Origin of the sequence: Mongoliitalea lutea, from assembly GCF_014652135.1 — a bacterium.
GTDB lineage: Bacteria > Bacteroidota > Bacteroidia > Cytophagales > Cyclobacteriaceae > Mongoliitalea > Mongoliitalea lutea.
Genome location: NZ_BMYF01000008.1, coordinates 57,672 through 115,342 on the forward strand (window position 1 = coordinate 57,672; position 57,671 = coordinate 115,342).

The following is a 57,671-nucleotide window of genomic DNA, read 5'->3' on the forward strand; positions in this document are numbered from 1 at the left end:
GGTAATCAACTTTTGCTTGATCAATTGCTTATTTGTCTCATTCCCCAACAAAAACATCATCTTGGTAATCGCTGCCTCAGTCGTAATATCACCTCCACTCAGCACACCCATATCCAGCAAATCCTTGCTCGTCTGATACCTACCCTGTATCACGCGACCTCCATTACATTGAGACACATTCAAGATAATCAAGCCTTTGGCAATCGCTCGCTTGATAGCTCCGGTAAACCATGCATCGCTCGGACTATTTCCCGAACCATAGGTTTCCAAAACTACCCCCTTTAGACCATCCATGTCAAAACAAGCGTCCAATACTTTTTCGGTAATGCCAGGAAATAATTTGACAATCATCACATTGTTATCCATTTTATTGCTGTAGGAAAGCTTCTTTCCCTCATCAAATGGTTGAATAGCTGCAAAGTTGTAATCAATGATAATTCCCGCTTCTGCAAGGGCCGGATAGTTTTCAGACTCAAAGGCATCAAAATGCACACTTTGAACCTTTTTGCATCGATTACCTCTCAGCAGCATGTGATTGAAGAAAATACAAACCTCCGGTACTATCGGTCTGCCATTGGCTTTGGCTGTGGCAATTTCCAAAGCTGTCATGAGATTTTCCCGTGCATCCGAACGCATAGCCGAGATAGGCAATTGCGCTCCCGTAAATACCACCGGTTTGGTCAAACCACTGAGCATGTAACTCAACATGGACGCAGAATAAGCCATGGTATCTGTCCCATGCAAAATCACAAAACCATCATAGCTATCGTAATTCTCATAGATGATATATGCCATATCCACCCAATGCTGCATATTCACATTAGAAGAGTCAATGGGCTCAGGAAAAGAAATCACCGTAATGGCGATATTCATATGCGTTAGTGTCGGAATCTTATCCAAGATTTGGCCAAAGTTGAAGGGAACCAAAGCACCGGATGCATCATAAGACATACCTAAGGTGCCACCCGTATAAATAATCAATACTGATGAGGTAATCTCACTTTTGGCTACCGTATTGAGACGTACAATTTTATAATTCATGGGACTAGGAGATCGGGTGAAAAATATTCAGGGAATTTTTTGTAGTCACAGAAGCTACCTCCTCCAAGGGTTTCTCCAAAATATCTGCGACTACTTGGGCTATCAAGGGAATATACTCAGGGGTATTTCGCTTACCACGATGTGGAGTTGGTGCCAAATAGGGACCATCCGTCTCCAACACCAAATGTTCTAAACCAATTGCAGGTAAAATGGGCTGCAACCCTCCGTTTTTGAAAGTTGCTACGCCGCCGATACCCAAAAGGAATCCTAACTCAACAACTTTTTGTGCTTGCTCCAAGGTTCCGGAAAAGCAATGGAAGATTCCTTTCAAGGTTCCATCCTGCTCCTCTTGAATGATTTCCAATACTTCTTGCATACTTTCACGGCAATGCAACACAATGGGCCAATTTTTGGCTTTTGCCCATTGAATTTGAATGCGTAGCGCTTCTTTTTGTTGCTCGAAGAAGGTTTTGTCCCAATACAGATCAATTCCAGTCTCTCCAATAGCAGCAAAAGCTCGTTTGGAAATCCAGTCCTCCATGATGTACAGGTCCTTTTCAAAGTCCTTGCTCACATCGCAGGGATGCAGCCCCATCATAGGGACACAAACACCCGGATATCGGAGTTCGGCTTCAAGCATGGCATCAATCGATGGAATGTCAATATTGGGCATGTACAATTTCTCTACTCCTTGCTCCACAGCAGCCTGAATAACGGCATCGCGGTCCTCATCATACTTGGAAGAATAGATATGCACGTGGGAATCAATGTAAGCCACAGGTGTCAATAGGTTTAGTCGATGTAAGGTTAAAACACCATTCGAAGAAAGCTTGTTCGCCTTACGCGTATTTTCTGCCTTTCCAAACTGTTTTACCAGGCCAAAAATAATAAACTATTGTACACCAAGCGGTAAAGAAATAATAAAATTCAAACAGGCATAAATGCCGAATTTTTATTTTTTGACGTGTTTTCGAAGCAAAAAATAGGAGAAAAAGAGACTGCATTAGCAATTTGAACAGCCAAAGAAAAATTCCTTTCCAAAACGATAAAAAAACAAGCATTAGGATTGATGGAAAAAATAATACTTGAAGACCCAATAAAACCTTCCAAAAAAGCGGAAGTCCCATTGCACCGCGCATCCACCGCTTACGCTGCTCCAATAATCCAAGGTAGCTAGGAATCAGCTGGGTTTGAATTAGATTCCCCTCACTGACCAAGTGTATATGCTTTCCTCCTAACTTCTTGATGCGACGGGCCATCTCAAAGTCTTCTGTCAGGCTGTGATAAGTCTCTTGAAAGCCTCCACTCAATTGATAAAACTCCCTTCGGATCAACATATTATTACCCATTGAAGTGATATTCGTCCCCAAGTCGGACACTACCTTGACCATCCCAAGATTCAACCACCAATCAAGAGACTGCATCGCTGCAAATACATTGGTCTCTTCCACCTGAGTCACTCCGGTGACCATCGGCGCATCCGCAGAGATCGCAGCTCCTACCATGGATATCACCCAGCTTGCCGGCACTTCACAATCTGCATCTGTAAAAAGCAGAAACTCACCTTTTGCATGCTCACATAAGTGCTGCAAGGCCCAAGCTTTCCCATTCCCGGTAAAATCATCTGGTTTTTCCAAAGAAAAAAAACTGACATACGAGCGTGACTCAGCCCATTCTTGTAACAGCTCCCCTGTCCTATCTTCCGAACCATCATCTCCGAGCAAAAGTTGAAGGGAATCGGTAGGATAATCTAGTTTATCTAGAGATTGCAAAATCCTAGGAATTACTTTCTCTTCGTTGCGGAAAGGAATTACTATACTGACCAATGGCAATTTTGTCTCCTGTTTACTCGAAAGGGAGTCAAAGGACTTAAAATTCCACCTTAAGAAAACCAACAATAGCAAATCCTGAACTATCAGCCCAATCACAATCCCAACAACCACTCCCTCCATCATAAGCTAGCCGTAAAAAAACCCTGATCCTCTACCCAACTCAAATAATCTGGAAGAATTTTTCGGATCTTATCCCTTGTTTTTTCCTGATCATGAAAAAGCACGATGCTACCTCCCTGCGTGTACTGCTTGGCTTTAAGCAGACAAGTTGCTGCATCTTGCTGCATGTCATAATCCCCACTCAATACATCCCAAAGGACGATTTCATAAGTATCTTTCAAGGTACTGTACTGCAACCTGCTCATCAGTCCATAAGGTGGTCTAAATAAGTTAGGAGAAAAATTCAATTCATCTTCCAAACAATGTTGACAGCGCAGGGTATCTTTTAGATATGTCCAATGGGAGGTTTTGGTACCTTTCAGATGATGAAAAGTATGATTGCCAATGCTATGCCCCGCATCCAAAACCTCTTTGGCTAAGGAAGGGTGTTTGCGAACATTGTCTCCTACTACAAAAAAGGAGGCTTTCATGCCTCTGACTGCCAATTGCTCCAACACAAAATCAGTTACTCCAGGGACAGGCCCATCATCAAAAGTCAAGTAAACGGAGGCTGCACTCCGGTCCTTGTGCCAGGTAATATCCCGCAATAAATAAGGAATCCAATCAGGTATGTGATGCATGACCACCATACATTTAGGAAAATTGTATGCTCAGCAAAGTCACATCATCCCGCTGAGGGGCTCCTTGACTGAAAACTTTCAATTCCTCAAAAAACAAGGCATGAAACTCATCGGGATTGAGATGCAATCTTTTTTTCACAAACTGCATAAAGCGATGATCCCCGTATTCCTCTTCGGAAGGATCCATACTTTCGGTCAACCCATCTGTGTATAAGTGAATTGTAAATCCTTTCAAATGCTCACGGGTTCCCAACTCCATAAATGGCAACTCTTCAAAAGCCCCCAAGATCGTGGTTCCTGCCCCTAGTAATTCACTTCTATTTTCATTTCCCCAACAAAGCACCGGAGGATTATGACCTGCATTCACATAGGTCAGTTTTCTGTCCTTATAATTGTAGTAGCCTAAGAAAAAGGTAATAAATCGCTCTCCTTTGGTATTTTCAAATAGCGTATAATTCAACTGCTCCACAATCATCTTCAGATCGGAAGAACTTCGCAATAAGGTTCGCAGGGCAGCTTGGAAATTGGACATCAACAATGCTGCGGGCATACCTTTTCCCGAAACATCCGCGATACAGAAAAACACTTCATCCTTGGATTTTCTTACCAAATCGTAATAATCCCCTCCTACTGTGGAGTGCGGCACATAGGTTACTTTTGCATGCAAGGGCGCTGCTTTGGGCAATTGGGCCGGAAATAGCATGCGCTGCACATTGCTGGCAATTTCTACTTCCCGATTTAATCGCTCCTGCTCCAATTGCTTTTTCGCAAAGCGCTTATTTTCCAAGGCTACGACCAGAATATTGGACAGCGCTTGGGTAAAATCCAAATCCAACTCTAAAAGCGGATCTTTTTTTCGTAGGAACAAGACTGCCAACATATTATCCTTGTGGAATACCGGTAGATAATTTTCAAGTTCCGTAAAAGCATATCGCTGATCTACCTCTAAGTGAAGCGTACCTGCGTCTTTATCGTATGCTACCGATTGATGTGGGATAAATTCAGGAACAGTCCCCTTGAGCCCATGGGAAAGCTTCCGCTCATAGCCATCAGGCCCCTGAATGTATAAAAGGATAGACTTGATATTCAAATGTACCAAGCAGGTAAATTTGAATATATCCAGCAATACATGAGCAGGCTTGTTTTCATTGATCGCTTGCGTGATCTCCAACAGAGCCTTGAGCTCCAGTTCTTTCTTATGATATTTTTCTGTTTGCAGCGTCAATGTTTGGATCGTTAGATGGCGTTATGCTCCATTAAGCCTTTTTTGGTAGCTAGATAATACAAGGTATGTCCCTCACTTGGGAAGTCAATGGGACGAAAAACTTCATCATCCGGCCCAAACAAGCATTTGATAAATCCTTTTTGGCAAAGTGAAGCCAAGGTCTCTACTAATTGAGCATCTTCCCAGCCCAAGGTATCTTTCAGGTAATCATAATGTTGGACAAAATACAACTCGTCCAATAAGTCAAACTCCAGATCAGTCATGGATACTTACCTATTTATTTCGCTAAATTAATGCTATTGCGAGGATTTTCTTCCCTTCCATTCGATTTTTCGAAAAAAAGTCTGAAAACCAGTTGCTAATACATACGCAGGATGAATCAAAGATGTCCCAAGCCAAACGGACAAAGCATGAGTAATCCCGTAGCTTTTCAACACTTGACCGAGAACAAATCGTTCCCCAAGCAATTTAAACAAAAGCAACAAACAGGCCAATCCCCACAAATCAGGTCTTAAAAAAGGTAAAAAAAAGAGGCACAGAAAGAGTGCTTGGAGTGCGACAGGAATTAAGGAGGCCAATGCATGTATATTCCAACCATGCGCTTTCCATTTAGAGGCCCAACGAATCCGTTGCTGAAACAAAGCACTCCAAGTAGGCATTGGCTCCGTGTACACCAAGGCTTTCGGATTACCTTGATAATTCACCGCTTCTGCCCCATAGTACACCACAATTTTTTTCAACAAAAACTCATCGTCACCGGAGAGAATCTGTTCATTCCCTTGGAAGCCCTTCACAGTCTCAAAAGCAGCTTTTCTATAGAGCATATTTGCCGCACTGCACATCAGGGGTTGATGCAGGTTAATGGCTGCTTTTGTCATCAATGCAATACTTGCCCAATCCAGTTGTTGAAAACCTTGAAAAAACCCTCCCTTACGCTGACTCATGACAGGTCCCGCAACCATTTGTACATCAGGTCCCATCGCTGCAAGCATGGTCTGTATCCAATCTTCCGGAAAAATACAATCTGCATCGGTAGTCAAAATCAATACATACGAACTTTGACTTACTCCATAGCTTACAGCGGCCTTCTTCCCCTGACCAGAACTACTCAATATCCGTATAGAAACATGCGGAAATTTCTCTTTACACATCTGTGCGATTCCTTGACTATCGTCAGAAGAATGATCGTCAATGCAAAGCACTTCAAAAATTGGATAGTTAAGCTTAGCAATACTTGTCAGGCAACGCTCCAAATGAGCTGATTCATTTCTAAATGGGAGAATAATGCTTACTCCTTCCTGACCTTGAATGTCAGTCTCAGATGTACTTTTCTTACTCGCATAATAAAGTGTGAGTAAGAGTGCTTGATAAACTATCCCCAGTGAAATGTACAAGGTAAACATGAAATGGCTTAATTTGCAGGAATGAGTAATGTAATCAAAAAACCTGCATCAGAAAAAATTATTTTAGGAATCGACCCAGGGACTAATATCATGGGTTATGGTTTGATTTTGGTGGAAGGAAACAAATATAGCCTGCTTCAATTCGGTGTCATTCACCTGAAGAAATACACCACGCATGAGTTGAAGCTCAAGAAAATTTTTGAACGGATTACAGGCTTGATTGATGAGTTTCATCCAGATGCAGTTGCCTTAGAAGCGCCGTTTTATGGTGAAAACATACAGTCTATGCTCAAACTAGGAAGAGCACAGGGAGTGGCTATGGCCGCAGCCCTTGCAAGAGAAATCCCAATTGCAGAATATTCCCCCAAAAAAGTCAAGCAGTCTGTAACTGGCAATGGAAACTCCTCCAAAGAACAGGTGGCCGAGATGCTCAAAACCTTACTACACATCCAGGAAATCCCCAAATTATTGGATGCCACTGATGCATTAGCAGTGGCGATTTGCCATCATTTTCATGCAGGAAGGTTGCAGACCCGTGGAAGAACAGGCGGCTGGAAATCCTTTTTGGAGGATAACCCAGACCGCATTAAATCTTAAAAACGCTTACCTACAGACAGTTGGAGTGATCTGTTTTTAACTATAAAATCAAAATAGTTAATACTAATTAATCCATAATCATAAGCAATTTGCACATTAATTCCTTGAGGAAGGTCCATTCCTACACCAGCTAATGCAGATAAATCATAGCCTCTTAAAATCATGGTGGTTTTTGAAATAGTCCCATTTTCATTTCTCTTCCTTGAAGAAAGGATATGTGCCTGAGGACCAGCAAAAACATTAAACTGATCTAAAAATTTATACCTAGCGAGTACAGGAATACTTATGTAATTAAAAAAGTCTGAAACATTCGTGTTTTTTTGATCATTGTACCCTTTTTGATTAAAGTAAATTCCAGCTTCAAGGATAACATCTTCTTTCCAATCATAGGTATAATATCCTCCTAAATGAATCCCTACACGGTTAGCAAAAGCAAATTGATTGATATTGGAGACATTAGCCCCGGCACGCACCCCAAACTGAGCATTTGCCTGCATCCCTACTGTAGAAAGTATCAATAGGAGAAGTAGTTTTTTCATGGTTTCTATTCTTTTTAACGTTGGTGATTTTTATTCTATACAAAACGCCCCGAATATACTAGAATCCAAGAATGGTTTGTGAAAAATCATTCAAAAAACTTGAGTAGAGAGGATTGATTCTAGGTTAGGCTCAAGAATCAAGAGCCAAGAAACAATAATCAAGACAGTCGCAGAATACACGGAAAACGCAGAAAAATTCGTGTTGAAAAATTTGTACCTAAGGAGAGAAATTAAGAATTAACCAGTTAATTCCATCAATTGCCCTAGGTTTTAACCTGGGAAAACATGAGTATATCCTGATTCATATAGTTGGGTTTTAACCCACTACCATGGAAAGTCAGAAAACAAACCAAACAACCCACGATATATCAAAGATCCATTCGTGTAAATTCGTGTCATTCGTGGACACACACTAGGCGCCCATTGCGATCGTACTTAGCGCCCGTTGCGTGCCCTCCTTTAGATGTAGGTAAAAAGACAAATAAGTTTGCAGAACTGACTATCATCCCTAATTCTTCATTCCTAATTTCTCATGATTTAATTACTGTCAACTACTTACCAACCACTTCCCTCTTGACTTTTTGCAAAATTTTCTCTATCTATTCAGACCAATTAGCCAAACATAAACCCAAACAGCTCATGAAGATTTTCCTCCACTCCTTGAAAACACTATCCCCTCTCTTAATTCTCGTCTTACTTTTTGCATGCTCAGAGAATAGTACAGAGATGACTTTTGACTCCAGTAAACTAAGAAAAGCAAGCCAGGAAGAAGTGGACCGAGTAGTCGAGGCATTTATCATGGCTCAAGACGGAGAGGTAATAGAGATTCCCGCTGGATTTTACGCCATCAAAACCCAGCTAATCCTCGACAATAAATCCAACGTCACCATCAAAGGCGCGGGAATGGCCGAAACTGTTTTATCTTTCCGTGATTTGAGAACTGGAGGTGAGGGAGTAAAATTGGTTGGAAACAATATCCGCATCCAAGACCTGAGCATCGAAGACGCTCCCGGTGATGGAGTCAAAAGTCAGCACAGTGATGGGATTACTTTTTTTCGAATCAATGTAACTTGGACCAATGGAGATAAATCCAAAAATGGTACTTACGCTATCTATCCTGTACAATGTAAAAATGTCTTGATTGATGAATGTATCGCCTCCCATTCCAAGGACGCTGGCATCTATGTAGGCCAATCTGAAAATATCATCGTCAGAAATTCCTTGGCTTTTGGCAATGTGGCCGGAATAGAAATCGAAAACTCTGATAATGCCGAGGTGTATGGAAACACGGCACGAGACAATTCAGGCGGCATATTGGTATTTAATCTTCCTAGTTTACCAAAGCCGGATGGAATAGGAACCAAAATCTACGACAATGACATCATTACCAATAATCATGTCAATTTTGCTATGCCATTAGGCGAAGACCCCAACGGCAATACCGTCACCATGATACCACCTGGTTCGGGAATCGTCTTACTAGCAGCAAAAGATGTTGAAATCTACAACAATCGTATCCATCAAAACAAAACTGTTGGCATCGCCATTGCCAATTACCATGTCACTGGGTTCCCCATGGATGCGCCCAACTGGTCACCATTCACATCCAACGTATATATCCATGGCAATGATTATCAGCGCAGCCGAAAAATCCCTGATCTAAGCAAAGAGATGGGGCAATTGATATCGGTATACAATGCCCATGGCAAAGGAAAAAGCCAGGATATCGTGTATGATGGGTTTTGGGATAAATCTTTGAGTTCAAGCATAGAAGGAAACCCTATGAATATTTGCATCCAAGAAGCCGCTATGGACAAACTCCGTTTCACCCTATTTGACCTGTGGGAAGGGGAATCCAACATCAAATCCTCCAAGAACCCTGGTTTCTTCAATTGTTCTCTTAGCATCTCCACAGATGTATCTTCACTCAGTTTAGCCAATTGATATGCGTATTCGTTATTTCATCCCTTTCTTTTTTTCACTATTGCTGGTATTCGCTTGTTCCGCGCCAACGAAAGAGCAAGATAAAGTAATTGCTTTGCCGGAATTTGTGGATTTTCAAGCACCCGATAAAAATCCAGCAGAATTAACCTTAGACCTTTTCCCATTGGCAAATTTATCGGATTACGGTTTTTTCAAAGGAGTCATGCGAAGCTTGATTCCCAATGAAGGCGTATTGTTGTACGAACCTGCTTCTTCCTTATTCACAGACTACGCATTCAAATCCCGGTACATTTGGATGCCAGAGGGGACTGCTGCGAGTATTCAAGCCGATGAAGAAGGCACGATGGACTTTTCCGAAGGAACAGTCATTATCAAAAACTTTTTTTACCCCATGGATTTCCGTAAACCCGAAGAAGAGCGTAGGATCATAGAGACCCGCTTGATGGTAAAATCGAATGAACAGTGGGAGGCTTATCCCTATATTTGGTCAGACGATCAATCCGATGCACAGCTAAAAGTAATCGGAGGGGAAAAGCAGGTGAGTTGGATGGATGAAAAAGGCCAGCCACAGGTAATCAATTACATCATTCCTAACAAAAATCAATGCAAGAGCTGTCATAATATCCACGAACAATTGGTCCCAATTGGGCTAAAAGCCAAGCACTTGAATCATGCCATTACTTTTAAAGATGGCACGCACAATCAATTGGTCAAATGGGCTGATGCTGGCAAACTCAGCAACTATTCTGCTGTAGCAATTTACCCAACGATGATCAATTACCAGGACCAAAACCAATCGCTCGAATTAAGGGCCCGCGCCTATTTGGATATAAACTGTGCCCACTGCCATCGGGCAGAGGCACCTGCCAGTACATCGGGGCTATTTTTGACCTATGAAGAAACCGATCCCCTACGATTGGGGATACTCAAAACACCTGTAGCAGCAGGTTTCGGAGCAGGCAGCTTTACCTACGACATTGTCCCCGGCAAAGCGGATGAATCCATCCTTACCTACCGCATGGGTACCAATCAAGTCGGTGCCGCCATGCCCGAAATCGGCAGAGTTACCGTGCATCAAGAAGGCTTAGAACTGATCAAACAATGGATTAACGCGATGTGAAAATGTAGATGTGAATAAGGCGGATGGTTGGTTTATTTTAGATTTTAGAGGGTAGATTTTAGATTTCAGATTTATTCTGTGCCTATCTGCGAAATCTGTGGACTTTTTGATTTTAGATGGTAGATTTTAGATCTGCTCACCGTGAAAGGCTTAAGGATTTGTGTAATTCGTGACATTCGTGGACCACCAAAAACAGCGTCTCTGCGCCCCTGTCTGCCGACAGGCAGGTTTGCGTGAAACCAAAAAACCTCCCCCAGTTTCCTGAGAGAGGCCTTTTCAATAAAAACTTCTATCCATTAGAAAGTATAACCCACAGAGATCGTAAATCCGCGATTATACACATCTATATTGGAGTTTTTAAATACTGGCTGCATTCCATAATTGTAAGAACCCTGAACGTTCAAACCTTTAGCAGGATTGAAACCGATACCGACCACAGCACCAAAATCACTTTCACGCACGGCATCTGTGTCAAAGCCTACCGTAGACCCAAACAAATCTCCCTCAAATCGAGACGACTGCAAAAAGGATACCTGAGGACCTGCAAATAGATTAAAGGAATCACCCAAATACAATCGAGCTAACACAGGTACATCTACATACCCCAAGATCGCCCGTGAATTTGCAAAATCATTGTTTTGTGTACCTCTTACTGAATAAAACACCCCAGGTTCCACGGCTAAAAATGGTAATAATGGAACTGTTGCATACAAACCTGTACTGAAACCTGTTCGATTGGAATAATCATCATCCTGAATATCCCCACCACCAAATGTAGAAAAATTCACTCCACCTCGGATACCAATCCCTAATCTACTTTCATCCTGTGCCTGAACAACTACTGCTCCTAAAATAAATGCACATACTAACATTAATCTTTTCATAGTATAAATAATAGTTGGTTATGCGACAAATAAAGCCATAATTGTGCCAACATATCATTTAAACTACAATAAACTAGACAAAAACACAGTCTATTTACACAATCACCTTGTCTATGTAGCTGGAATTCAGGACTCCCAAGGCTCCCATATACTTCAAATCAAATTTGATCGTATCCCCTACGGCATAGCCCTTGGGGTTAGTTCCCAGGTTCAATACCAGCATATCCGAACTGGCCCCGATAATCTCCAACTCCCCATCCTCCGCAATCAAATATTTCGGATCTATATCCAATAATCCAATATCCAAAATAGCTCGACAAGAAGACTTCCCATACAAATTTTCATCGATTTCCAAGACTTCCCCTTGGGGGTTGGCAGCTAGCACACCGGTGGGCAAAAGTGGTTTCTCCTGCATTTCGATGATTTCGGCATAGAGTTCAAATACATCCCCATGCATCCCATCAATTACTTTTTCCTCAAATAAATCCACTCCAAAGTATAGCGTCTCCCCTACCCTAAAATGATTGATGCCTTTGGGCAATTGTTGATGCAGCATCAAGGGAATGGTGACCGAGGTACCCGCAGAAACCCAAGGTATTTTTTTATTGAATTTAAGCTCGATGATTTGCTTATATAGACTTAATTGAATCAATTTATCCGTAGATGGCATCACGCCGTTCAAACAATTCAAATTAGTCCCAAGGCCAATGATTTCAATATTGGGAAGATCAAAAACCTGAGCATAAAAATCCACCAAATGATCTCCCATCACCCCTTCCCGCAAATCTCCGGTCTCTACCATGATGATGATTTTATGGATTTTGCCCTGTTTTACGGCTTCCTCCGATATCCAGCGAATGGAATTCAATTCACTATTTAAACTTACATCTGCATACATCACCATTTTGGCAATGTTACGCTTAGAAACAGGCTTGATATAGACCGTTTGAACCTCTGGATTGATTTCTTTGATTTTGGCAAGGTTGCTGATCCTTGAGTCATGGATTTCACGCACACCCAATTGAATCAATTCCTTTAAAAATTTTCTATTCCCACAAAACAACTTCGAAACCACCCCCCAGGAGACATCATGCTTTTCAAACATCCCTTTCAAGAATTCAAAGTTCTCGGTTAGCTTTTGTCTATGTAAAGTCAGATAGGCCATTTTTTGTTTTCAGTAATTTATACGTTATAGCCTACTTTGTACCAAGTACCAAGTATTAAGTACCAAGTAGGGGTTCACACTAATTCATCCTTCCTCCCTCATCCTTCCTCCTTATATTCGTTCTTCCTCCTTACCTTCCTACCCTCCAACCCGGCCCCTCGCTAAAAAGCTATCAATATAGCTTTTCTTCACGCTCGGTCCTCCTTCATCATTTCACCAGTCTCATCTCCAAATACTTATTGGTAAAACCTAGCGATTCATACAATCCTTTTGCTGGATTGTCAGGTTCTACGTGGAGAGCGATATCTCCTTGGGCTAGGTCAATAGCTGTCTGCATCAATTTTTTACCCACACCTTTTCCTCTCTGAGAACTGTCTACAGCAATGTACACCAAAATATTTTCTGGGATATAACCGGACATGCCTGTTTTATTGACCACAACAGCTCCAACCACCTTTCCATGCTCGCGGGCCAACACTACAAATCCACCTTTATCCACTGCTTGGTCCAAAGCATAATCCAAACATTTCATGATATGCTCGTGCGGATCTCCGTATTTTTCCAGGTGAACAAATAGAAAATCAGCTACCTCTTTTTTTTGTAAATACGTAGCTTGATCCAGTGCAGATAAGGTTTCAATTTGAAGCATATTCTTTAATTTTATTTTGTTTATAATCTCTATTCAATACAGTTACAAGCAAATACATTGCTAAAGAGGCCAAAAGACCAAAAAAGTTTGGATCCAACCCCAAAAACAGCTCTCCATCCACCCAGCCCAGACCAAGGGTAACGACTCCTCCGGCCACCATTGACAGGATGGCAGCCCGTGGATTTCTATGCCTGGTAAATAATCCAAAGAGTATGGGCACCAATAATCCCGAGACCATAAAGGCATAACTATACAACATCAAGTCCAACACATTGGTCATCTGAAGCGCTAGGCCTACAGCTAATATACCCAAAATCAGGGTAATCAACTGACTGAATCGAATTTGCTGTTTCTCTCCTTTTAGATTTAGCCAACCTCCAAAAACGTCCGTACTCAGATTTCCGGAAGCAGCCATCAAACAAGAATCCGCTGTACTTAAGACCGCTGAAAAATACGCTGCCATCATTAAGCCCAAAATCCCAGGCGGTAAGACAGTCCTCAGTAGTATCGGTAATCCCATCTCGGGATCAATTACATCTAGGTCAATTGCTAACAATCCCTGTTCAAAGGCCACTTTAGATAGCAACCCGAGAGAGACTCCCATAAACGCCATGATGGGCCACTCAAAAAAACCTGCTATAAACCAGGCCTTTTTGGCGGAAGCTACATCTCTGCTTGCAAAAATTCGTTGGTATAAGGTCATTCCTATAAACCAAATCGGGATAATAGTAATCCCCCAATTGGCCAAATCCTGCCAGCGGAGATTACTGAGCGAAAAATAAGAAGCAGGCAAGGTTTGCTGTATACTTTCCCAGCCTCCTACATGGAAGTAGGCTACCGGAAGTCCGATTAAGATAAAGCCCAGCATTAAAATGATCCATTGAACGGTATCTGTATAAATCACCGCTTTCAACCCACCCAAAACTGTATAAACTACAGCAATTACTCCCATCATAATCAATGCTTCATACAAGCCAATAGAAGGGAAAGTCCCAGAGGCAAGCTTAGCACCTGCCAGCAATTGTGAAGAAGTAAATCCTAAATAACCCAAAAAAGAAATTACAGCTGCGATCAGTCCTACTCTTCGATCAAAAAGGTATTCAAAAATCTGTGGAAATGTGTGAAACTTTGCAAATGCTGGGTCGCTTTTGACACGAGGAATTAAAATTACGGCTGCCAACCAAGCACCAAGGAGTCCTGTAAACAACATCCAACTACCCGAAAGCCCCATCACAAAACCAAGTCCACCTAATCCCACGGAGAAGCCTCCACCTACATCGGTAGCTACCACGGACAATCCAATATGCCAGCTCCCAATATTCCTTCCTCCTACGTAGTAATCGTCCTGATTTTTATTTTGGCGCATGAAGTAATACCCTACGCCCAACATCAGCACCATGTACCCGACAAATATGCCGAGGTCAATGTAATGCATGTTTTCTCAATTAAAATTAAACAAATTTTCTATTTCATAGAATTTTTCAAATTTACAAAAATAAAATTTGGTTTAAAAGCTTGAAACCGTAAAATAAAACCTTTTCGATAAACTCTTGCCCCTAATTACCTCTAGAAAGGCTTATGAATTTAATGCAGTTAAAAATGATATGTTGATAAAAACACAAAAGCCAGCAATAATGCTGGCTTTTGGAATATAAATTGATTGCTAAATTGTTACACCAACTCTGTATTACTAACCACAGCTGAGAAATACTCCCTGTTCATACGGGCAATATTGGTAATAGAAATGCCTTTTGGACACTGCGCTTCACAGGCACCGGTATTGGTACATGCACCAAAGCCTTCTTCATCCATTTGGGCAACCATTTTCTCCGCTCTGCGCTTACGCTCTACTTGTCCCTGAGGCAATAAAGCCAGTTGGGAAACTTTCGCAGAAGTAAACAACATCGCCGAAGCATTTTTACAAGCAGCTACGCAAGCACCGCAACCAATACACTGCGCTGCATCCATCGCTAAGTCTGCAATGGTCTTAGGAATTGGAATCTCATTGGCATCAGGCACTCCACCCGTGTTGACGGATACATAACCACCTGCCTGTATGATTCTATCGAAAGCAGAACGGTCTACTACCAAGTCCTTCATAACCGGGAAGGCCTTTGCTCTCCATGGCTCAATCGTGATGGTCTCTCCATCATTGAAGGAACGCATATGCAATTGGCAAGTAGTAGTCTGCAATGGTCCGTGTGGATTTCCGTTGATGTACAAGGAACACATCCCACAAATACCTTCTCTACAATCATGATCAAAGTGAACAGGATCTTCACCTTTTTCAGTCAACTGCTCATTCAATACATCCAACATCTCCAAGAAAGACATGTCCTTAGAAATATCAGATACTTTATATTCTTTGAATCCCCCCTTGTCGGAATTATTCTTTTGTCTCCAGATTTTTAATGTTAAATTCATGGCTCTTACGAGTTTAAATACAATTGATTACTTGTAACTTCTTTGGGTCAACTTCACATTTTCAAATACAAGAGGCTCTTTATGTAATTCTTCCTCTTGTCCCTCTCCCATGTACTTCCATGCCGCCACATAAGCGAAGTTTTCATCATCCCTCAAGGCTTCCCCATCAGGTGTCTGGTATTCTTCTCTAAAGTGACCTCCACAGGACTCGTTTCTGTTCAAGGCATCATCCACCATCAACTCTCCCAATTCAATGAAATCAGCTACTCTATGGGCTTTTTCCAAAGACTGATTTAGTTCTTCATTTGCTCCCAATACGTTGACATTGGTCCAGAACTCTGCTTTCAGATCTTTGATCATTTGCTTCGCCTTTTTCAAGCCTTCTTCTGTTCGGGCCATACCACAGTAATTCCACATGATTTTACCCAAACGTTTGTGGAAGTGATCAACCGTTTTCTCACCTTTGATGGTCAAAAGCTTCTGAATACGATCTTGTACTTCTTTTTCAGCCTTCTTGAATTCAGGATGATCTGTAGGGATTTTATCGTAAGGCGTTTGTGCCAAGTAATCACCAATTGTGTAAGGAATCACAAAGTAACCATCGGCCAACCCTTGCATCAAAGCAGAAGCTCCCAAACGGTTAGCGCCGTGATCAGAGAAGTTGGCTTCACCCAAGGCATACAAGCCAGGCACCGTCGTCATCAAATTGTAATCTACCCAAAGTCCACCCATGGTATAGTGAACAGCTGGATAAATCATCATGGGTACTTCGTAAGGATCTTCTCCGGTAATTTGCTTGTACATATCAAACAAGTTGCCATATTTTCCTTCGATAGTTTTTCTTCCATCACGCTTGATCGCATCACGGAAATCCAAGAATACTGCCTCACCCGTTTCATTCACCCCTCTACCTTCATCACATACATACTTCGCATTACGGGAAGCAACGTCACGAGGAACCAAGTTACCAAACGAAGGATACTTTCTTTCCAAGAAGTAATCTCTTTCGTTTTCAGGAATATCGTTTGCTTTGATTTGACCTTTTCTGAGCTTTTCAGCCATTGTTACCGTAGCAGGTACCCATACACGACCATCATTTCTCAAGGATTCAGACATCAAGGTCAATTTGGACTGATGATCTCCGGAAACAGGAATACAGGTTGGGTGAATTTGCGTGAAGCAAGGATTGGCCATGTAGGCTCCTTTTTTATGTGCTCTCCAAGCAGCAGTCACATTAGAACCCATCGCATTGGTAGAAAGGAAGAATACGTTTCCATAACCACCCGTACACAACAATACTGCATGTGCACTGTGGGATTCTACAGCTCCAGTAATTAGATTTCTGGTGATGATACCACGAGCTTTTCCATCCACAGTCACCACATCCATCATTTCAGTACGTGGATACAATTTCACCTTTCCATTGGCGACTTGTCTTGAAAGTGCAGAATACGCACCCAACAACAATTGCTGTCCGGTTTGACCTCTTGCATAGAATGTACGGGATACCTGAGCACCACCAAATGAACGGTTGGCCAATAAACCTCCATACTCTCTCGCAAATGGCACCCCTTGTGCCACACATTGGTCAATGATGCTTACAGAGACTTCCGCCAACCGATAAACGTTGCCTTCTCTGGCTCTGTAGTCACCACCCTTTACTGTATCGTAGAATAGACGATAAACTGAATCGCCATCATTTTGATAGTTTTTAGCCGCATTGATTCCACCCTGAGCAGCGATAGAGTGTGCTCTTCTCGGGCTGTCTTGGAAACAGAATGCTTTGACATTGTAACCTAATTCTGCAAGGGAAGCCGCTGCAGAAGCACCTGCAAGACCCGTTCCCACTACAATCACATCATACTTCCTCTTGTTGGCCGGATTGACCAACTTCACGTTGAACTTATGTTTGGTCCATTTTTCTGCAACAGGACCAGCAGGTATTTTAGAATCCAGTATCATTTTACTATGATTTAATTGCTAATCTTCTATTTATTATGATAAGCTTTGAATATACATCACGATGGGTATCAAAGCGAATAAGGCAGGAATTAGAATGGAAAACCCTGCACCAACTTTTTGAATCAAAGGTGAATACTTCACGTGATTCAATCCTAATGTCTGAAATGCACTCGCAAATCCATGGGATAAGTGGAAAGCCAAAAAGCCCATAGAGACCACATAGATCAATACGTACCAAATATTGGCATATGCTGCTGCTACAATAGCATAGATATCACTGAATGATTCTCCATCAATCATAGTTGTAGGAAGCGTACCAAACTTTGCTTCATACCAGAAGCCTTTCAAATGCACTACCAAGAAAATCAAGATTACTGTACCAAGAATCCCCATGTTTCTGGAAGCCCAAGTACTGCTCTTACCCTCATTGCTCATGGCGTAAGCCACAGGTCTTGACTTCTTATTGTGCTGCGTCAATACAATGGAATAAATCACGTGCAACAAGATAAACGCGAAGTTTCCGATGGACACCACTTTGATGAATGGATTATTGGCCATCGTGTGTGCATAGACATTAAACGAATCTCCACCGTCTGGTAGAAGCAACTGCAAGTTGCCCGCTAAATGCACTACCAAGAACAAAATGAGAAACAAACCGGTCAAGGCCATCAATAATTTTCGGCCTAGTGTGCTACTTAAGGTTTTAGATACCCAACTCATATGTATTTTCTTAAACGTTCGATTGATTTAGTTTAAAACTTTGATGCCAAATTTACGCTTGCAAAAATTAGCAAACAAAGCTTATTCAATCGGTTGAACTTATTTTAAAAGGTTCTAAATAAGTGTTTATACAACTAAATTTTCGATTAATTTTATGTCTTTCTAACCACCTGTTCAATTTTATTGTTTGATAAATACCAAATAAATGATCTCGATCTAGTAATTTTCGTTTAAATTAAAAGCTGAAAAAAGAAACCCATGAAAATCAAAGCGCTCTTTTTATTTATCATCCTACTGAACTTCAGTTTTTTACAAAAATTACATGCTACGCATATCCGTGCAGGTGAAATTATTGCAGAGCGAATTTCTACCCAGACACTTACCTACAGAATTACAGTGGTGGGCTATACTGACACCCGTTCCAATGTAATTTTTGGACCTGGGGAAATCAATTTTGGCGATGGAAGGGAAGTGAGGTTAAATACAGAGGCTGATATTGCTTTCACTGAGCCTTTGGGAAATCAAATCGAAAAAAACACGTTCGTAATTACCCATACCTATCAGGGACCCGGGCAATATATCATTCGATTCCGGGAATTCAATAGAAATGATCGGACCCTCAACATGGACAACTCGGTAGATACACCTTTCTACGTGGAAACCATGATAACGATTGATCCATTTATCGGCATCAATAATTCCCCAGTATTGACTATCCCTCCTGTGGACAATGGAGGTGTAAATATTCGATACATCCACAATCCGGGGGCTTATGATCCAGATGGAGACAGCATTGCCTATTTATTTGACGAAAATACCGTGAGGCCCAAACAAGCATTTCAGCGCTTCGTAAACAATTACCGAAGCCCAGCTTCTTCTGAATTCAGCTTCAATAGAGAAGATGGCAGCCCCAATCCTTTTATCTCGATGAATACCGATGGAGACTTGATTTGGGATGCTCCAGGTTTGGCTGGTCAATACAATATAGCTTTCCAGATTCAGGAATGGCGGAGAATCAACGGACAATACCGCTTGATTGGGTATGTGGTCCGGGATATGCAGATCATTATTGAAAATACGAATAACAGACGGCCTGAACTGATCTTGCCACCTGACCTTTGTGTTGTTGCGGGCACCCGTATAGAAGAAATAATCCAAGGTTCTGATCCAGACGGTGACCCAATAAGGATTGAAGTGTTTGGAGACCCTATGGAAATTACACCAAGCGCCACCTACAGTCCACTTGCTATATTTCAGTCAAGCCCAGGAATAGTCAATTTTGATTGGCAAACCGTTTGCTCCCATGTAAGAGAACGTCAATATCAGGTGAGAATTCGAATTACAGATCAACCGCGCTCGGGACCTGCATTAGTAGACATTCGAACATGGAATATTACCGTCATTGGTCCTCCTCCTGTCATTGATGACTTGGTGCAGCAACAGGGTCGCTCGGTGGATATCCGCTGGGATCCATACACCTGTGCCAATTCGGCCGAAACCATGCAAGTCTGGAGAAGGATTAATTCTGACCCTTACGAACCTGATTCCTGCGAAACGGGGATTCGTGCAGGCTATGAGCTTGTTGGCACGACCAATATGCAAACCTTCAATTTTATTGATACCAATGGGGGAAATGGCTTGGCACCTGGTAATACCTATTGTTACAGACTTGTAGCTGCCTTCCCTACCCCAAGACTGGGAGAAAGTGTGGTTTCGGAAGAAATATGCATTACGGTCGATGTGGATGTTCCATTGCTAACCAATGTCAGTGTGGAAGCCACAGATACTCAAAATGGAGAAATTCTCGTTCGATGGACTCCACCTTACGATATTGATCGAGAACAATTCCCTGGTCCATTCAATTACGAATTGATCCGAAGTACAGGGTTCACAGGGAATCAAAACCGTGTTTCCCTAGTCACCACCGATGATACTGTTTTCACAGATACCGGACTGAATACAGAAAATCTCGTGTACAATTATCGGGTGATTTTAAGAGAAAACACCACGGTGATTGACAGTTCGAGCAAAGCATCCTCCGTACGCTTAGAGCCAACGATCATCAACGAAGCCATTGAATTGAATTGGATATTTGATGTTCCATGGAATAATTCCGTAGGAGAATTTGCTCATGAAGTTTATCGAAATCGTACTGACCCATTAGCACAGGATGCGGATACCTTTACACTTATCGCAGAAGTGAATCCAGTAACACAGGGATTCAGATTCTTCGACGATGGCTCTCACAATGGAGTACCGCTGCAACGAGAGATCGAGTATTGCTACTATGTCATTACCAAAGGAAATTACAATGTAGATATGATTGAGTTCCCTTTGGAAAACAAGTCTCAAATCATTTGTGCCCGTCCTGACGATGATCGCTTACCATGCCCTCCTGTATTAACCTTTGAGGGTCCTGACTGCACCGATTTCTTATCTGATAAACCTTGTAATTTCTCTAGTTTCGAACACCAATTGAGTTGGGAACCTGATTTCTCAGGGGTCTGCGACGATGAATTGAGTGGCTACCGCTTGTATTTCAGAGATAATGATGGCGATGGACCATTTGATATGATCCGCACATTCACTGCATTTGAATTAGCTACGGTGATCAGAGACTTACCGACTTTCCGAGGTTGCTATTACATTACAGCGGTGGATAGGTCTGGAAATGAAAGTGAGCCAAGTAATACGGTTTGCGTAGATAACTGTCCAAACTATGATCTACCAAATGCCTTCACACCAAACAATGACGGGGTGAATGATACCTTTATGGCATTTGACAATCCATTCAGTAGATGTCCACGATTTGTCTTGGGAGTAGAGATCACCATCGTTAATCGATGGGGTGTAGAGATGTTTAGATACAATAGCACTCAATCTCCTGAAAATGATATTTACATCCGTTGGAACGGGCGTGATAAAAACAATAATGAGGTGCCAGCAGGGACTTATTTCTACGAAGCGACTGTGAATTTTGATGTATTGGACCCTGCCTTGCGCATGAGAAAATATAAAGGTACTGTACAAGTACTGCGATGACAGTAACTGAAAAGTTCCATATTGTCCTCTTCGACGGTGTTTGCAATTTGTGTAATAACTCGGTGGATTTCATAATCCGCCGAGATACTAAAAATGTGTTTAAAGTTGGCGCAATACAAGATGCGCATACTCAAAAGCTCTTAGATTCCTATGAGATACCTGCGGATTATTTGGACTCCTTGATTTATATCCACAAAGATCAGGTTTATTTCAAAAGCAGGGGGGCATTGGAAATTGCCCGAAACCTTGGAGGACTTTGGCCAATTTTATATGGATTGATCATCATTCCTGCGTTTATCAGGGACCCGATCTACGATTGGATTGCCCGTAATCGCTACCGCTGGTTTGGTAAAAAGGAAACCTGCCGATTACCCACACCTGAGGAACGGGCAAAATTTCTTACCGCCGAAGACCTAGAGCAATAAAAAATAGCTAATCAATAATTAACCACTAAACTTTTTTCACTTATGAAACTACAAGAAGTATTTGGGAACAATGAGGAATGGATTCAAAAGAAACTTTCCGAAAACCCGACTTATTTTCATGAACTGTCCAAAGGACAGGAGCCAAAAATTCTTTACATAGGCTGTTCTGATTCCCGTGTGACTGCAGAAGAATTGATGGGCGTTGCCCCTGGGGATGTCTTTGTTCATCGCAATATCGCCAACTTGGTGATTGGCATTGATGTCAATGCCATGGCAGTGTTACATTATGCAGTGGACCATTTAAAAGTGGACCATATTGTCTTATGTGGACATTACTTTTGTGGAGGCGTAAAAGCTGCCATGCAAGCGGCCGATTTGGGTGTATTGAATCCTTGGCTACGAAATATCCGGGATGTGTACAGACTCCATCAAGGCGAGTTGGATGGGATTGAAAATGAAAATGACCGATACAATCGCCTGATCGAGCTAAATGTACAAGAACAATGCATCAACCTCCTCAAAACAGCCACTGTTCAAAAGGCAGTTCGCCAAAGAGGCTTGCAAGTACATGGATGGGTTTTTGATGTCTCCACAGGGAAGCTGATCGACCTAAAAATTGATTTCAAAAGCATCCTTTCCAAAATCATGGAAATCTACGATTTGGGGGAGTAGATTAGAGGTTTTGGGTTGAATTTTTGACCTATACCAAATGCCAAACTTTCAGTCCTTGAAAACCAAAATCTTATTTCAAAAACACGCTGTACGCTGAATTGGAAGTGAATATATTTTTCTACTTACTTCCTAAAAATTTGAAGCTTCTTTCACCTAGTAATAATTCTACTTACAATCAACTAGCTGGTAGGTGCTCCCATATTTAGCAACTTTCGGTCCAGGGAGGATGGGCTTTAGAATTAATCTACAGCTATCTGATTGGTCAATAAAATATTTGTACGAAGCCATAATTTCCAGATCATTGATAATCAACGTATCTTTTTCAAGATGCCAAATGCCTTTTTTATTAATAATTGCTTCATTTCTTAAGTCTTTAAAAAAAATAGTATCCCCCTTAAAAACGAGCTCAAATTCTTTCATTGCCAAGCTATACATTTCATAAGCTCTTACCTGTTGATCTGAATCCATAGATTGAAAGGCTTGTGAGTCGAGGACCCTCTCAAAAGAAGTAAAACTTTGAATTACCCATCGACCCTCCAAAATAGGGTCTAAGAATAAAGAAAAAATCATTAACAAGTTTAATATCAGTGTCATATTTATATCTATCAAAATAAAATTATTCCTCCCTTTTAAAAATCTTTCTATTTCTGAAAGGAACTCCATCACGGGGGTTAATCAATTTCATTTGCAGTTCGGATTCATCCAAATTGGTTATTAAATATTTTTGAACACTCATTTTTTGTAGTTGTCCGATGACTAAGGTATCGCCATTGGTCCACCATAAGCCTTTAAACTAAAAAATACATATTACTTTTCCAAATCAATTTTCCACTGAACAACAATCACTTAATTAACTTTACACCATTCCAACAATCAATTTCAAAACAATCTTTGAAAAATTAGTTGTCTCGCAATACTTAACCAACTAATCAGCAGTTGAATATGAGATTTTCAGAATAATAAACTGTTTTTGCAGTTTCTAAAAACTGCAAGGTCTCCCCTCCTTATTTCTATTTATTTCTACGTTATTTCCACCTTATTTCAATTTATTTCCACCTTAATTCTACTTTATTTCAATTCATGCGGTAATCGTATTTCTGGCTAATATCTCAATATCAATCAATATCCAATAGCCATCAATATCCCATCAATCCCTTTTTCCTATATTTGCACTTCAATCAACATAAAACTTATGAAGGCATACGTTTTTCCAGGCCAAGGCGCCCAATTCCCAGGAATGGGAAAGGATCTCTATGAAAGCAATGAAGAAGCAAAGGCATTGTTTGAAAAAGCCAATGAAATCCTTGGTTTCAGAATTTCAGATATCATGTTTGAAGGTACAGACGAGGAACTCAAACAAACCAAAGTTACCCAGCCTGCCATCTTTTTACACTCCGTGATTTTGGCAAAAACTTCTACTGACTTCAATCCTGACATGGTAGCTGGCCACTCCTTGGGAGAGTTTTCTGCCTTGGTAGCGAATGGTGTGTTAGCTTTTGTGGATGGTTTGAAATTAGTGTATCAGCGAGCTTTGGCTATGCAGGAAGCGTGTGAAATCAATCCATCCGGCATGGCGGCTATTCTTGGGTTAGAAGATGCTAAAGTTGAAGAAATCTGTGCAAGCATTGAAGGAGAGACCGTTGTTGCAGCCAATTACAACTGCCCTGGTCAGTTGGTAATTTCCGGTTCCAACAAAGGAATTGAATTGGCTTGCGAGGCTATGAAAGCAGCAGGCGCCAAGCGTGCATTGCCATTGCCTGTTGGAGGGGCATTTCACTCGCCATTGATGGAACCTGCCAGAGAGAAGTTAGAAAAAGCAATTGCCGCTACTACCTTCCATGAGCCATCCTGCCCGGTTTACCAAAATGTAAGCACGACAGCCGTTACAGATGTTCAGGAAATTAAAAATAATTTGATTGCCCAGTTAACCGCCCCAGTAAAATGGACCCAGTCCGTGCAGCATATGGTCGCTGATGGAGCTGTTGAATTCGTTGAATGTGGACCAGGGAAGGTGCTTCAAGGTTTGGTTAAGAAAATTCACAAAGAAGCAGAGGTGAGGAGTGTTTGATTTTAGATTTTAGATTTTAGATCTTTAGCCCTGGATGTATGTCTGGGGTTATTTTTTTGTTTCAGATTAGGGTATGGGCTAAAGCCACAGGCAATTGAATTCTATAAAAATCAATTGGGATTTGTTCACTTTGGGTTAAAACCCAAGACTAAAAATTGGACATGGAATCATCTTAGGGGTTGGGCTAAAGCCAAAACCCTATTGATAGGGCTATCCTTAGAAAATTAAGATATGAAACCCATCAATTGCTCCTGATTTAGCTTGGTAAATTGAAAAGGAATGGGGGTATGGGCTAAAGCCACAGGCAATTGAATTCCATAAAATCAATTTGGATTTATTAACTCTGGGTTAAAACCCAATCATAAAAATTGGGCATGGAATCATTTTAATGGGTTGGGCTAAAGCCGCAACCCTATTGATGAGGCTGTCCCTTCAAAACTAGGATTACAAGGAAACCATCAATTGCCTCCTGCTTTAGCTGGAGGCTCAAATTAATTCTCCAAGTCTTTTTTGGCTTTAGCCAATCATTCTGAAATGCATTTCAAGAGAACAATCATTATCATGATTTATTCAAAATAATTGGAAATCAAACTCAATTCTATTTGATTAATGGATGGAATTATTTTGTGACTTAGGCTAAAGCCACAACCCTATTGATGAGGCTTTCCCTTCAAAACTAGGATACAGGGAAAACCATCAATTGCCTCCTGATTTAGTTTGGCAAATTAAAAGGCTGGGTATGGGCTAAAGCCACAGGCAATTGAATTCCATAAAATCAATTTGGATTTATTAACTCTGGGTTAAAACCCAAGCATAAAAATTGGGTATGGAATCATTTTAATGGGTTGGGCTAAAGCCGCAACCCTATTGATGGGGCTTTCCCTTCAAAACTAGGATACAGGCAAACCATCAATTGCCTCCTGCTTTAGCTGGAGGCCTAAAATTAATTCTCCTAATCTTTTTTGGCTTTAGCCAATCATTCTGAAATGCATTTCAAGAGAACAATCATTCTCATGGTTTATTCAAAATAATTGGAAATCAAACTCAATTCTATTTGATCAATGGATGGAATTTATTTTGTAAGTTAGGCTAAAGCATCAAACCTATTGATGAGGCTATCTTTACAAAATTAGGAAGGAAAGAATCATCAATTGCCTCCTGCTTTAGCTGGAAAATCAGGAAATACTTGAAATCCATATTTTTCAATAAACTCATCATATTCCTCTGCAAAGGTCTTTTTTTGATGATGGATTTCTTGATTTTGAATGTATCGGCGAACTAAATTTATCTTGGACTCTGATACGGAGACAGCAAAATATTCATCCTGCCATTCAAATTTATCCTTGGTAATTTTTTCTTTATTGATCCAATAGGACGATTCACCTTTCAACAACTGTACAACTTTATAGACCATTTGATTTTCTTTTAGCGAGATTAAGCAATGACAATGATCGCTATGGCCACTTATATGGTCAATGATAATATCTTTCTTTTTCCCATTTTCACGAATATGATCCCAAACCTTCATTCGTAAAGTTTTAGAGTTAAGATAAGGAACTCTGTTTTTTGTACTCCATACCAGGTGAATATAAATTTTGATAAATGGCATCTTACAAATGATTGATGATCTATCAATTTAAGCAAATATTGTGTTGAGATAATTTATTCAATTGAAATTAGTCGACTATTTGATTTTCTTCTCAAATCAAAGGGATCGGGGAATGGGCTAAAGCCACAGGCAATTTTATACCAATAAAATCAATTGGGGTTGTATCACTTTGGGTTAAAACCCAAACCTAAAAATTGGACATGGAATCATCTCAAGGGTTGGGCTAAAGCCACATGCAATTGAATTCCATAAAAATCAATTGGGATTTGTTCACTTTGGGTTAAAACCCAATCCAAAAACTGGACATGGAATCATTTTAATGGGTTGGGCTAAAGCCGCAACCCTATTGATAGAACTCTCCTTTCAAAACTAAGATACAGGAAAACAATCAATTGCCTCCTGATTTAGCTTGGCAAATTAAAAGGGAATCGGATATGGGCTAAAGCCACATTTAATTGAATACCATAGAAAATAATTGGGATTTGTTCACTTTGGGTTAAAACCCAAGACTAAAAATTGGACATGGAATCATCTTAGGGGTTGGGCTAAAGCCACAACCCTATTGATGGGGCTATCCTTAGAAAATTAAGATATGAAACCCATCAATTGCTCCTGATTTAGCTGGAGGAATTGAATTCTAGAACATCCAGGTCATCATGCAATTGCTGGAGGAGTTGTAGATGGCTTAATTGATGGATGGGATGGATAAAATCGGGCAAAACCTCAACTAGGGGCACTAAAACAAATTTTCTAGCCGAGATATAGGGATGGGGAACTGTCAATTGAGGCTCATCAATTAGCTGATTACCCAGATACAAAATATCAATATCCATGGTACGATTACCCCATTTCTGAATTCGCTCTCGGCCCAATGCCTGTTCGATCGATTGAGTAGCTTCGAGTATTTTTAATGGTTCAAGGCCAGTCTCCAAGACTAATACCTGATTCAGGTAATTTCCTTCGGAGGCCCCTCCCCAAGCAGCAGTTTCATATATTTTAGATGCAGAGAGGATAGGACCGAGCTTTTGATGGAGGGAATTTCTCGCTTCAACAATTAATTTTTCCCGATCACCTAAATTCCCTCCTAAAATCAAAACTAGTTTTTCCATTCGCTTGTTACCAATTGACGCATACAACATTAGCAAAAAACCAGTAATTTTAGGCACTTAACCAAAAAACTATGAAATTCTTAGGAAACGTTTTAGCCGTCATCGTAGGCTTACTTGTATTTTCTGTTCTCAGCTTTTTTATCCTTGCGGGCATCATTGCAGCGATTTCAGCTTCTGATAGCGAAGTCAAAGTGAAGGAAAACACCGTCCTTCAACTCAACCTGAATGGAAGAGTCCTTGTAGAGCGCACCAATGAGAATGACCCAGACTTTTCTTCTGTAGGCTTATTCGGCGGGGTTTCAACCGTGGGACTCGCCAATATCAAAAGAGCCATCAACGCTGCCAAGGACAATGACAACATTAAGGGAATTTATCTCAAAGCAGGCTTTTTCTCTGCTGGTCAAGCTGGATTGAAAGAAATCAGGGATGCCCTAGTGGATTTTAAAGACTCCGGTAAATTTATCATCAGTTACGATGAGGTATATGGCGAAAGTGGCTATTATCTGAGTTCTGCTGCTGACGAAATCTATTTGAATCCTTCCGGAATGATGGAATTCAATGGTTTTGCATCGGAAGTGGTGTTTTTGAAAGGCATGTTCCAAAAAATCGAGGTAGAACCGGTAGTGTTCCGTGTAGGAGATTTCAAAAGTGCGGTTGAGCCCTTTTTATTGGATAAAATGAGTGATGAAAACAGGCTGCAAACAGAAACCTTCTTAAATGATTTAAATGCAATCGCCCTGAAAGAAATCAGCGAAAGCAGATCCATAGCTTTAGAAAGAATTACCGAAATCAATCAGCAGATGTTGGTAAGAAAAGTTCAGGATGCCGTTGAATTAAATATGGTAGATAATCTTTGGTACGAAGATCAGGTAATCGACCATATGAAAGAAAAAATGGGTTTGAAAGAAGATGATAAAATCAACCTCATCAATATTACCCGTATGAATGCTGCAACTTCATCTAAAAACAAGTTGTCAAAAAATAGAATCGCCGTAATCATTGCCGAAGGTGATATTGTGGATGGTAGAGCAGAAGATGCTATCAGTTCCGAAGTTTTTAAAGAAGAAGTTCGTAAAGCCAGAAAAAATGATGATATCAAAGCTGTGGTCATTCGTATCAACTCTCCTGGAGGTTCTGCCTTGGCATCTGAAGTCATCTGGAGAGAATTGGAAGAATGTAGTAAGGTGAAGCCTGTAATTGCATCCATGGGTGAAGTAGCGGCCTCCGGTGGCTACTACATCGCTGCTGCTGCAGACACGATCGTTGCCCAACCAAATACTATTACAGGCTCTATCGGTATTTTCGCATTATGGTTTAATGCCCAAGGCCTTCTAAACAATAAACTGGGCATCACAACCGATGTGGTTAAAACAGGGCAATTTTCAGATTTTGGGAGTCTTTCCAGGAAACTAACTGATGGGGAAAAAGCAATATTCCAAAATCAAGTAGAACAAGGTTATGATACCTTCTTAAGCCGTGTATCCTCTGGAAGGAATATGAGCAAAGAGGCTGTGATGGAAGTAGCTTCTGGACGTGTGTGGTCAGGCGTTCGTGCGCAGGAACTTGGCTTGGTGGATGTATTGGGAGGCTTGGAAGATGCTATCAAAATTGCCGCAACCAAAGCGGATATTGCAGACGATTACCGAGTCATCTATTACCCTGAATCCAAACCTTGGTTTGAGCGCTTCTTAAGTCAGTTTACAAATGATGTGCAAGCCTTCTACAACACCAAGAAATATGGTGAATTGTACCCAATCATGAAGCAGGTAGAGAAAATCAATAAGTATAAGGGAGTGATGGTGCGCTTGCCGTATGATATTGAAGTGAGATGAGAGGCGAGATGCGAGAGGCGGGAGGCGAGAGTTTAGACTCAAGAATCAAGAATCAAGAATCAAGACACGATTTGGGGTAATGGAGGAGATGATTGTCGTGATGTTTGATTTTAGATTTTAGATCTTAGATTTTAGATTTTAGATTTGGGGGGGGGAGAACTGAGAATAGCTTTGGAACCGCAAAGGACCCAAAGGTTGACGTTGAGAACGCTGAGATCGATGATCACCAACAGCTTAAACCTTTCAGGTTCAAACGATCAATTTACTTTGAAAGCCCCCTTCATCTGTGTAATCTGCGAAATCTGTGGACAACTGGTAGAAGCAAGAGACAAGAATCAAGAATATAGACTCGGCATATGAGGCTTAAGAGACTGTTCGTTTTAATCTGCGAAATCTGTGGACAACCCACTTTGCGAGCGTGGCGACCAATCGCTGCACTCGTGGCGTGAAATAAGGGTCAGTGTGAGGTTTATTCAATCTGAAGCCATCAAAAAATCAAAGATTCAAGTCTATCCGCACCGAGTGTGCCAGAGGACTTGAACCTCCCTCCAATCTGTGTAAAATCCACAAAATCCGTTTAATCTGCGAGAGATCTATTTTTGGAGGAGAATCTCCCAAGCTTCTTGAACCCTCCCTGCATCTAAAGCATCTTTGGCAAGCAAATGCAAATGATAACAATACCCCTCTTCATCCTGCTGTAAGCGCAATTTCAAATCCTGAATGGCTGGACTAGCAGCGCGGGCTGCAATTGCCTCAGCAGAAGGAAGCGTTTCCACATTTCCTAATTTACCCAAATGATTACCTGTCAACACGACAGATAATCTGATATGCGCTGGAATCGCATCTACTCCAATCCCTTTATTTCGTACGGGCTTTTCAATCTCAAACAGCGCATCACCATTCGCCCTGCAATACCAATCCCCTCCCATGCGGGCAACTGTATCGATTTTAAAAGGGTCAATCTTTCCCTTTTCATCAAAGATATGATCTTGAAAATGCGCTAGCACGACTTCACATATCACCAAATTCCCTGCACCACCTTCTTCCCCTGTAGGAATTACCTGCAGCACCTTGCACTCAAAAGCAGCAGGTGACTCCTTTACTCTTGGAGGCTTGACCATGGTTGATTGTGCTTCTGTTAATCCTGCCTTTACAAACTCGTTAACGCCTTTTTCATATTCTGTACTAGCCAATGACATTTGCTCCACCATGGCATAATCCACAATATTGATTACTACTTCGGGGACTTCTAATACATTTTCCAAACTATGCTTAGTAGTATTGTCACGAACACGGCGAGCAGGAGAAAAAATCAAAATTGGCGGATTAGATCCGAAAATATTAAAAAAACTATAGGGACTTAAGTTCACTTGTCCGTCTTTATCAATGGTACTTACAAAAGCTATTGGACGAGGGCTTATTGCTCCAAGGAGATAACCATGCAGTTCTTGTGTACTGATTTCTTTTGGGTTGATTGTTTTCATACAACTATTCAATAGAACTATTGTTTCAATGTTTTAAGAGGGATTAGTCAGCGCTTGCATGATCAATTCAGCTGTACGATCGGAGGCTGATTGGGTTCCTATTTTTTCCTGTATCAAATCATAGCCTTCGTAAATAGCAGCCTTTACCTGCACATTACTCAGCATACGGTTCAATTCTTCTGTCAATCTATCGACGGAATATTCATTTTGAATAAGTTCCGTAACGACCTTTTTCCCAGCGATAAGATTAACCAATGAAATAAAGGGAACCCGAATAAGACGCCTCCCAATATGATAGGAAATCGCACTCGTACTATACACTACCACCTGAGGAACCCGGAATAAGGCCGTTTCCAAGGTGGCCGTTCCTGAAGTAACAATGGCTGCCACTGAATGTTTGAGCAAATCGTATGTTTGGTTCACCACAATCCGGATACCTGCCTTCTTAGCAGGTGCATAAATTGTTTCAGGAAGGTTATTTACCCCTGCAATCACAAACTGAGCATTTGGGAAACGTTTGACTATTTCAATCATTCTTCCTAACATGGCCTGCACCTCTTGTTTTCTACTCCCGGGAAGCAAGGCAATTATTGGCTGATAACTCAAGTCGTTTTTTTGAAAGAAAAAGGGATGTGGCTCAAACTTCTGAATTTCATCCAACAATGGATTCCCAACATAGGATGCGTTAATTCCGAATTTTTGAAAAAACTCCTCTTCAAATGGCAAAATACAGTAAACAGCATCCGTAATAGCAGCAAGTTTTTTAGTTCTCCCCTGATTCCAAGCCCATACTTTAGGTGGGATGTAGTAGTGAACCTTTATGCCAAGTTTATTGGCATGGGCAGCTACTTTCATATTAAATCCTCCATAATCTACCAAAATCACTACATCCGGCTGAAAAGCTTCTATGTCTTTTTTGACTAGGGAAAGGTAGTAAAGCACTTTCCGAAAGCCTAAAAGAACTTCTAAAAACCCCATGACAGCAATTTCCTGGTAGTGAACGCTGGCATTCAACCCTGCTTCAATGGAATAATCCCCTCCCATTCCCTTGAATACCGATTGAGGATCCTTTGAATAAATGGAGCGAATCAGATTCGATGCATGAAGGTCTCCGCTTCGTTCTCCAGAAATCAGATAGTATTTCATATCTCAAAGAAAATAAAAAAAGGAGACATCCTAACTGTCTCCTTTTATAATTGCTTTTTTAAGCTCCCTCTCCATAATATTCAACGAAATTACGAGGGGTTTCATACAAGGTCAATTTATGCAAACTCCCATGAGGTACAATGGCATTTACTGCAGGAGCCAATATCTTCCAAAACTCAATGACCAAATTTTCACAGCTAGCCATCTTACCAGTCATAAAGTCCACATCGAGATTCAGGTTTTTGTGATCCACCTTATCGATGATCAACTCTTTGATCAATTTGCTAAGATCTTTCAAGTCCACAACAAATCCAGTTTCCGGATCTGGCAAACCCTTGACAGTAACTATCAACTCAAAATTATGCCCATGCCAGTTGACATTTGCACATGGACCAAATACTTCTTTATTTTTTTCTTCGGACCAATTCGGATTCCAAAGCTTGTGTGCAGCATTAAAATGCTCTTTTCTACAAACGTGTACCATCAATCATTCAATTGAATGGCAAAAGTAAGAAAAAACAATTGCAATAAATATTCAAGTTTACAACTCTCATATTATAACAGCTATTTTACTAGACCTTCCAAAAAAGAGCAGTTACTTTTTCTCTTCGTTAAGATAATCGAAAAGTTGTTTTAAATGATCATCTCTGGAAACGTCTAATTTATAATTCTTGATAATGTTTTTCGCTAGAATTTTGTCATCCGGATCTAAAGCTTTTAAAACAGACGCTGAACGATTTTTAAATGAAGAGACCTCACTATTGCTATTGATCAAATAAAAGGTTTCATCCATAATAAATGATTTACCTGGGTTTGGTGTATAACTGTTTCTGGGAGGCTCTACTAAATTAGTCTTGAATCTACGAACCACTGTATAAGCATCACCTTCAGACAACACATTAATAAATGAATCTTCATTGACTCCATTTATATTACTAAAACCTTTTTTGAAAGTTAAAACATTCAAAGCTCCAGCAACTCTTTCCGCTTCACCAAGCATGGCATCCATAGTGACGGAAGAAATCAATGTTTTATCAAGAAATATTCTATTTCCTGAATCTGTCAACATCTCTAGCTCATCCTCATATGTATTAATTTTCAACGATACATTTTCTTTTAAAAGCTTACCGTTTTTATCAAATAAACCAGCATTTTTCCACTGCTCAAATAGATATGGGCTTCCATCTATATTATTATAGGCATTTAACCTAGCCGGAGCACCGTTAAGGTTTAAATTGGCAATTTGGCTAAATGCACTTAAACTCACTAAAACAACTAACAATAACGACAATAATAAACTTTTCATTTTACTTTTTTATAATTTTTTTTGTAAACATTTGATCACCCATTTGAATAAAAACAAGGTATATTCCTTGAGGCTGATTTATTTCAAGCAATAAATTAACTAAATCTTCCTGTTTATTAAAAGTATTTCCATTAATTTTTCTTCCAGCACTATCAACTAAATGAACTTCAACAAGACCGTAATATTTATTTGATAGGGTAATCGTCAATCTCCCCTCTGTAGGGTTGGGACCAATAAATATGCCAAACTTACTTAGTTGAGGTTCATTGTTGATAATTGATGAAATTACAACGGGTTCTGAAATCCGATTACAACCTCCCGAAATTATTGCAACTTGATAAAGCCCAGACTCATTCGCAGTAATTGACCTTGCAGTAGCTCCCTGAATAGGAAGTCCATTTAAATACCACTGGAAAGATTCTGCAGGTTGCAAAGATGTCAACAAATCTCCATTAATCACTATTGATGGTTGATTAAGCGGATTTGGTAAAACATCAACCGAAGAAGTCAATGAAACCTCTTGCTCTTGAGATCTAATTATAAGTGTGACTTCGTAAGCACCAGGACTCGGAAATGTAAAGGAGAAAAATTCTTCCGAAGATTGAACTTCTCCGTTAATTAGCCAAGTATAATCTGTAGGTGTACCGAGACTCGTACTTGAAAAGGTGCTAAAACCTCCTGCACATAAGAACGTAGATGTGAAGTTTGCAAACAAGACATCATCACAATTCAATGTAAGCCAATTATCAGAATTAGTTACAATTGAATTAAGACCAACATTCACAACAGCATCTCCAAGAAGGTCAACATTTTGAATTGTTACGAAATCCGTACATAACCTTGAATAAGGAAGATATCTAACAATACCTGAATTCGAAGCAATTATAGATACCATATTATCTGAAGAAGCGTTTACCTCCCAATTCTCTCTAATCAAAAGTTCACTATCTTCAAAATTCACAATGGCTCCCGAAGTAAGCCGAACTTGATCTGATGTGAGAATTGTCTGTTTGATATTAATACCTCCCGCACCTACATTTAAAACTTTTAACACAGGGACATTCTCAACATCTAAGTTACCACTAGCAACCGTAAGGCTAAAAGTTCTAGTACTGTTCAATATCACTATTTCACCTCTCACTTCCTTACCTGCAAAAGTAAAGTCAAGGTCTCTATTCAAAACCGTCTGGTTCGAAATGGAGAGATTTTCTTGGAATTTAATTTGACTCAAATTTCCAATTAAAGAGCCACTAATACCTTCAAAAGATCTTACATTCAAAAGTCCATGAGGGAAAGATACAGTTCCACCATTTACCACCACATGATCTAGTAAACCATAATCGATCATTCCCCAATTACCATTAGAAAAGACAGTTTTCACATCTTTAAACTCGGTGTTGGTAAAAGAAATGAATTGTTGATTTTGAGATTCGTTTTCAAATATAATTTCTCCATTCGACACCAAAGTGTTCGTTGCTGAAAACCTAACACCATTTGTCACATGAATTGATTGACCATTTAAATTTATACTTACATTGGAATTCCCAAAAGTATTTAAACTGAATACTTTTTTATCACTTGTAAAACCTGTAAATTCCAGATTTCCTGTATTTTCAAATATAACTCTCGAACCCTCTCCAGGAACCATATTAGCAGATTGACCTCCCAGCGTAAATGACCAATTTGAAGGATTATCCCAATCCGAATCAGAACCAATCCAATATAGGGTTTCAGAATTAGCTTCTTGCAAAGATGCAGAAAACAACAATGAGTATTCTTGGGCTTGGTTGACTAAACTGCCTTTATGTGACAAGACTAAAGTATATTTTCTTGGTTGAGGATTATCAATTAAAATTTGCTCAACATTATCTCTAAAATTGTCCTGATTCCTTACCGCAGGACCTGAAGGTCCTCTAGTTGGATCTAAGCTCCAAGGAAAAAACTCATTACCAGCATCATCAAATACTCTTAAATCTAAATCATTCACTAATTTTAAATCTCTTGGATTTAAGGAAGCTGGTGAAGGAACACCCGCAGGATCTGTCCAAGCAACAGTAATTCGTATAGGTTCAATACCATCAGAAAGAAATTCATATGTAAAGGTTTCGTTATTTAAAAGAACACCCTCCCTTGTAATTGTTGAGACACCATCATCCTCTAAAATATGCTTTGCCGCTGCTTCTGCGTTTAATAAACCCCAACCAAAAATATAATCTGGTCCTGGAGACAATCCAGCTTCTCTTGCTGTATGTATCATTAAACCTTTGACAGTACTAGACCACATAAATCTGCCACCATTACGTTCTCTATAAAGTTGCTGCAATAAAGAAAGAGTACCCGCTACGTTGGGAGAAGCCATGGATGTTCCACTCAATGAAGCATAAGAATCGGATTCACCACCATTTGAAATGGCTGCACTAAATACCCCAACTCCCATACCTACAATATCAGGTTTAATCCGACCATCATCAGTAGGACCCCATGATGAAAAATTACTCATAGCTATAGAGTTTGGGCCTAAGTATTGAGGGACTGAACTTACAGCACCTACAGTTATTACATTTTTTGCTACACCCTCTGGGCCTATGGTGTCAGCGGGACCATCACCAGGCCTTGTACCATCACCAACATCATTTCGGTCATTCCCTGCGGCCCAAACAATCGTATAATGAGGTAAACTAAAAGAAAGATCGTCTAAAGCTTGGCTTTTGGAACTGTAAAATCCAAACCGAAAATCTTCATCTGGGCTTATATTGGCATTTCCAGACCATACCCAATTCCCTGCTGAATTACGAAACCAGCCAATAATAATTCCATATGAATGATTAGATACAATGTGTCCATTATTTCTCTCACCCATGATATAAGCATTAGAAGCCATTTTATTCACATCGTTATCCCAATTAAATGATAACCCAGTAGCTTCATACGCCATTCCTCTGGCAGCAGGGTTAATCCCAGCTCCAATCATAGTCCCAGAAACATGGGTAGCATGATTACTTATAGTTTCAGTGGAACCATCAGGTTGAGAAAGTCTTCCCTGAAACTCAACATGAGCCAAACGAGGTCTAGTCTGATCATAAATACCAAGAACTAACCCCTTCCCTGTTAAATTTAAACCCAAACTACCCCCTGGCTGAAGTGTATTTGCACCAGTTGTAACGGCAGCAGCTGTATTAAAAGTTGTGTAGTAAACAGGATGATCTAACTCATCAAAATATTGAAGTTTTGCTATCCTATCATTATCCAACTCCATGAACATGGGGATTCCTAATTCTGATGCTTTTCTCTTTAAAGCATCCTCACTAGGAGAAAGAATGGCATACTTTTGATTGAAGTTTTTTAATATATTTCCCCTTACTTCTTTCAAAATGGAAGGAGATTCTGGTACGTTTTGACCAAATGCAGAACTATAAAGAAAAAAAAATAAAACGGATACTACTTTACTTAATTTACCTCTCATAATGAATCAAAATATTCTTGAACTACTAAACTAGCAATTATATATTTTTGTTAAAAAAAAATGGGGCTCAGCGCCCCACTTTTTTTAATTTATTTAACATTATTGGCGTCTTAGAAGCACTGTACCTCCATCACCCCAAGTATTACCCCACTCAAGAAGCAATGAACCGTCTGCATTTACTACTCCTGAAATAATGAATGGATCACCAAATTGATCGGCATTTGATTGAAGTCCGGTAATCACATTACAATTGTCTAAAATAGAACCAGCCGGAGATGCTAATTCGTAGACAGCTTCATACAACCCAAAGGAAATATCATCGACTCTGTACAACCCTGCACTAGTTCTGGTAAGGTTAACAATATTCTCAAAGTTAACATTATTAACAGTTTGAGAAGCGCCTCCACTACCATCACCTACTCGAAGTACTTGATGAAGAGCAGTGTAAGCACCAGCTAACTCAGATGGACAAATAACTCTGATTCTTACAGTAACTTGACTGTAGTTGGCACTTACTGCCACGTTATTACTCGCAGAAGTTATTCTCAATACCAAATTAGGAGTCTCACTAGGATCAATATTACCAGTAAGAACTGTTACAGGAACATTTACTACATTTTCTCCAGCAGGAATGACGATACTAGTAGATGGAAGCTGGAAATGTACACCAGCAACAGCAGTAGACTCACTAGTAGGCTCAAAGTTAACCGTGATTGGGGCGCTTTGAGGGGCTCCAACAAGGTTCAACTGAATATTGTAAGTATCAGTTTGCGTGCTAGACGCTCTTACAAAGTTAACAAGAGGACCATTTTGAGGTAAGGTAGACGCATCAAATTCAACCTCCAAACCATCCCATACCCTGAAGAAATCAGCCTCATCCATACAGGAGCTTAGAAGCCCTGCAGAGAAAAGAAATAGGAATATATAAACTATTTTATTTTTCATAATACCAAATATTTAGATTTTAATAACCAGGGTTTTGTACAAGGTTCTCGTTAAGCAAAATTTGAGCATTAGGCAAGAAACTTAAAACTCTGTAATCTGTATAAGGAACAGTTGGAAGACCTCTATGTTTTCTGATATCCAACCCATTTCTCTTCAAATCAAAGAATCTATGACCCTCAAATGCAAGTTCAACTCTTCTTTCATGCAAAATAGCTTCAAAAAGATCATTGCCAGTTAAACCAGGAGTAAGAGGACCAAGATTTCTTTTACTTCTTAATGCATTGATATCATTATATGCACCAGCAGTATCGCCTGTCTTTTGTCTTGCTTCAGCTCTGATAAGCAATAACTCAGAAGCTCTAAGAACTGGTAAATTCTCTAGAAAATTACCTTTTGCACCTCTCCACTTCAAGGAAGCGTGTACAGTACCATTAAAACCAGATCTTGTAGTCGCTCTCCAGGCACTTAATCTAGCATCTCCAGGCTCATGGCTATTAATCAACTCCTGAGAAGCACTAACTACAAACTGTGCCTGTGCTAAATCATTATTAGCTAATGAAGCAACAGAGTTATTAACACCATCCACAGTTGACCAATCAACTTGTCTGATCTCGATCTCAAATAAAGACTCTGGGTTAGGGAAAGTATTAAAACCAGTCATATATCCCTCGGCCTCAAGAAGACCTGATCCGTCATTACCAATACCAGCAGTACTCATGGCGTCAGTCGCTAAAGCGATTGCGCGATCATTTCTACCCCAATACAAGTAAACTCTTGCCAGCAATGCCTGAGCTGCAGCTCTATTTGCTCTATAAACATTAGCAGAACCTCTATTGGCAACAGGCAACAAATTTATTGCTTCGAGCAAATCGGCTTCTATCTGTTCGTAAACTTGAACATTAGTAGAACGTGGACGAAGGTCAGCATCAGAAAACACAGCAGTTGGAGTCGTTCGAAGGATCGCTGATAAATTAAAGCCATTAACCTCTCTACCAGGCTCATATCCAAACACCCTAGCTTGATCAAAATGCACAAGGGCACGCACAAAGAAAGCTTCACCTTTCAGACGATTTTTAGTATTTTGATCTCCAGGAACTCCGTCTACTCCAGCAATAACTAGGTTAGCATCGTTGATAGCAGACCAGTTGTTAAGGTTCCATAAATTAATATGAGATCTATCTTGATTTACTTCCTCACCAACATATCGTCCAGTATTTGCAATCACCAGAAGGTTATCTGCCAAAGCTTCAGGTGCTAGCACCATTGTTTGTCCGTAAAACCCGAAATCCCTTAATCTTGCATACATGGAGAATGTAAGAGACGTATAACCACTCACATCAGAAAATGCTGTCTGAGGAGTTAAAGACTGTCTTGGATCAACATCAAGTACATCAGTACATGCACTTACTGCAATCAAGGCAGAAACAACAAATAATTTTATATATTTCATAATTCAATATCTATTTAGAATGTCAAATTGATTCCACCAGAAATTTGCATTGCGTTAGGGAAGGCAGCGAAAAACGAGTTACCCACGTTAACACCAGCAACCTCAGGATCAATACCAACGAAATTAGTAAAGGTTGCTAAGTTAACACCCTGAACAAAGGCTCTACCTTGATTCACACCAATTTTTCTAATCAAATTAGACGGTAACTCATAACCCAATGTGAGGGTTTTCAAGCGGATATAACTTCCATCCATTATTTGTCTCGAAGTAAACCACTGTGTGTATCCAGAACCACCTGGTCTGTTACCACCTTCCCAAGGCTTTGGATTGGACACCATGTCACCAGGCTGTCTCCAATAATTAGCTTGATCTCTCAACTGATTATTTGGACCAGAACCTGTGGAACCCAAGTTGATCAAATCAGAGTTTTGAGCTAAGTTACCAAACTGATACTGGAAGAAGATTTCTAATGAAAGAGGTCCATAAGAGAAGTTATTGGAAAATCCACCAAAGCTAGTTGGTAATAAACTTCCAAGATAGCTTTCTGCGATATCAGCATCTCTGATTGTATACGTATAGTTTCCAGTAGCATCCTGGTACATAGGACGACCATTGGCAGGGTTAACACCTAGGAATCCAGGAGCAAATACTGGATTCAATGGCTTTCCAACAACAATAGTATTACCAATTCTGTCATTTCCATCAAACAATTCTAACACTTCGTTTTCTAAGAATGTCACATTGAAAGCTGTTGTCCATCTAAATTTACCAGCAACAACGTTTACTGTCTGTATATCAATGTCAACACCTTGGTTTCTCATACGACCAGAGTTTCTGAAGATAGATCCAAAACCTGAATCAATTGGCAATGCAGCATTGAACAACAATCCATTGGAATCTCTTCTCCAAAAATCCACGGTAGCTATAATACGGCCATTGAAGAAAACTCCATCGATACCAATATTTGAAGATTCTGATTCTTCCCAAGTCAACAAGTTGTTACCTAATTGAGTAAGACGCAATACAGGCGTACCTAAGTACTGACCCGCAGAACCCGCAAGAGATAATGAAGCAAAATTAGGAATCTCTGAGTTACCAGTAACACCGTAAGATGCTCTCATTCTTAAATCATCAAGCCAAGTAACGTCTTTTAAGAATCCTTCGTTTGATAATCTCCATCCAACTGATGCAGCACCAAATGTACCATACTGTACGTCATTTCCGAATCTGGAGTGACCATCACGTCTGATAACAAAATCGGCTGTATACTTATCATTGTAATCATACTTCGTCTGAAAGAAGAAACCAACTCTTCTAAATTGAGTAAAGTTTGAACTAACAGCAAGAGGAGTGGCAGCATTTTGAAGGTATCTCAAAGCTGGATTTGCAAAACCCTGACCGTTAGCTGACATGAATTCTCTAGTTTCTGTTTTGTATTCATAACCAAGGATACCAGAAACTGTATGGACATCATTAAATTTCTTGTTGAAATTGAAGTTATGGTTAGTGTTGAAGTTTACATTTCTCCTATCTTGAAACAATGCAGAACCACCTTGAGCTCTGAAAGCTGCTATCGTGGATGGTCTTGAATTTTCATCTCTTGAATCAGAAAAATCAACCCCTGCAAAGGAAGTAAAAGACAACCAAGGTGTAAACTGATAATTCAACTGAATATTAGAAACGGTCTGAATAGTATTCGATAAACGTAATTCCTCTCTAACACCTTGAGCAATGTTATATCCAAATAAGTGATCTGAAGGATAATCTCTGAAAGTACCATCTTCATTACGGATAGGAATACCAGGTCTAGAAGTAAAACCAGCTTGGAATGGGGAGTTAACAAAGTTACCTCTATCAATAGCACCATTTGTTTTTTGGTAAGCCAATGATAAATTAGTGTTGATAGTTAGTTTTTGATTTGCTCTATGAGTCAAGTTCAATCTTCCAGTTGCTCTTTGATAATCGGAAGATACTAACTGAGAACCCTGATCTGTGTAAGAACCTGAAAAGAAAAAGGTTGTCTTATCATCACCACCTGACATTGAAAGATCGTAAATGCTTAATCTCGCATTTTGGAAAATATCATCTACCCAACTATTAGTAAATAAGTTTGGATCATCTGGATTCCCATAAGTAAGAGCTGCTGATTCAGCAGAACCACCTGCATTAACAATTGCAGACCGCTTGAGAGCAGCAAGTTCTCTTGCATCCATCACATCATACAAGCCTAAAGGTTGTACAACACCCTCTTGCACAGACAAACGAATTTTTGTAGCACCTTTGGAACCTCTTTTGGTCGTAATCAATACCACACCATTGGCAGCTTGAGCTCCATATATCGCACCAGCAGCAGCATCTTTCAACACTTCGATTGATTCAATATCATTAGGGTTAATAGAAGCAAGAGCGTTTTGTGATCCTTGACCTGAAAGACCTCCAGCAGGAACTTGCACACCATCAATGATGTAAAGCGGGTCATTGCCAGCATTTACTGAACCGACACCTCTAATTCTAACATTTAGCGTACCACCTGGCTGTCCAGTACCAGAAGCAATCTGAACACCTGCAATTCTACCCTGAATAGCACGGTCAAAAGATTGCATAGGAAGATCCTGAATAACTTCTCCTTTAACAGAAGAAATTGCACCTGTAATCTCTCTTCTGTTCAAATCACCAAAAGATGTGATCACAAACTCCTCCAAATTTCTTACATCAGGCTGCAAAACCGCATTAATAACGGTTCTATTCCCGATGTTCAATTCTTGCGTAGCGGAGCCAACGAAACTAAACACAAGTACATTACTGCCTTGTGGAACATTTAACGAATACTGACCATCTAAGTCAGTAGCGGTACCAATAGTAGTACCTTTCACTACCACTGAAGCTCCTGGTATCGGCATTCCATCCTCACCGGATGTTACCGTTCCAGTAACTACGCGTCCTTGTGCAAAAGCCGAAGCCGAGGCAAACAAGAGCACAAGTCCTAGAAGTAAAACTTTCCTCATAATTATTTTTTTTGGTTTAACGATACCTCAATTTTATCTATTAAGTTGAAATAAAGCAAAACCTAGCAGAAAATTTACATATGGATGTAGATGTATATATATAAAGAAAATTTTGATTTAATAGCTTAGGTAAAATTTAATTCGCATTTCAAGAAAAAAGTAAAAGACTAAAAACTTCTTAAATACTAATACGCTTATTAGGGAAAAGATAATTTTTTTTTAACAAAACTTAACACAAAACCTTTTTTTTAAAAAACTTGAGCAATTGTTACGAAAAAGAAAAGCAAAAGGTTATAGTTTACAATAAAAAAACTCCCTGCACCAACATATACAGGGAGTCTAAAATTAAATTTTTAGCATAATTAATAACCTGGATTCTGAGGAATCGGAGTTTGGCTATTGTTTACAATCTCATCAATAGGAATTGGCCATACAAATAGATTGCTTGTATACAGTAAATCATGGTCAGTTGGAATTGCCCTATCGGTTGTGTAAAAATCTAAACTTGTAATGGACCTTGATGTAGCCTTCAATGGAATACCTGGCATTCTACCTTCACCCGACAAACGATGGATATCAGCCCATCTTCTACCTTCTGCTAGGAACTCGATTCTACGCTCATTAAAGATTGCAGTCAACAGTTCATCTGTATTGGCAAAATCGGCTGTTGTGAACGAAGGAACTGTGGACGGTAATGCGCGGTCTCTTACTGAATTTAACAATTCAATAGCAAGCGAATTATTTCCTAAACGAGCATTTGCTTCAGCTGCATTTAAAACTGATTCTGCATATCTCAAAATAGGATTCGGGTCAGTCCTGGTCACAACATCTGTATATTTAAATGTGTAGATACCTCCAGCATTTCTATCTGTCAATTCCGTTCTTCGGATATCTTCCGTATGCCAAAAATCTGATCTCCAAATAAGTGGGCTAACCTTCACAAGACCTCGTGCTCCTCTTGCAGGATTTCCATACATGGATGGTAAAGCACCATTGACACCTGCATTAGATTCTGCAGTATGCACAAAGGAGAAAATATTTTCGGCACTATTGACTGTTCTAAACGGGGTAACTGGAGAATCCATCAAAGAATACGTTCCTGCCAACTTTGCATGCTCATCGATTACCCCTTGCCAATTGCCCATGTGCAACATTACTCGGGATTTTAAAGCAATAGCGGCACCTCTTCTTACACGGGCATGATTACGTGTCAATGGCAGTAACTCCTCAGCCTCGTTCAAATCAGCTAAAATCAACGCATAATCCTCCCCAACAGTAGTTCTTCCAAGGGTTTCATTTTCTGCGACCAAAGGAACATCATTGATTGCTACCCGTCTGTAGGGAACACCCATGGAACTAGGGTCATCCATGTAGGGTCTGGCAAAATGTGTTAGCAATTCATGATGTCCTAATGCTCTCATGAAGAGCATTTCGCCTCTTAATGTATTTCTCACTTCTTGAGTAATGACTCCATTTTGCAATGCTGCATCCAAGCTTTCCAACACTATGTTGGCTCTATTGACCATTCTGTAAATGGAAATCCACATCCCATTGTTGTTTGCACTGAACGGTGTATGGGCAGCAATGTACGTGATCTCATAAAACAGCTGATCATTGTACATATCTTCACCTCTCATATCACCTTGCTGTACATTGGCAGCACCAAATGGGTATCCTCTACCTGCCTGACCGGCTGAACCCAAATAGAATCCTTGTTGAGCAGCTTCATAGACTCCTAATACAAGAGATTCAACTCTTGCGGCAGTTCCAAAAGATTCCTCATCAGGAATCAAGTTTGCGGGTGACAAATCAGTCACCTCACAGGAACTAGTGATCCCAGCAATTGCAATCGCGGCAATCCCTAACTTAATATTTCTAAATCTAATTTTTTTCATCTTTTTTCAAGTTTTACAGAGCATTAAAACCCTACATTTACACCAATCGAATACGTTCTGAAGATCGGGGTCACATTCCAGTCTACACCAAATTGCAATTGACCTGCAAACTGATTTGCCTCAGGATCTAAACCAGAATATCCAGTGAAAAGGAATGGATTTTGCGCTTGAGCGAAGAATCTCGCACTGGAGATGGCTCCTTTAAATGCACTTTGTAACGTTGCTGCTGGCACAGTATATCCAATCACTATGTTCTGAACTCGTAAGAAATCTCCTCTTTCCACAAATCTGGAGTTAGAAGCCGCAGTTAACCACATGTTGGCATCCTGTCCTGAATACTGTCTTGGGATATCTGTTTGCTGACCAGACTCTGTCCATCTGTTCATGACAATGGCATTATTATTAGAAAATCCTTGACCTAATTGACCTCTTAGGGTCTCATTCATGATAAAATTACCACCTGAAAATCTAAAGAATAGTTCAGCATCCCAATTACCGTAGGTAAAGTTGTTGATCCATCCTCCTTGCCATATAGGCAATGTATTACCCAAAAACTCCTGTGTTGGAAGACCTGCAGCTGTGGAAATATTAGCAGGATTAGCAGGATCAAATGCTCTCCAACCTAAATTTCCTTGTTGCAAATTAAATTGAACAATGTCATCCCCTCTAAAATACATTGGGTTACCATTAGCTGGATTTACACCTGCCCATCTAAATCCATATAATTGAGCAATAGGCCCTCCTACTTCTGTTCGGTTGTAGGTCGAAACAATTGGCTGCACTAGGTTGGTCACCTCATTTCGGATTAAGGTCAAGTTGAAATCAGTATTCCAAGAAAACTTACCTCTATCGATGACGTTGGTAAACATCCTGAATTCTATACCCTCGTTAAACATGGAACCCACATTTTGATTGATTGAGTTGCCAGGTACACCTAAAGATGGAATAGTCGGAGCACTCAAAATCAAACCATCAATGTTATTTCTAAAGACATCAGCAGCAATAGTCACCTTGCCTATCGTCATATCTAAACCGATGTTCAACTTCTTGGAAGTCTCCCAAAGAAGTCCTCTGTTGGCAATTCTATTGTATCCCAAGCCTGCACCTGCACCTCCCAATACCGGGCTGAATCCTCCAAATGCAGCAAAAGTACCGATCTCCGTATTACCTACCTCTGCATAGGAACCTCTGATCTTGAAATCAGAAATCAAACCTGAATTAAAAAACGACTCATCGGAAATTCTCCATCCCAAAGAACCTCCAAAGAATGTACCTCTTTGATTCTCTCTGGCCAAATCTGAGATCCCGTCATTTCTAATGGTAAAGGAAGCCAAATACTTACCTTTGTAACCATAATTGATTCTACTGAAGTAAGAGTCAAACCCTCTATCGGCAAATCCCCCTCCTGAAAACTGATTATTGTAGGAGCCAGAAATCAAGTTATCTCTTCTAAAGAAGTCATCAGAAATATCATTCCCAGACGCTGAGAAGTTATAAAATTGATCATACTGGAATTCTGCACCTACAGTTACATTCAAAGTGTGATTATCAGCGATAATAGTTTGATAGTTTAAGGTATTTTGCCAATTCCAACGGGTAGCTGGGTTAAAAGCCATAAATACAGATCCATTTACACTCTGTCCATCACCATGTCTTGGATCTAAAGACTGGAAGTCCTCAGCCAAAGTCAAATCCACACCTACCATCGATCTAGCTGTTAATCCTTTAGCTAAGTCAACTTCTGCATACGTATTACCCAAAATCCTATGAATTCGGTTTCTGAAAACATTGTTATCTAACACAAATCCAATATTTGGCAAATTATTATCAGGACCAGCCAAATTGGTACCAAAACCAGTTGTTCTACCATCTGCTGTAACATTAAATCCATCGAATCTAGAATTTGCAGGATCAAATGGTGAAACATTTGGTAGCGCACGCGTTGCATTTAACATAATACCGGAAAGTGAGTTGGCACCCTGATTCAAACCATTTATTTCGGTAAATGAGTAATTCAAAGATGTTCCTATTCTTACCGATTTAGACACACTATGATCTACATTGGCTCTGAAGGAGTATCTTCTCAAGTCATTCAATTCTAAGGCAGACTCTTGTTCTGTGAAACCCATAGAAAAGAAATACTTCGTAGCATCGGAACCCCCAGAAATGGAAAGGTTATGCTGCTGAGTGAAGCCTCTTCTCAAAATTAAATCCTGCCAATCTGTATTTATGTCACTTGGATTTGCCAATGGTGCCTGATTCGCATTTGCTCTTCTTTCATTAGCAATTGTCACAAAATCATCTCCATTTAAAAGATTGAAGCGATTTTGTGCTTCATTAAAGCCTACAGAGGTATTATAATTCACAACTGCCTTACCAGAGGAACCTCTCTTGGTGGTAATCAAAATAACGCCATTCGCAGCCCTAGAACCGAAAATTGCAGTGGCAGAACCATCTTTTAGTACCTCGAATGACTCAATATCTGCAGGATTAATATTTGCCAATGGGTTGGACGCATTTACTGCAGATCTGTCTGCATCCACCACAGGTACTCCGTCGATTACGATCAATGGGCTTGCACTTCCCGTGATGGAGTTTACACCCCTTACTCGGATAATCGGAGCAGCACCTAGTGTCCCGTTAGGCGTCGTAATCTGAACACCCGGAGCACGACCTGCTAGCTGTGACTCAAAAGAAGGAGTCACCAAGTTCTCAATTGATTTGTTGCTAATAGAGGTCACAGAACCCGTAATATCCCTGCGCTCCTGTGTACCATAACCTACCACCACAACTTCATTAAGGGTTTTAAGGTCTTGCTCCAACAGCACATCCAATACGCTATTATTTCCTACACGCACTTCCTTTTGTAGAAAACCTACAAAGGAAAATACTAAAACTACATTATCACCACTTGGGATAGATAAAGTGTAGTTACCATTAAAATCTGTCACGGTACCATTGGTAGTACCTTTCACAAGAACATTCACCCCTGGAATTCCCTCAGGCTCTTCTCTAGAAGTCACCTGACCAGAGACAGTTCTACTTTGCGCAAACACCGCCGATGATAGCAATGTCAAAAATGCGGTTACTAGTAAAATCCTCTTCATGTTATTTTTTTGAGTTTTATCAATCAGGCAATTCTAAGTTAAAGCTTGTTAAAATTCAATTAGTATAAATTTTATTCATACTTTAACAATAGCTTAACACTAAAATTTTATTTGGAAAAATAAACCTATAAAAGTAGAAAACAGAAGATATGGGAAACCAAATTTTAGGCCACGAAAAAACTATCTAAAAGGTTTAAACAAAATTTTAATTCTAATTAAGGGTAATTTTTCAACTTTTATACGCTAAAAAACAATTTATAAACAAATATTTTACGGAAAAACACCTTCAACTAGGTAAAAAAACGAATTTTTAAATAATAAACCTAAATCAGAAGAATATATAAGATGAAATCATATAAATATTTTTTATGATTATTCAAATTTTGAAACCTTACACCCAAACCAAACAAAAAAATGGCAATTCAACAAATTCCAAACAAAAAATTAATTCCCTAATAGTTTCTTTGATCATTGCCAAAATTTTGAAAACACCGGAATAGCCTTCAGAAACTATTAAATGCAAAAATTAATTGAAAATCCCAATGCACCAACCACTGGCCTTCAATGGCAATTTTTAATGGTTTTTTTTAAAAACCATCGTTGAAATTATAACCATTAATTGGATTTTACTGAATGGAAATCGTAATTCTCCTGTTAAATGCACGGTTTTCTGCTGTATCGTTTGGTTTGATGGGTTCTCTGTCTCCCTTACCTAAAGGAATGGCTCTTCCTTCCTTAATGCCTTTCCCTAACAAGTAATCTTTAACAGCCTCAGCTCTGCGTAAGCTCAACCCTTCATTATAAGCAGTAGATCCAACATTATCAGTATGCCCGTTGATATAAATATTAGCGTTCGGGTTGGTAATCAAAAATTCATACAAACGCTTCAACGAAGACATGGATTCCGGCTTGAGCTCATGCTTATCAAAGTCAAAGAAAATATTTTCAAAAACAAACTCCTCTCCTGTTGCAATAGGAATCAAGGAGATTTCGAGATTATCTTTGTTTTTCAAGCCATCTTTATCAACATTAAAAATCTTTGGAAGGTACCCCTCTTTTTCTACATATAGGCCTGAAAAATCTTTGTCAGGATACAACATCATAAACTCCCCAGAAGCACCATCAGCCCTAAATTCATATAGGGTACTATCATTACTCAGACTAACTAATGAAAGTCTTGCGTCAATTGCTTTTCCCGTTTTACTATTGACAACTTTTCCTTGTGTAACAATTAACTTATCGCCCAATGCTACAGATTCAGGAAATTTGAAACGATATAACAAAGATCGTTCTATTTCCTGCCCCTGAAAAGTACTTTCTGTGTAGTAAGCATAATCCCGTTGGGCTGTAATAAACAATGAAAACTGATCCCTATGATCATTGATAGGATAACCAATGTTTTCGGGCTCTGTAAACTCCCCATCAATTACACGGGATAAAAAAATATCCAATCCACCAAGCCCCAAATGTCCATTTGAAGCGAAAAATAACACCTCATTATTAAAATACATAAATGGTGACACCTCATCCTTTGGTGTATTTATGATTCCTCCTAAATTTTTTGCTTCAGACCAAGAACCATCAGCTTTTCGAACAGTATACCAAATATCATTACCCCCATAACCTCCCCTTCTATTAGAAGAAAAAAACAACATGCGTCCATCAGCAGAAAGAGAAGGTTGGGAATCCCAAAATCGGGAATTCACATGTTTGCCCATATTACCAGGGCGCTGCCATTTTCCATTGACCCGATAGGCAATATACAAATCGCAACTCCCAAATGAATCCGGGGCATCGCATGAAGTGTAAATCAAAATGTTACCGTCAGCAGAAATTGTACAAGTCCCTTCGTTATAAGGTGTATTAATTATTTCACTAATACCCGCAGGTTTAGTCCAATTTTCGCCATCATCTAAAAGGTAGGATACAAAAATATCCTCTTTCTGAAAGTCTTTGATGCCATCTCTTTTAGTAAAGAGAATTTTTTTACTATCAGCTGTCAGTACCGGAAAATATTGCATAGCAAACTGATTCAAAGGTTCAGGAAGTCGCTCTTTAGTGATATCAAGAGGGTTTTCCAAAACCAATCGAACATATGCAATACGTGCACGTTGATCGATGTATTCTCTTGAACTTCTGAACGATGGAGTTAAATACTTATCAACTGTATCAAAGCTAGTAACGGCTTGTTCAAATGCTCCTTGAGCCAAAAAAATGTACATTTTGAGCCAACCGATGTCGGCCTGAATTTGTTCGCTAGCCTTCCCCGCCCTAGCCTCTCCACGGTTGACAACCTCTAGGGCTTCATCTAGCTTTTTTTGGGTAAATAGGATTCTACTCCACTTAATATAACTTTCCAAAAATCCACCTTCTCGCTGAATTGACGCTTTATACTTTTCAATAGCCTGATCATACATCCGCCTTTTCGCCAATTCGTCACCTTCTTGATGCATCTTAATAGCCCGGCTATCAATGATAGAATAAGTCTGGGATTGAACTGCAAAAGCTTGTAGGAAAATAAAGACAAGAAAGACTAAACGATTCATGGGCATCAAGGGATGTCCATAAATTTATGAGTTTGTAGGGAAATATTCCAAACTGGATTCGATTTTACGTACTCAATAATGCTTTTCAAGTGAATATTTTGCTTACTCCATTCAGGTTGCAATAACTTTTGACACTTTTTTGAAACCAAAGCGGCATACTTCTCTGCAAATTGAAAATCGGAACTATGGTAAATCACAACTTTTAATTCGTCTGCTTGCTCGTAAATGGATGGATGAGGAGCTTTGAATTTCTTAGGAGAAAAACATACCCAATCAAAATCCCCCGAAAAGGGATGAGCGCCGGAAGTTTCGATATGGGTTTTAAACCCAGCAGCTTTCAAGGCTACCGTCAAGGGGCCTAATTCATACATCAAAGGCTCTCCCCCTGTGATAACAGCCACCCTACCTGGATATTTGGATGCTTCCGATACAATTTCGTCTACCGAAACCACAGGCCATTTAGCCCCTTCCCAAGATTCTTTGACATCGCACCACACACATCCTACATCACAGCCGCCTAATCGGATAAAGTACGCTGGAACTCCTGAATGGGTTCCTTCTCCTTGGATGGTATAAAAAGCTTCCATGAGCGGAAGTGCTGTCCCGGCTTGTACAGCTTCTTGAAATGCTTGCATATAAATTTTTGATAAAGCGGGTAATTGAACCGCTGGTGAATACTGATTTTAGGGCTGCAAAGGTATAAAAAAAGGACTGATTTCACATCAATCCTTTTTCTTGTTTGAATCTTTCCTATTCCGACCAACTCATTGGGTATGCAGGATCTACAAATTCTAAACCCTGTGTGGTTACAAACAAAGGCCTAAAAGTATCCAACATGACGGCCAATTCATGGGTCTCTTTAGCACCGATGGATTTTTCTACTGTACCTGGATGAGGGCCATGAGGCAATCCACCCATGTGTATGGTAAAGCTTCCTCGATCGATGCCTTTTCTGCTCATAAACTCCCCTTCGGCATAATACAAGACTTCATCTGAATCTATATTGCTATGATTATAGGGTGCAGGTATCGCCAATGGATGATAATCAAACAAACGAGGAACGAATGAGCAAATGACAAATCCCCAAGCTTGGAAAGTCTGATGCACCGGTGGTGGCTGATGAATTCTTCCTGTAATCGGTTCGAAGTCATGTATGGAAAGTGCGTAAGGATACAAGAAACCATCCCAACCTACAATATCCAGCGGACTATGTCCATAAGTATAGGGATGTAACATGCCTCCTTTTTTGATTTGGACGAGATACTCTCCTTTTTCTGCCTCAGTGACCAAAGCTCCCGGAGGACGGATATCACGCTCACAATAAGGGGAGTGTTCCAATAACTGACCTACCTCATTCCTGTACCTTTTGACAGTCTCAATTGGTCCGTGAGATTCGATAATCAACAATCGAAGTGGTCCTTCTTCCTTAAATTCAAATCTATATATAGTCGTGCGAGGAATGACAATATAATCTCCCTGCCTTACTTCCAACTTTCCAAATTGGGAGTACATCACCCCTTCTCCATCGTGGACATAGATCAGTTCATCTCCATCTGCATTTTTAAAATAGAAATCCATTTTCCGCTGTTCGGGAGTACAGATCCCCATCATGCAATCATTGTTCATCATCAACATCTTGCGGGCGCTGAGGTAATCCTTACCGGTAGTTGCTACGCCTGCTGTCTTCAAATGTGTCTGCTTCAATCCATGATCTTTGGCCGGTTCCCAGGAATAGGGCGTTGGTTGACCGATTTTAAGTACATTATTCGGATTATGGATATGGTATAAATTGGAGTAGATTCCTGAAAAACCTTTGGAGCTGACCAATTCTTCTTTGTACAAAGAACCGTCCGGCTGCCTGAATTGGGTATGTCTTTTGGGAGGTATATTCCCAAGTCTATAATAATAAGCCATGCTATTCGGGTTTATAGTTTTTTTCAAAAATAATCTCCTTAGGATTATAAATAAATGAATTGTTAAAGAAATTACATATTGATACAGAAAAATAACATGCGAAAAATCTAAAAGCAAACTGAATTTTGAAAACCGATTCCATTAAAAAACTTAATTCCTTTTAATCAAAATCATTCAAATCCAATTCATTACACTATAAGCACATATCATTTACATAAAAAATCGTCTGGTTTTTGATCTCATTTTCGATTGTTACTTTTGGAATTCGCAACTACATAGAAATTAGTTGAAATAATTGAATTTAAAAAATTAAAAATACTATACCAATGACATTCAATAGCGAAAACATCCTAGAGATAGAGCAAATTCCCAGTGTATATGAAAGCAATAACAAAAATCTTCGATTTGTATCTAAAGACTTAATTAACGGAGTTAAGATAGTCCATAATGACACAGACTATGTTGTGGGAAATTTAGCACTATCAGAAGGAATTTCACCCCATAAAAATATAAATAGCTCCCCAGAAGAACTAGATTACAAAATCTTATTAAAAACAGGATTATTGTTAAGTTTTCATAAAATAGGAAATCCAATTACTCTTACAACAGGATTTCCTTTTTCAACTTTTCAACTTTATAAGGACCAGGCAAGAGAAATGCTCGTTGGAGCCCATATCTTAGAATTTGATACTGCAACATTTTCTAACGGAGGAAAGAAAAAAATCGTGGCAGAAGTAGACAGTGCATTCGTAATGCCAGAAGCAGTAAGTTGTGCTTTAGCTTTACGAAAGCAGGGCACTGCAAAAGGAAATTTTTTCGTAATCAGTCTTGGTTACGGTACCTTTGAAGCAATTTTGTCTACTGAGGGCGGATTGGTTCAACGGTCATCAGTTTCTACTTTTGGGTTGAGATACGCCATTAAGCTATTGGAGGCAGAGCTATCCAAAACATACTATTTAGATTTAAAAAATGAGCACCAGCTTGATACCGCATTTAGAAATTCATTTATCTTTTTAAATCGAAAAAGAGTAGATCTGACCGAAATTAAAGGAAAAGTTTTAAGACAGTACTACGAAGATATTGTTTCCCCTGCACTTAGAAAGGCATTTGATGATAATGATTTTGCAAAATCAAACATTATGTACCTCGCAGGCGGTGGAGCAATGTATCCTGAACTAAATGAATGTTTTCAAAAAGAATTTGAAGGTATTGTTGAGGTGAAGATCCCAGAAGATGCTGTTTACCTTGCAGCTAAAGGCTATTGCTTTAATAGTTTAATGTCCAATGGTGGAGATAAAGGTCGTGCAATGGGACTAGACATAGGTAACTCATCAACAATAATTTGCACATTTAAAGTCGAGTGTTAATAGTTTAAATCATGAGCACAAGTAAAGAAGTATTTGTAACAATTTTCTCTAAAACCCTAAGACTAGTTGGTGATATAGTAACTAAAGGAGATTTAAGGATTGAAGGAAAAATTGATGGTTCAATTCTCTGCGGGGGTAAAGTAGTGATTGATAAAGATGCCGAAGTACATGGCCCCGTTCATGCTGATTCTGTAGAATTATTGGGCAGTTGCAATGGAGAGATTTTCGCACATCAGGGAATTACTTTAGCTAAAACCGCAAAACTTAAAGGCAACTTAACAACTAGAAACTTATCAATAGACAATGAGGCAATTATTGAAGGAACTATTCAAATAAATAAAAATTTACCAGGTCTTGATTATGAAGGGGTCCGCAACAAGCGTAAAGTAGGAGAAAAAAATATAGCAAAGCTCTCTTTAAATACCCATTGGAAAAAAAATACTCAGTCGGTCGAAAATGAAGAAAACATATATGGCGAAGGATGGATTTAAACATTCAATAAATTGACAATTACAATTTAATTTCTATTAGATTACATTTATTTATTAACAACCAAATCAAAAGAACCATCAAATCTGATAGATTGATTAGAACTATACTATCGAGCATAATTTATATTTTTATATTAAACTAAATTTACAACACTTATTAACAACTTTCTTTTTAGCAACACTTAAAAGAAATAATCTACATTAATGAAAATACTATTAGTAGAAGACGACCCATTGATTCGCTTATTAATTGCTACACAATTAGAAAATAACGGCTACTCAACCATAACTGCAAACAATGGTAAACATGCATTGGAGGTTCTTGAAGAAAGTACTTCAATTAAAGTCATTGTAAGTGATATCATGATGCCCATCATGGATGGAGTAGAACTTGCACTTGAACTGAAAGAAAGCAAATTCAAAAATATACCTATCCTGGCAATTACTGGAGGAACTTATTTGGAAGAAAATGGAGGCGATCCTAATCCTTTCAGCTATGTACTAAATAAACCTGTCTATGTACATGAATTAATTGAAAGAATAGAAGAGCTTACCCTATCAATGTAGACCCAAATGAAAGGATTGCTTCAAATTCAAGATTTTTATTAATCTTAAATTTCAGCACTGCATCATTTTTTTCTGCCAATTCCTGCGCGATGAACATACCTAGTCCAAAACCCTGCTGCTCAAACACATCTCTTTTAAATTGCTGAAAAGGTTCTGCTTTGATTTCTTGAGATGAAGAAAAAAGATTTTGATTATTGATAATCGTAAGCGTAGGAAAGTCTATGATAATACTGACGGGTTTTTCATCTGAAACAAAGCTTGACGCATTTTTAAGTAGCTGATCCACTATTTCTTTAAAATGTTCTTCTGTAAAACTAATGGAGAAATCATGTTTAATCTCTACGCAAACGCCTTGATAATCGATTTTTTTAGAAATATGATCTTTTAAAAAATCACCTATGGATGCAATATTGATAGGGGTTATTTGAATAAAATCAAGAGTCTGGTATTTTTTCAACATCTTGAGACTAGCATCCAAGCGCTTGGATGCATCCAATGCCTGATTGATAAACAAATCGAAATCTTCGGGGGCTATGGTTGACCCATATGCCTTTAACAGTTCCAATGATGCTATTACGCCTGCAAGGGGCGTATTCATTTCGTGAAAAAAAACTTTCCGCTGTTTTCCAAAGAGTTGCTTCAGCTCCGCAAACTTTAAACGATTGCGCGTTTCCCGTTTTTTTAATGCGATATCAATTGCAGCAATCAGATCTCTAGCTTTTACAGGCTTCACCAAGTAATCCTCAGCCCCAGACTCCATTCCCTTGCGTTGATCAGCCTGATCCATTTTTGCTGTCAAAAAAATAAATGGGGTTTCTAATAAGTATTCCTTTTTTCTAAATGCTTTCAAAAGTTCAAACCCATCTATCTCAGGCATCATGATATCAGAAATCACCACATCAAATACATCCGATTCCAAGACAGCCAAGGCCTCAAGACCATTTTTAACAGAAACAACATGATAACCAGAGAGCTCCAAAATTTCCGCAACATTTTCCCTTAACTCAGCTTCATCTTCAGCTAGTAATATTCTATATGTCATTTTTCATTGGTAGTTCAAGTTTGAATATTGTCCCTATATTTTCATGACTTTCAAATGAAAGTTCAATACCTAATCTATTGGCAAACTCCTTGACTATATTCAGTCCCAATCCAGTACCTTTAATAGTAGTGGCATTTTTTGCTCTGAAAAATGAGTCGAATATATATTTCTGTTCTGATTCAGGAATCCCAATCCCAAAGTCTCTAATTTCGACATATGCAGATTTTTCATCTGTCAATAAGGTTATTTCAGGATCTTGTTTTCCCTCAGAATATTTAAACGCATTGTCAACTAGGTTAGTTACTATATGTGATAACCATATGGGGTCTGTGGACAGTTCCAACTCTTTGAGTTTGCTGTAAAAACGTAACTTTCTACCTTCTGGCAAAGGATAGTTATCGACAAGATTCCTAACAAATGAAACGATTTCCACTTGCTGCATGGTAATAACTATTTTTTCCTGAGTACTTTTACCAATTAACAATAAATCCGATATCACCTTGGTCAATCGCTCCACTTGCTGATTAATCCTGCTTAAATGAATATCCCACTTTTCTGTGGTAACAGTTGGAAGACTTTGTTGTGATGTAATCAACGATAAAATATCTGTACTACTCAAAATCGTTGCTAGGGGCGTTCTAAACTCATGCGATGCCATAGAAATAAATCGAGTCTTTAACTGGTTCAATTCCTGTTCTCGTACGAGCATTTCTTTCAACTCTTCCAGCATTTTCTCCCGCTGAGTAACATCTCTTGATGTAGCTAAAAAGCTATAAACATTTCCATTACTATCTTTAAGCGGAGTCATTAAAATCTCAAGAGAAACGAACTCTCCAGTGAGCATGTTTTGGTGTGGCATCACAAATTTTTCTGAACTACCTGAGCCACTCAAAGCCTGTTCCTTCACCTGAAAAACCTCTGAGGGCCTTTTGCCTATCAATACCTCTGGCTTTACTCCCAAGACTTTCTCGATGGAAGGAGAAACATATAAAAATCGCATATCTAAATCGTGCAGTGCAATGATATCGCGTGTGTTTTCAGAAACTAACTTATACTGTTCGTCTGCTTTTTGCCTCAAAGATTCAGCATTTTTCCTAGCGCGATTGATACGAATGGCACTGATCAAGTTGGCATAACCCGAAATCAATGGCTCTAAGTAATCAATATCCTCTTGGGTATAGTCAGTAGGCTTATTAGCAAATCCCATCATGCCGATAAACTTACCGGCCTTTTTGACAGGGATTCCGATATAACGTTCTAGGGGAGGATGCCCTTTGGGGGTGGTATGTCCTGCTCTAGGGTCAGCATTCACATTATTGGAAATGACTACCTCACCTGTTTTTAAGGTATAGCCAAATAGCGTATCTAAGTTACGAAAATCAATTCCTGCCCGATAATTATTTCTGAAAAACTCTGCAGAAGCCTCGTCCCAAGCCAAATTAGACAAGGTATGAGACCGAAGGAAAGGTTGCCCATTTTCATCGTATAAGATCTCTCCGATGAAACCAAACTTACTCCCTGTAATTTGTAAAATCTTATCCAAAAAAACCTCTAAGGGACTTTGAAAATCATCCTCCACAAAAAAACTCAGATGGGCTTCATTTACAGCCTGCAATAATTCATTCAGTCGTTGTTGGGCTTCCTGGCTTTCAAGTAAAGCATCCAACATTTCTTTTTCATTATGAATATCGACCAAGGTACCAGTGTAACCTTTTATAACCCCATTTTTACCTCTCAAGACCTTTGCAAAAGCACGAACCCAAATACTTTGATTGTCTTTTCTGATCAATTTCAACTCTAATGTCCCCTCCTCAATCAGCCCCTGCTTTATTTGCAGTCGCTTTCCATCAATTGAAGGTAAAAATATGGGGTCATAGAATTTGTAGGCACAAACACCGATAGTTTCTTCAACAGCATATCCTGATAAAATCTCCCATCGTTTATTAACAAAAGAAACATTCCCATTGGAATCAATTAGAAACACCACATCATTGATATTGCTGATTAAATCATAGTAAGACTTTCTACTCTTTAAAATTTTTTTCTGCTGTTTTCTATTTAAGATTTTGGTTCCAATTGTAGAAGCCAACGCGTGTAGAGAAAAAACCTGTTCTTCGGTAAACAGCACTTCAGCAGAGCAATTATCAAAGCCCATGTATCCCCAAAAATAAGCCCCTGCAAAGATGGGTACAAATAGATATGCTAAAATACCTTGAGCTTTCATGGCCTCATAAAAATCTCCATTGTTGGTATCTTTCACCAAAGCATTGACCACACGATTGGTTTTCATATCATGTTCGATTTCCTCAAACATTTTCCAAGGCAACAAATGCAGGTATTCAAAATCCAACTGTGATTCTACCCCTTCTTTAGACCATTCAAATGTATAAGTCATGCAAGGCTCTCCTTGCTCATTTAAATGATTTTTGAAAACATATACTCTATCCACTCCTGTGGCCTGCCCAAGCTTTTGGAGGATGGTATTGATAGACTTTTTTAGACTGGCATTATTCTCAATCTCGAAATAAGATTCACCGATTGCTTTTAAAATATGGGCACTAGTATACATTTCACATTTTTTATTGACAAAGTACGTGCAATTCCCTTATAAAAAATACCCTTTATTTTACATTAAGTAGCTGATTATTTTTCTTTTAGTAATAAACGCATTTATTGCAGGAAATTTAAACTATGAAAAAAATACTGATAGTTGAAGATGAAAAAGATTTAGCAGAAAATCTTCGTGACTTATTAGAGGCCTTAGGCTATGTGGTGGTAAAAGTTTTTGACCAAGCTCAATTTGTATTAGAATATCTAAAAACAGAAGCTGTTGACTTGATTTTGATGGATGTCATGATCAAAGGCAGCATGGATGGTATAAAACTGACAGAGGAGATCAAAAAGTCGCACCCTATTCCTGTTGTTTTCATTACAGCATTTT

At 39.5% G+C, this 57,671-nt stretch carries 45 protein-coding genes (2 of these 45 cut by a window edge); 12 read left to right on the forward strand and 33 right to left on the reverse strand.

The genetic code is table 11. The features are described 5' to 3' along the window. From IE080_RS07880 to IE080_RS07910, 7 genes are all read right to left on the reverse strand, one after another. A protein-coding gene (locus tag IE080_RS07880) for an asparaginase (RefSeq protein WP_189580328.1) crosses the window boundary here: on the reverse strand, positions 1-1,041 show its 5' portion. 39 nt of this gene lie to the left of the window's left edge; the window shows 1,041 of its 1,080 coding nt (coding positions 1-1,041); its start codon is at positions 1,039-1,041; the stop codon falls past the left edge of the window. A 4-nt stretch (positions 1,042-1,045) separates the two neighbouring features. After that, complete coding sequence (locus IE080_RS07885) at positions 1,046-1,819, reverse strand: TatD family hydrolase (RefSeq protein ID WP_189580330.1); 774 nt, start codon at positions 1,817-1,819, stop codon at positions 1,046-1,048. Positions 1,820-1,880: 61 nt separating this feature from the next. Continuing rightward, the gene (locus IE080_RS07890; protein ID WP_189580331.1) at positions 1,881-2,996 is read right to left on the reverse strand and encodes a glycosyltransferase; all 1,116 of its coding nucleotides are present in this window, start codon (positions 2,994-2,996) and stop codon (positions 1,881-1,883) included. After that, a complete protein-coding gene (locus tag IE080_RS07895; RefSeq protein WP_308428157.1) occupies positions 2,993-3,613 on the reverse strand; it encodes a polysaccharide deacetylase family protein in 621 nt (206 codons plus the stop codon). Before IE080_RS07895 ends, IE080_RS07890 begins: the two co-directional genes overlap by 4 nt. 13 nt (positions 3,614-3,626) lie before the next feature. Then, positions 3,627-4,838, reverse strand: a complete 1,212-nt coding sequence (locus IE080_RS07900) for a PP2C family protein-serine/threonine phosphatase (protein ID WP_189580336.1) — start codon at positions 4,836-4,838, stop codon at positions 3,627-3,629. Positions 4,839-4,849: 11 nt separating this feature from the next. After that, positions 4,850-5,101 carry a hypothetical protein gene (locus tag IE080_RS07905; protein ID WP_189580341.1) on the reverse strand — a complete coding sequence of 84 codons (252 nt, stop codon included), beginning with the start codon at positions 5,099-5,101 and terminating at the stop codon, positions 4,850-4,852. Positions 5,102-5,134: 33 nt separating this feature from the next. Next, positions 5,135-6,241 (reverse strand): glycosyltransferase, encoded by a 1,107-nt coding sequence (locus tag IE080_RS07910; protein ID WP_189580343.1) that lies wholly within the window; start codon positions 6,239-6,241, stop codon positions 5,135-5,137. 21 nt (positions 6,242-6,262) lie between these two features. Here IE080_RS07910 and ruvC point away from each other — a divergent pair, with 21 nt between their 5' ends. Next, positions 6,263-6,838, forward strand: a complete 576-nt coding sequence (gene ruvC, locus IE080_RS07915; protein ID WP_189580345.1) for a crossover junction endodeoxyribonuclease RuvC — start codon at positions 6,263-6,265, stop codon at positions 6,836-6,838. On the opposite strand, the gene IE080_RS07920 is transcribed toward ruvC, so the two are convergent. Further along, positions 6,835-7,377: a porin family protein gene (locus IE080_RS07920; protein WP_189580348.1), complete on the reverse strand. Its 543-nt coding sequence runs from the start codon at positions 7,375-7,377 to the stop codon at positions 6,835-6,837. The genes ruvC and IE080_RS07920 overlap by 4 nt on opposite strands. Before the next feature lie 639 nt (positions 7,378-8,016). On the opposite strand from IE080_RS07920, the gene IE080_RS07925 reads away from it, so the two are divergent. Together IE080_RS07925 and IE080_RS07930 are read left to right on the forward strand one after the other, a co-directional pair. Continuing rightward, positions 8,017-9,321, forward strand: coding sequence for a parallel beta-helix domain-containing protein (locus IE080_RS07925; protein ID WP_189580350.1), 1,305 nt, complete (start codon positions 8,017-8,019; stop codon positions 9,319-9,321). Between the two features lies 1 nt (position 9,322). Then, positions 9,323-10,441, forward strand: a complete 1,119-nt coding sequence (locus IE080_RS07930; protein WP_189580352.1) for an SO2930 family diheme c-type cytochrome — start codon at positions 9,323-9,325, stop codon at positions 10,439-10,441. A 296-nt stretch (positions 10,442-10,737) separates the two neighbouring features. Here IE080_RS07930 and IE080_RS07935 read toward each other — a convergent pair whose 3' ends face one another. The 7 genes from IE080_RS07935 to IE080_RS07965 all read right to left on the reverse strand — a co-directional run bounded on the left by IE080_RS07935 (position 10,738) and on the right by IE080_RS07965 (position 18,245). Next, the gene (locus IE080_RS07935) at positions 10,738-11,325 is read right to left on the reverse strand and encodes a porin family protein (RefSeq protein WP_189580355.1); all 588 of its coding nucleotides are present in this window, start codon (positions 11,323-11,325) and stop codon (positions 10,738-10,740) included. 94 nt (positions 11,326-11,419) lie between these two features. After that, the gene (locus IE080_RS07940; RefSeq protein WP_189580357.1) at positions 11,420-12,490 is read right to left on the reverse strand and encodes an alanine racemase; all 1,071 of its coding nucleotides are present in this window, start codon (positions 12,488-12,490) and stop codon (positions 11,420-11,422) included. A gap of 208 nt (positions 12,491-12,698) precedes the next feature. Beyond that, positions 12,699-13,139 (reverse strand): GNAT family N-acetyltransferase, encoded by a 441-nt coding sequence (locus IE080_RS07945; RefSeq protein WP_189580359.1) that lies wholly within the window; start codon positions 13,137-13,139, stop codon positions 12,699-12,701. Further along, positions 13,126-14,574 (reverse strand): sodium:solute symporter family protein, encoded by a 1,449-nt coding sequence (locus IE080_RS07950; protein ID WP_189580360.1) that lies wholly within the window; start codon positions 14,572-14,574, stop codon positions 13,126-13,128. Before IE080_RS07950 ends, IE080_RS07945 begins: the two co-directional genes overlap by 14 nt. 236 nt (positions 14,575-14,810) lie before the next feature. After that, positions 14,811-15,563 (reverse strand): succinate dehydrogenase/fumarate reductase iron-sulfur subunit, encoded by a 753-nt coding sequence (locus IE080_RS07955; protein ID WP_189580362.1) that lies wholly within the window; start codon positions 15,561-15,563, stop codon positions 14,811-14,813. Between the two features lie 27 nt (positions 15,564-15,590). Then, the gene (locus IE080_RS07960) at positions 15,591-17,525 is read right to left on the reverse strand and encodes a fumarate reductase/succinate dehydrogenase flavoprotein subunit (protein ID WP_189580365.1); all 1,935 of its coding nucleotides are present in this window, start codon (positions 17,523-17,525) and stop codon (positions 15,591-15,593) included. Between the two features lie 33 nt (positions 17,526-17,558). Further along, on the reverse strand, positions 17,559-18,245 hold the full coding sequence (locus IE080_RS07965) for a succinate dehydrogenase cytochrome b subunit (protein WP_189580368.1): 687 nt from the start codon (positions 18,243-18,245) through the stop codon (positions 17,559-17,561). A 258-nt stretch (positions 18,246-18,503) separates the two neighbouring features. Between IE080_RS07965 and IE080_RS07970 the strand changes: the two genes are divergently transcribed. The 3 genes from IE080_RS07970 to IE080_RS07980 are packed head-to-tail and all read left to right on the forward strand — an operon-like array spanning position 18,504 to position 22,384. After that, positions 18,504-21,287, forward strand: coding sequence for a T9SS type B sorting domain-containing protein (locus IE080_RS07970; RefSeq protein ID WP_189580370.1), 2,784 nt, complete (start codon positions 18,504-18,506; stop codon positions 21,285-21,287). Then, positions 21,284-21,712: a thiol-disulfide oxidoreductase DCC family protein gene (locus tag IE080_RS07975; protein ID WP_189580373.1), complete on the forward strand. Its 429-nt coding sequence runs from the start codon at positions 21,284-21,286 to the stop codon at positions 21,710-21,712. Before IE080_RS07970 ends, IE080_RS07975 begins: the two co-directional genes overlap by 4 nt. Positions 21,713-21,754: 42 nt before the next feature. Further along, a complete protein-coding gene (locus IE080_RS07980) occupies positions 21,755-22,384 on the forward strand; it encodes a carbonic anhydrase (protein ID WP_189580376.1) in 630 nt (209 codons plus the stop codon). A gap of 165 nt (positions 22,385-22,549) precedes the next feature. On the opposite strand, the gene IE080_RS07985 is transcribed toward IE080_RS07980, so the two are convergent. Further along, on the reverse strand, positions 22,550-23,047 hold the full coding sequence (locus IE080_RS07985) for a hypothetical protein (protein ID WP_189580379.1): 498 nt from the start codon (positions 23,045-23,047) through the stop codon (positions 22,550-22,552). 529 nt (positions 23,048-23,576) lie between these two features. On the opposite strand from IE080_RS07985, the gene fabD reads away from it, so the two are divergent. Next, positions 23,577-24,452: an ACP S-malonyltransferase gene (gene fabD / locus IE080_RS07990; protein WP_189580381.1), complete on the forward strand. Its 876-nt coding sequence runs from the start codon at positions 23,577-23,579 to the stop codon at positions 24,450-24,452. 1,147 nt (positions 24,453-25,599) lie between these two features. Here fabD and tnpA read toward each other — a convergent pair. Both tnpA and folK read right to left on the reverse strand, forming a co-directional pair. Then, positions 25,600-26,061 (reverse strand): IS200/IS605 family transposase, encoded by a 462-nt coding sequence (gene tnpA, locus IE080_RS07995; RefSeq protein WP_189580384.1) that lies wholly within the window; start codon positions 26,059-26,061, stop codon positions 25,600-25,602. A 617-nt stretch (positions 26,062-26,678) separates the two neighbouring features. Beyond that, positions 26,679-27,170, reverse strand: coding sequence for a 2-amino-4-hydroxy-6-hydroxymethyldihydropteridine diphosphokinase (gene folK / locus IE080_RS08000; RefSeq protein WP_189580396.1), 492 nt, complete (start codon positions 27,168-27,170; stop codon positions 26,679-26,681). Between the two features lie 71 nt (positions 27,171-27,241). On the opposite strand from folK, the gene sppA reads away from it, so the two are divergent. Beyond that, on the forward strand, positions 27,242-29,002 hold the full coding sequence (gene sppA / locus IE080_RS08005; protein WP_189580398.1) for a signal peptide peptidase SppA: 1,761 nt from the start codon (positions 27,242-27,244) through the stop codon (positions 29,000-29,002). Positions 29,003-29,595: 593 nt separating this feature from the next. Here the strand turns inward: sppA and IE080_RS08010 are convergent. The 13 genes from IE080_RS08010 to IE080_RS08070 form a co-directional block, all read right to left on the reverse strand. Then, on the reverse strand, positions 29,596-30,486 hold the full coding sequence (locus IE080_RS08010; protein ID WP_189580400.1) for a flavin reductase family protein: 891 nt from the start codon (positions 30,484-30,486) through the stop codon (positions 29,596-29,598). A gap of 33 nt (positions 30,487-30,519) precedes the next feature. Continuing rightward, complete coding sequence (gene lpxB, locus IE080_RS08015) at positions 30,520-31,632, reverse strand: lipid-A-disaccharide synthase (protein ID WP_189580402.1); 1,113 nt, start codon at positions 31,630-31,632, stop codon at positions 30,520-30,522. Positions 31,633-31,690: 58 nt separating this feature from the next. After that, positions 31,691-32,116, reverse strand: a complete 426-nt coding sequence (locus tag IE080_RS08020; protein ID WP_189580404.1) for a 6-pyruvoyl trahydropterin synthase family protein — start codon at positions 32,114-32,116, stop codon at positions 31,691-31,693. Positions 32,117-32,227: 111 nt separating this feature from the next. Continuing rightward, positions 32,228-32,938 (reverse strand): hypothetical protein, encoded by a 711-nt coding sequence (locus IE080_RS08025; protein ID WP_189580406.1) that lies wholly within the window; start codon positions 32,936-32,938, stop codon positions 32,228-32,230. A gap of 1 nt (position 32,939) precedes the next feature. After that, on the reverse strand, positions 32,940-36,401 hold the full coding sequence (locus tag IE080_RS08030) for a S8 family serine peptidase (protein ID WP_189580408.1): 3,462 nt from the start codon (positions 36,399-36,401) through the stop codon (positions 32,940-32,942). Positions 36,402-36,500: 99 nt separating this feature from the next. Continuing rightward, positions 36,501-37,346 carry a BT_2262 family domain-containing protein gene (locus IE080_RS08035; protein WP_189580410.1) on the reverse strand — a complete coding sequence of 282 codons (846 nt, stop codon included), beginning with the start codon at positions 37,344-37,346 and terminating at the stop codon, positions 36,501-36,503. 19 nt (positions 37,347-37,365) lie between these two features. Further along, positions 37,366-38,796, reverse strand: a complete 1,431-nt coding sequence (locus IE080_RS08040) for a RagB/SusD family nutrient uptake outer membrane protein (protein WP_189580412.1) — start codon at positions 38,794-38,796, stop codon at positions 37,366-37,368. A gap of 14 nt (positions 38,797-38,810) precedes the next feature. Then, complete coding sequence (locus IE080_RS08045) at positions 38,811-41,801, reverse strand: SusC/RagA family TonB-linked outer membrane protein (protein ID WP_189580414.1); 2,991 nt, start codon at positions 41,799-41,801, stop codon at positions 38,811-38,813. Positions 41,802-42,163: 362 nt separating this feature from the next. After that, positions 42,164-43,696 (reverse strand): RagB/SusD family nutrient uptake outer membrane protein, encoded by a 1,533-nt coding sequence (locus IE080_RS08050; RefSeq protein WP_189580416.1) that lies wholly within the window; start codon positions 43,694-43,696, stop codon positions 42,164-42,166. 23 nt (positions 43,697-43,719) lie between these two features. Continuing rightward, on the reverse strand, positions 43,720-46,803 hold the full coding sequence (locus IE080_RS08055) for a SusC/RagA family TonB-linked outer membrane protein (RefSeq protein ID WP_189580418.1): 3,084 nt from the start codon (positions 46,801-46,803) through the stop codon (positions 43,720-43,722). Between the two features lie 626 nt (positions 46,804-47,429). Beyond that, positions 47,430-49,349, reverse strand: a complete 1,920-nt coding sequence (locus IE080_RS08060; RefSeq protein WP_189580420.1) for an OmpA family protein — start codon at positions 49,347-49,349, stop codon at positions 47,430-47,432. 5 nt (positions 49,350-49,354) lie between these two features. Continuing rightward, the gene (locus tag IE080_RS08065) at positions 49,355-49,984 is read right to left on the reverse strand and encodes a 7-carboxy-7-deazaguanine synthase QueE (protein ID WP_189580423.1); all 630 of its coding nucleotides are present in this window, start codon (positions 49,982-49,984) and stop codon (positions 49,355-49,357) included. 115 nt (positions 49,985-50,099) lie between these two features. Continuing rightward, positions 50,100-51,263, reverse strand: a complete 1,164-nt coding sequence (locus tag IE080_RS08070) for a homogentisate 1,2-dioxygenase (RefSeq protein ID WP_189580426.1) — start codon at positions 51,261-51,263, stop codon at positions 50,100-50,102. Between the two features lie 326 nt (positions 51,264-51,589). Between IE080_RS08070 and IE080_RS08075 the strand changes: the two genes are divergently transcribed. The 3 genes from IE080_RS08075 to IE080_RS08085 all read left to right on the forward strand — a co-directional run bounded on the left by IE080_RS08075 (position 51,590) and on the right by IE080_RS08085 (position 53,688). Continuing rightward, positions 51,590-52,630: a ParM/StbA family protein gene (locus IE080_RS08075; RefSeq protein ID WP_189580429.1), complete on the forward strand. Its 1,041-nt coding sequence runs from the start codon at positions 51,590-51,592 to the stop codon at positions 52,628-52,630. An 11-nt stretch (positions 52,631-52,641) separates the two neighbouring features. Continuing rightward, a complete protein-coding gene (locus tag IE080_RS08080; RefSeq protein WP_189580432.1) occupies positions 52,642-53,121 on the forward strand; it encodes a bactofilin family protein in 480 nt (159 codons plus the stop codon). 204 nt (positions 53,122-53,325) lie between these two features. After that, complete coding sequence (locus IE080_RS08085; RefSeq protein ID WP_189580435.1) at positions 53,326-53,688, forward strand: response regulator; 363 nt, start codon at positions 53,326-53,328, stop codon at positions 53,686-53,688. Here IE080_RS08085 and IE080_RS08090 read toward each other — a convergent pair. Both IE080_RS08090 and IE080_RS08095 read right to left on the reverse strand, forming a co-directional pair. Then, positions 53,672-54,730, reverse strand: a complete 1,059-nt coding sequence (locus tag IE080_RS08090; protein ID WP_189580438.1) for an ATP-binding response regulator — start codon at positions 54,728-54,730, stop codon at positions 53,672-53,674. The two genes, IE080_RS08085 and IE080_RS08090, sit on opposite strands and share 17 nt — an antisense overlap. Next, a complete protein-coding gene (locus IE080_RS08095; RefSeq protein ID WP_189580441.1) occupies positions 54,720-57,299 on the reverse strand; it encodes a sensor histidine kinase in 2,580 nt (859 codons plus the stop codon). The genes IE080_RS08090 and IE080_RS08095 overlap by 11 nt, the downstream gene beginning before the upstream one ends. A gap of 122 nt (positions 57,300-57,421) precedes the next feature. Here IE080_RS08095 and IE080_RS08100 point away from each other — a divergent pair, with 122 nt between their 5' ends. Further along, positions 57,422-57,671: the 5' portion of a LytR/AlgR family response regulator transcription factor gene (locus IE080_RS08100; protein WP_189580444.1), read on the forward strand. 458 nt of this gene lie beyond the right edge of the window; 250 of the gene's 708 nt are visible here — the first part of the coding sequence; it begins with the start codon at positions 57,422-57,424; the stop codon falls past the right edge of the window.

Coding starts and splice junctions, on each gene's coding strand:
- IE080_RS07890 (WP_189580331.1), bottom strand. CDS start 2,996: ATGATGGAGGGAGTGGTTGTTGGGATTGTGATTGGGCTGATAGTTCAG.
- IE080_RS07895 (WP_308428157.1), bottom strand. CDS start 3,613: ATGCATCACATACCTGATTGGATTCCTTATTTATTGCGGGATATTACC.
- IE080_RS07905 (WP_189580341.1), bottom strand. CDS start 5,101: ATGACTGATCTGGAGTTTGACTTATTGGACGAGTTGTATTTTGTCCAA.
- IE080_RS07910 (WP_189580343.1), bottom strand. CDS start 6,241: ATGTTTACCTTGTACATTTCACTGGGGATAGTTTATCAAGCACTCTTA.
- ruvC (WP_189580345.1), top strand. CDS start 6,263: ATGAGTAATGTAATCAAAAAACCTGCATCAGAAAAAATTATTTTAGGA.
- IE080_RS07920 (WP_189580348.1), bottom strand. CDS start 7,377: ATGAAAAAACTACTTCTCCTATTGATACTTTCTACAGTAGGGATGCAG.
- IE080_RS07925 (WP_189580350.1), top strand. CDS start 8,017: ATGAAGATTTTCCTCCACTCCTTGAAAACACTATCCCCTCTCTTAATT.
- IE080_RS07930 (WP_189580352.1), top strand. CDS start 9,323: ATGCGTATTCGTTATTTCATCCCTTTCTTTTTTTCACTATTGCTGGTA.
- IE080_RS07935 (WP_189580355.1), bottom strand. CDS start 11,325: ATGAAAAGATTAATGTTAGTATGTGCATTTATTTTAGGAGCAGTAGTT.
- IE080_RS07940 (WP_189580357.1), bottom strand. CDS start 12,490: ATGGCCTATCTGACTTTACATAGACAAAAGCTAACCGAGAACTTTGAA.
- IE080_RS07945 (WP_189580359.1), bottom strand. CDS start 13,139: ATGCTTCAAATTGAAACCTTATCTGCACTGGATCAAGCTACGTATTTA.
- IE080_RS07950 (WP_189580360.1), bottom strand. CDS start 14,574: ATGCATTACATTGACCTCGGCATATTTGTCGGGTACATGGTGCTGATG.
- IE080_RS07955 (WP_189580362.1), bottom strand. CDS start 15,563: ATGAATTTAACATTAAAAATCTGGAGACAAAAGAATAATTCCGACAAG.
- IE080_RS07960 (WP_189580365.1), bottom strand. CDS start 17,525: ATGATACTGGATTCTAAAATACCTGCTGGTCCTGTTGCAGAAAAATGG.
- IE080_RS07965 (WP_189580368.1), bottom strand. CDS start 18,245: ATGAGTTGGGTATCTAAAACCTTAAGTAGCACACTAGGCCGAAAATTA.
- IE080_RS07970 (WP_189580370.1), top strand. CDS start 18,504: ATGAAAATCAAAGCGCTCTTTTTATTTATCATCCTACTGAACTTCAGT.
- IE080_RS07975 (WP_189580373.1), top strand. CDS start 21,284: ATGACAGTAACTGAAAAGTTCCATATTGTCCTCTTCGACGGTGTTTGC.
- IE080_RS07980 (WP_189580376.1), top strand. CDS start 21,755: ATGAAACTACAAGAAGTATTTGGGAACAATGAGGAATGGATTCAAAAG.
- IE080_RS07985 (WP_189580379.1), bottom strand. CDS start 23,047: ATGGAGTTCCTTTCAGAAATAGAAAGATTTTTAAAAGGGAGGAATAAT.
- fabD (WP_189580381.1), top strand. CDS start 23,577: ATGAAGGCATACGTTTTTCCAGGCCAAGGCGCCCAATTCCCAGGAATG.
- tnpA (WP_189580384.1), bottom strand. CDS start 26,061: ATGCCATTTATCAAAATTTATATTCACCTGGTATGGAGTACAAAAAAC.
- folK (WP_189580396.1), bottom strand. CDS start 27,170: ATGGAAAAACTAGTTTTGATTTTAGGAGGGAATTTAGGTGATCGGGAA.
- sppA (WP_189580398.1), top strand. CDS start 27,242: ATGAAATTCTTAGGAAACGTTTTAGCCGTCATCGTAGGCTTACTTGTA.
- IE080_RS08010 (WP_189580400.1), bottom strand. CDS start 30,486: ATGAAAACAATCAACCCAAAAGAAATCAGTACACAAGAACTGCATGGT.
- lpxB (WP_189580402.1), bottom strand. CDS start 31,632: ATGAAATACTATCTGATTTCTGGAGAACGAAGCGGAGACCTTCATGCA.
- IE080_RS08020 (WP_189580404.1), bottom strand. CDS start 32,116: ATGGTACACGTTTGTAGAAAAGAGCATTTTAATGCTGCACACAAGCTT.
- IE080_RS08025 (WP_189580406.1), bottom strand. CDS start 32,938: ATGAAAAGTTTATTATTGTCGTTATTGTTAGTTGTTTTAGTGAGTTTA.
- IE080_RS08030 (WP_189580408.1), bottom strand. CDS start 36,401: ATGAGAGGTAAATTAAGTAAAGTAGTATCCGTTTTATTTTTTTTTCTT.
- IE080_RS08035 (WP_189580410.1), bottom strand. CDS start 37,346: ATGAAAAATAAAATAGTTTATATATTCCTATTTCTTTTCTCTGCAGGG.
- IE080_RS08040 (WP_189580412.1), bottom strand. CDS start 38,796: ATGAAATATATAAAATTATTTGTTGTTTCTGCCTTGATTGCAGTAAGT.
- IE080_RS08045 (WP_189580414.1), bottom strand. CDS start 41,801: ATGAGGAAAGTTTTACTTCTAGGACTTGTGCTCTTGTTTGCCTCGGCT.
- IE080_RS08050 (WP_189580416.1), bottom strand. CDS start 43,696: ATGAAAAAAATTAGATTTAGAAATATTAAGTTAGGGATTGCCGCGATT.
- IE080_RS08055 (WP_189580418.1), bottom strand. CDS start 46,803: ATGAAGAGGATTTTACTAGTAACCGCATTTTTGACATTGCTATCATCG.
- IE080_RS08060 (WP_189580420.1), bottom strand. CDS start 49,349: ATGAATCGTTTAGTCTTTCTTGTCTTTATTTTCCTACAAGCTTTTGCA.
- IE080_RS08065 (WP_189580423.1), bottom strand. CDS start 49,984: ATGCAAGCATTTCAAGAAGCTGTACAAGCCGGGACAGCACTTCCGCTC.
- IE080_RS08070 (WP_189580426.1), bottom strand. CDS start 51,263: ATGGCTTATTATTATAGACTTGGGAATATACCTCCCAAAAGACATACC.
- IE080_RS08075 (WP_189580429.1), top strand. CDS start 51,590: ATGACATTCAATAGCGAAAACATCCTAGAGATAGAGCAAATTCCCAGT.
- IE080_RS08080 (WP_189580432.1), top strand. CDS start 52,642: ATGAGCACAAGTAAAGAAGTATTTGTAACAATTTTCTCTAAAACCCTA.
- IE080_RS08085 (WP_189580435.1), top strand. CDS start 53,326: ATGAAAATACTATTAGTAGAAGACGACCCATTGATTCGCTTATTAATT.
- IE080_RS08090 (WP_189580438.1), bottom strand. CDS start 54,730: ATGACATATAGAATATTACTAGCTGAAGATGAAGCTGAGTTAAGGGAA.
- IE080_RS08095 (WP_189580441.1), bottom strand. CDS start 57,299: ATGTATACTAGTGCCCATATTTTAAAAGCAATCGGTGAATCTTATTTC.